This is a genomic window from Mycoplasma leachii PG50 (assembly GCF_000183365.1).
Classification (GTDB): domain Bacteria; phylum Bacillota_I; class Bacilli_A; order Mycoplasmatales; family Mycoplasmataceae; genus Mycoplasma; species Mycoplasma leachii.
Genome location: NC_014751.1, coordinates 288,357 through 346,027, shown reverse-complemented (window position 1 = coordinate 346,027; position 57,671 = coordinate 288,357). Strand labels below are relative to the sequence as shown.

Sequence of the window (57,671 nt, the reverse complement as noted above, 5' to 3'; positions counted from 1 at the left end):
AATTGGCTAACATAATGTTTTAATAATTCTTTATAATGTTGTTTAGCTTTTTGAATTTCATTTTTATAGTTATTTATTCATTTATTTTTTAAATTAATAATAATTTGTTTTTTTTCTTTTTTAAAATTATCCTTGAACTCTTTTTTTGAAGAACTTGTATGTAATAATTCTTCTTTTTTAGTTTTTATTAATTGTTCTTTTTCTACTAAAAATTTATTAAAACAATCAACGAATGCCTTTATATAAATAATTGATTTAACTTTAATAGTTTCTTTAATTTTATTAAAGAAAATGATAGTTTGTCATTGTCATGCAAAGCGACGTTTATTACTTTGAAATAATTCAATTTCTTCTAGTAAATATTGATGTTTTAATGGTAAAGGTAAATTATATATTTCAAAATAAGTAGTTCTTCTACTGTATCTAAACATATATCCACCTAGTAAACCAGCTCCAACATTTAATATAGCAGTTAGTACTAATAAAATAGCTAAATGCATATTTAATTGTCAAGTTGCATATTGATTTGAAGTTTTAGTTAATACTTCAGCAGTTTGACCACCACCTTGACCAAACATAGCAACTGGACCAAATGGAGTAGCTAAACCAACTCCTTGTTGAGTAAATCCATGAACAATTTCATAACTATTTGAATTAATCATAAATACTGTTTGTTCTATATTTAAAATATTTTGACCATAAACAATTACTAATATACCAGTAGCAGCAGCACCAATAAAATTAGTTATATAAACAGACACTGGATTCATTGAAATAATGTCAGCTTGAGATAATGGTTCTATTGAACAAGCAATAGTTTGTTTCTTTTCACCATATTTCATTCTTGCAAATAATACACCATTCATAAATGATGAACCCATAGCAGAAACACTACCTACTGCCATTGCTGAACCTTGTAATCCTAAACCAACGGCTAATGCCATTGATGATAGTGGTGAAGTTCCAACTACTGTTAAAAATCCTCCAACAACTATTGCCATTGGTATTGGTGATAAGTTTATAGCAACCTCAATAGATGATCCTATTCCTTTTAAAAGTGGAGCAACTACATTAGCTCCAAATTTTGCTGTTAAAGCAGTTAGTGGAGCAATTATTAATAAAGCAATTATTAAATCTAAACCATCTGGAGCATATTTTTGTAATAATACTAATGCTCAATACATTGTATAACCAGCAACTAATCCGGCTAAAATGTTAAATGCACCAACTGTTGTTCTTAAATTCATTGCAAAAGTTGGCATATATTCTTTACTAAATATAGTTTTTAAAACATCTTTTTGATCAGTTATTAATAAATTAGGCTTAACACTTTCAAAAGTTTTTGATAATTCAGATCCTAGGTTATTTCCTTTAATTCATTCAGCAATAGCTCTTATTGAATTATCATCAGATAATAATTGTTGTCCTTTTGTAGTACTTGTATTTACTAAAGTTCTAGCAATAGATTTAGATATACCATCTACATCAACTGATAAACCTACTGCAAATACAGCTGTACCACATAAAATCGCAAATAATGGATTTCCACCCATTAAAATAATTACAAGTATTGTGCAAGCTGGAGCTGCTAAAGTTCCTGCAACACTACCTATAACTTTAGTAAAATCACCAATTACTGGAATTCTTCCTAAAACTCAAAAGTTGAAAACTTCTATTAAAAAAGTAGCACAAACAGCTCCAGAAAGTCCCGACATTGCTCTTTTACCTTTAGGAACATAGTAAGAAAAAATTGTAAAAAATACCAACACTAACATTAATAGTGATGTCCCTTTTAAAAAGGCAACAGCCTGTTGTCCAAATGATACTGACTGAGAAAATACTATAATATTAATTCACCTTTCTTTCTTTAAATTTTAAATATTTTTTTATTAATAAAATAGAAAATAAGACATTAAAAAAATTAGAAGTCTTATATGATATTAATTTTAAACTACTTTACTAAAACTTTAGTTAAATAAAAGGTGAATTTATTTAATAAGGTTATTATTTTATAAAATTATAGGTGAAATATTTTCTCAAAAGTAAGGATCACGACCTTTAGTGTTTTTTGGTCACCTTCATTTTGCAAATCAACTTAAGTTAATATAGTGTGGTCAAAAATTATACTCGTCAATTATTCCTACAACGTTTCATGTATCTAATGAACCACTAAATCAAGAACCAGCAAACATATTTTTCATTGTTTTAACTTTTGAAACATCTCAAGCTGTTCATTTGATTTGATATGAATTTTGCCTTCTATCAAAATCATGATGTCCTGTTTTGCTAGTTCGTTTTGTTGACAGATCAAGTTTAATTGTATGTCTAATATTACTAAACATCTCACTCATATCAATTACTTCAGAAGTGTCTCATTTAGAAATATCACCACAGCAAAACGATGATCCATAAAAAGCCTTTTTCATATTTTTTACATTAGATGTTTTTCAATTATTCAAATTCATGTTTATATAAGATTCTAAAAAAATTCCTTCTATATTTTCAACAAAATCAAGATTTCATTTTTCAAGATTTTTTATAGTCTGATTTTGATTATTTTTAAAAGCATAAGATAAATTTTTTAAAAAAGCTGGTATGTGATCTGGAACTTCATTTGTTGATTTTTTAAATGGTTCAATTTGATATTTTTCTTTATCATTATAAAAAAAGCCAATTTTTATACATTTATTTCCATCATACTCTGCTTTAACTGTTTTTTTCTTTAAATACTCATATCTAGAATTTAATTCATTAATACTTGATTCTAATCTCTGATTTTCTTCTTTTAAATCTCTTATTTGATTTTGTTTTTCTAAATATTTATTAGATAACTCTTCTAATTGCTTTTCTTTTTCTTTGATTTTTTTGCTTTCTTCTCTAATTTTTTCTTTAAGTTCAGAAACTTGATTAATTAATAAATATCTTTTATCTTCTAAGTCTTTTTTCTTTTGAAAATAAGTATTAATATCAGAATCTAATTTTTCTTTTTGCTCATTTAACAATTTATTTTTTCGTATAATTTCATCTAATTTATTTTTTAAACTTGTATTTGCTTTAATTCATTCATCAATTTGGATTTGTGCATTATCATTTTCAACTTTTAAACCATTTGCTTGTTTTTCTTTTTGCTCTTTATCAAATATTAATTTTTTTAAATCTTTTTCTTGAAGTTCAATACCTTGTTCAACTTTTTTAATTTGTTCTTCTAATTCTTTACTTTTTTTAAATTCTTTTTCATATTTTAAATTAATATCATTTGTACTATTATCAATTTTTTGAATTTTAGAATTAATTTCATTTAATTTATCTTGAGCAATTTTGGCCTCCTTACTTTTAGAAATAAATTCTTTTTGTTTATCAGTTATTTGTTTTTCTAATTCATCTTTTTTGTTATTTAAATCAGTTAGTCTTAATTCATTTTGTACTTTTATTTTTTCTAATTCTTTTAATTTCGTATTATCAATTTGATTAGTTTGTTTTAGTTTATTAATTTCTTTTTCATTCTTATTATTTTCTTCTTCTATTTTTTTAATGTTTAATAGTAATGTTTCTCATTGTGATTTTAATATAGAAAGTGATTGATCATTTTTACTTTCTTTAGAAATTTCTGTTTGGATTTGTTTTTCTAAATTTGTCTTTTGAATATCTAAATTTGCTTTTTCATTTTTTAATTCATCTAAAGTATCTTTAGTTTTTTTAAATTCTAATTTTGATATTTCTTTAAGTTTTATTAACTCTTCTTTTTTAGATTTACTTTCTAAAATTTCTTTTTCTACTTGATGTGTTTTTTCTTTTAATTCTTTAACTTGTAATTCTAAACTTTTAATTTCTTTGATATTTATGTTTTTTTGAGTAGTCGCATCAGATAAATTTTGTTTAACTTCTTTGATTTGTTTAGTTAATAAACTAATTTTTTCTTGGTCTTTTTTAGAAATTTGATCAATAGAGTTAATTTGTGAATTTAAATTTTCAATTTGTTTATTTATAGTGTTCTTTTTATTAGTTAATAAATTTAATTCTTCTATTTTACTTGTTTCTTGTTCTTTTAAACTATTGATTTCTTTTTGTATTTTATTAATTTCTTCAAGTAATTGTTGTTTTTCTAATTCAGTCTTATTAATTTGTTCATTATATTTATTAACATTTGTTTCTAAACTAGAAATTTCATTTTGTAGTTGTTCTAATTTAGATAGTTGTTTTGGTTGATTCAGATTTTTTTTACTACAAGCAATTAAAGTTGTAGCTGATAGCATACTAATAGTTAATGTTGATAAAACGTATAAAAGTTTTTTCATAATACTTACCTACTGATATTTAGTTAAAATATTTACTCACCATCTCAAAGTGTCTTGTTGTTTTTTTAACGGTTCTTTTTTTTTCTTCTAATTGTCTTATTTGTTCATCAGCTTGACTAATGTTTTCTTCAATTTTAATAATTTGAGTTTCTAGATCCTTAAATTTAATTTTACTTTCTTTAAAACTTTCAGTTAGATTTTGAATTTCTAATTCATAATTATTAACTTGATTAGTAATTTGCTCATTTTCAGTTCTAATTGCTTTAATTTTTTCATTTAAATTATTGATTTGAACTTCTAAACTTTGTTTTTCTAAAGTTAGTTCTTCTATTTTTTTAGATAAATCACTTTCTTCACTAGCTAGTTCTCTTAATTTTTGCGTTAATTGCTCTCTTTTTTGTTTGGCTGAATCTATTAAATTATCAAGAGATTTATTTTGAGAAACTAAACTATTGATTTGATTTTGTCTTTCTGAATTTGTATTAATTAATAATTTTAATTTATTATCATTATTTGAATTAGTGCTAATTAAAATTTGTAAATTAGATCTTCTAGCTTCTAATTCTTTAGTTTTTGTATTTAATTCAGATTCTTTAAATTTAATTAAATTAGATAATTTACTAATTTCAGTTAGAATTTGCTGATTTTTTTGAGTTAATTCATTTAAATTATTTATAAGTATAGAGTTATTATTACTTATTTCTTTTATAGAGTTTTGATTATTTTGTAATACTTTTGTTAATTTATCAATTAAATCATTATTATTTTGATTATCATTTCCTAGTTTAATTAATGTATTAGTTATTTCTAGTGCTTTATTATTTAGTTGTTCTAATTTTTTATTATTATTTTGAATTTGTTTTTCTAAATGACTAATTTCTTTAGATTTTAAATTATTTGAATTTTTAATCTGATCAAATTGATTTTTTAATTGTTTAATTTCATTTAATAAACTAGAATTTTGAGATTCTAAAACATTTATTAATTGTTTTGTACTTACAATTTGATTATTATTATTCTTAATTTCTTTTTCAAAATTAGTAATTAAAACTTTTAAATTGTTATTTTTGTTAATTAAATTTGCTTTAATTTGAGTATTATTTAATATTTGATTGTTTAAAGTATTAATTTCTGTTTGTAATTTATTAATTTCTAAATTAATTTGTTCAAATTCTTTTAAGTTATTATTTTTATTTGTTTCTAATTCTACTAGTTTTTTAGAATAATCATTTTTTAAATTAGTTAAAAAATCTAGTTTTTTCTGATTTGCTATTAATTTTTGATTATTTTGATTAATATCTAGTATTGCTTTTTGTTTTTGATTTTCTAAGTTATTAAGTTTAGCTTCTAGTTCTTTTAAGCTAATAGTTTTTAATAAATTTTTATTTTGTTTAAATTCTTTAATTTCACTTATTTGTTTATTATAAATAGATTGTAAAGAACCATATTTATTATTTAATTCAACTTTGTATTGCTCTAATTGTTCTTCTAAACTAACTTTTTTTGAAAATCTAAAATTGTTAAAATTTAAAACAGCTAGAATAGTTGTTGAAAATAATACTAACCCAGTTGTAGATATTATTTTTAGAACTTTTCTAAAATCTAGTTTTTTGCTAATTTGTTTTAGGTTATTTATTTTTTCTAACCTATATAATGGTAATAACTTTAAAGCTTTTTTCATAATTAATCTCCTTTAAACTTTTTATTCATTATAGTATTAGAAAAAAATTTAAAAAGTTAACTATTTTTATTAAAAAAAATAAAAAACCTCAGTTTTTTCAAACTGAGGTTTGTTTATAAGTTTAGTTATTTTTTAATTTTTTTAACAATAATAAATGTAGTTGTAATTGATGCTAATAAACCAATTACTCCTAAGACAAAAAGTGCTTCTTTTGTGCGTAATTCACTTTTTAAACTTGAAAATAAACTATTATGGGTTTTAATTTCATTTTTTTTCTTTTTGATCTTTACTTAATTCTAAGTTAGTTGGGTTTTTAATAGTTCATGAACTAAATTAGGTTCAACAAAACTAGTTTGACTAAAATTTGGGTTTTTTAATTTACTAGTATCTTTATTAACAACATCTTGAATAAAACTTCGATCAAACAATTTTCTAGTTTCATTAAATGGGTTAAAATTAAATTTAATATCTGGGTTAACTCCATATTCTAAACTTTGATGATTTTTATTAGTTAAAACATAATTACTACTTAACTGAACAATATCACCAGTTGGTAAAATTGCTTGACTAATAGCTGAAGCTCCACCTGCAGTTTTAAATCCAATTACTTTAGCCAGATTATTATCTTTTACTAATTGAGGAAAAATGTTTCCTGCTGAAAATGAAAATGGGGAAGTTAAAACATAATAATTAAAATCATACTTTTTAAATCCTGATTTAATAGTTTCAACTTTTTGTTCTTTAGTTAATGGATTATATGAATAAGATTTAAATGGTTTATCAGTTAAAAATCCCATAATTTCATAAGCAGTTCCTAAAAGACCACCACTATTAAAACTAACATCTAAAACAATATTTTTTACATTATTTTTCTTAGCTTCAATTAAACTTTGTTCAATTTTTTTAGCTGAATCTATTTCAAAGTTTTTAAATGAAATAATACTTGTTTTTTTATCTGGAGTATAAACATTTTTGTAGTTTAGATCTTTGTTATAATAAACACTTAATCTTCTTGCAATATCTTTATACTTATCAGATCTAGGTGTAGAAGTATTTAAAACAGCTCTATTAATAACATCTAAATTTTTATTATAATATCCAGTTAATAAATAAGATGAATGTAAATCATCTAATTGTTCAATTAAATATCTACTTGTTAAATAGTGAGTTGTATTGTCTGCTTTAATGTATTTTTCATACTTTTTAAACAAATCTTTATATGAAGCATTTTTATCTAATTTAATTCCATAATAATGATCAAATAAAAATCCTAAATATTTATGTTGAAAGTCTTTTAAACCAGGTGATATAGTATTTACATTATTAAAATATGATTTTTTTAATTGTTTTAAAAAATCAACTCTTCTTAATGTCTTACTATATGCAAATAGATTTATTCTTTCTCCATTAAAATACAATTGAACATTAGATTGATTTAAAAATAATTGATTAATTAAAACTAATGGTAAATATAAATCTTTTTTATCATTTAAAACATCAATTCCATATTTTTTTAAATCAAATACAATATGTTTATTTTTATTTAAAATTTTAGTATCTAAAAAATCAATATTTAAATCTTCTTCTCCACGTCTATAAAAAGCAAAAATATCAGTGAAAAAATTATTATCAGATACTGTAATTGTATTATTTTTGCTATCAATTTCTAATTGATAATCTGTATTGTTTTGAGAATTATTTGAATATTTAGTAACTGAGTTTAAAGTTACTTTATCTTTATTAAATTTATAAGTAATTTCTTTTTCTTTAAAAAAAGTACTATTATGTGTTGGCCTTACTCTTATTTTAGAAAAACTAATTAGTCCATCTAAAGCTTTTAAGAATTCTTTAACCCCAATATAAGCAACACCATTATGATTGTGTAAATTAATTTTTGTATTTAGATATTTATTATCTATTAAATTTACATAATCATAAGCTTTTAATTCAAAGCCTGAATTAGAACTACTTAAAAACCTTTTGGTTATTAAAAGATTATTTTCAGTAGTTAAATTGTTAATGACTGCTATTGGTGCAAATATACTAAAAGCACCTAAACTTATAGCGCTTAGTTTTGTAACTAATTTCATAATCTTCTTCTCCCTTTTTTGCCTACTAATATATTAGTATAATTAGTAACTTAATTAACAAAAATACTATTTTTTTAAATAATTTTTTGTAAATAAAATTTAAACTAAAAAAACACTTGTACAAAAAGATTTTATTCTTCTACAAATTCTCCATTTTTATAAACAAATGTTTTAATATTATTTTTTATAGTTTCTTCTAGTAGTTCATTTCAAAAAATATTTTCTTCTAATTTAATTGCAATATTTAATTTTGGTTTAATAATTGGATCTTTTGGTACAAACATACTACATACATCATCAAAAGGTAAAATAGAAGTTTGATAAGTATCTATAAATTTAGCAATTTTAATAATTTCTTCTTTATCATAAGTAATTACAGGCCTTAAAATAGGTAAATCACTTACATTATTAATTACATTAATACTTTGAATTGTTTGACTAGCAACTTGTCCTAGACTTTCACCAGTAATAATTGCTTTATTATTATTATTTTTAGCAATGATATTTGCAATTCTTAAAAACATTCTTCTCATAATTGTAATTTTATAACTAGGTTCAATTAAGTGCTGTAATTCTTGTAATAACAAATTAAAATTACAAATATGTAACTTAAAATTAGATATATTATATTTTGCTAATTGTCTTGCTAAACTAAAAACTTTATCTAAAGCTTGATGTGAAGTATGAGGCGGAGTCATAAAATGAATAAAATCTACTTGCATACCTCTTTTTAAAGTTAAAAAAGCACTAACTGGTGAATCAATTCCTCCACTTAATAAACACAATCCTTTATCACTAATTCCAACTGGTAAACCTTTTAATCCATCAATCCTATTATCAAAAACATCAACATGATCTTTTTTAACAACTATTTCAATTACTAATTCTGGGTTATGTACATCAACTATTAAATGATTAGTATTTTTTAAAATTTCACTTGCTAAAATGTGTTTTAATTCTATACTTGTATAACTAAATGATTTATCTTTTCTACTTACTTCTAGTTTAAAAGTTTTAACTTTTGAATTTTTAGCAATTTCTAAAACTGCTTTTTTAATTTGATCTAAATCTTTATTAACATAATTAATAATTGAAATTGAATAAATACCAAATATGGTTTTTAGTTGTTTTAAAACATCAATTTCTAGTTCATCTTTAATTTCTAAAGTTAAAGAATTATGATCTTTTATAAACTTAATATCTTCTTTGTTAAATTGTTTTAATTTGAATTTAATATTTGAAATTAACTTATCTATAAATTGGAACCGATTATTTCCTTTTAAAGTTAATTCACCATATCTAATTAATATATATTTCATAACTGTACCTATAATTGATTTTTTCTAATTAAATGAATACCTAAATTAATTGCTTTTTTATAATCTTTTTCATTATATTTATTAATAATTTCTAAAAAAACATTACTATTTGATGAATCAGTTAAATGTTTAGAAATATAAATAATAATTTCTTGAGCCATTTTATTAATAACTACAACTTGTTGAATACTTAAATGTAATTGCTCAACTTGGTCTAATTGATTATCTAATTGAGTATTTAAAATTAATAAAGAATCATAATCATTTACAAAATTGTTAATTTCTAATTCTAAATTTTTATTAATAAAATTAATAATTAAAAACTTATTATTAATAATTTCTTTATAATGAGTTCAATCGATTAAATCTTCATACTTTTTCATTATTGCTTCACTAGTTAATAGTAAAGTTTTTATGCTATCATATTTTGTTTCTAAATCTCTTAAGACTACAATTTTAGTTTTTAAAAGTGTTTTAATATCAATAAGTTTAGTGTAATACTTTTCTAATTCTGATAAAACAATACTAATATAATTAACTGAATCAGTTAATAAACTATCTAATTGAATAAGATTAGATCTTAATTTTTCATATTTGTTATTAATTTGAGTTCTAATTAAATTAAAATTATTTTTAATTTTTTCAAATTCAATTTTTATATCACTAATATCGTTATTTAAATTACTATTAAAGTTAATTAAGTCTTCAGTTTTGATAATTTCAGTATTAAAAGCTAATAATATAGTTCTAATATTTTTAACATTAGTTTCAAACAAAACTAAAACTTGTTCACCATATTCTAAAATAACATCTAAGTTTTGAATGTTTTTAATTAGTGATTCAACAATTAAAAAAGCTTGTTGAGTTTTAGCATTAAATAAAAGTTTTTCAATATCTTGTTTTTTTCTAAAAACTGATTTTCTAATAAATAAATTTGAGAACTAATTAATTGGTTATTTTCTTGTTTAGTATCTAGTTGTAATTTATTTTTAATTTCTTGTAGTTTCGAATCTAAAACACCGTTAAATTCAAAAAACTTAGTAATTTTATAGTGATCATCTAAAAATTTAATATATTCAACAACATTATTACTTAAAAAATTTAATTTACTATATGCTTCTTTAAAATTTCCTATTTTAATATAATACTCACAAACTATCATTTTTTTAAAAAAAGTTTCTTGATAGTTACTAATTATCTTTTTATCAATATTTAGTTCGTTATTTTCTTGTTCTTTTAATACAATATCAGATAAATCATTTATATGATTTTGTAAAACAATATGATAGTCTCTTAATAAAAATTCAGCTTTAGTTACTTTTTGAGTCTCTAAATAAATTTGATTAACTTTTTGATAAATATTTTTGCTAGTTTTATAAAGTTGACGAGTTCTATAAAAGTTTTTTATACTTAAAACTCTAAATAAAATTTTTTTAGAATAAGAATTTAAAGCAAAATGTTCTTTAGTTTGATTAATTAAAATATCTAATTGTTCATTATAAATTTCATTATATTTAAATTTTCAAATTTCTAAGGCTTTTTTTAAATTTTTATTATTAGAATTATTTACAATAAAATTCATTCTAACTAAACGACTAGCTAGAGGATGTTTTAACATTTTTTCAATATTTAAAAAAGTAAAATGTAGATTTTTTAAAGTATTTCTATAAATGTATAATTTAAAAATGGTAAAAAGACTACAAAAAAAAGCTAGTATAAAAATAATTAAAAATATAAGATTAGTAAATTTAATTTCACTTAATTTTGAAATTATGATCATTGGTTCAAAAAACATACTAGCTCCCTTTTAAACAAAATATATTATACCAAAATACAATAATGATTATCTTATTGCAATTCTATTGATACAGTTAAAAAATAAGATATAATAAATAAGTTATTTACTATATTCTGCAGATAATTATAAATTAGGTGCTGTCTATTTTTATAAAAGTAAGTTTTAGCAGTAAAACTGAATTAATAGACTGACTAGTTTAGGAATTATTTAAGATATTTTAATAACCATATTTAAATTAAGGAGAATCTTTATGTCAAGATTTATAGGATCAACATTTAAAAAGTCTCGTAGATTTGGTTTTTCAATTCTTGAAACTGGAAAAGAATTTAGCAAAGGTAAAAAAAGAATAACAACACCAGGTCAACATGGTAAAGAAAGAGCTAAAGTTAAAGTTTCTGAATACGGTCAACAATTGCAAGAAAAACAAAAAGTTAAATTTATGTATGGACTAAGCGAAAGACAATTTAGAAATACTTTTGCAAAAGCTAAAAAAATGCAAGGAATTTTAGGAACTAATTTTTTAGTTTTATTAGAATCAAGATTAGATAATATTGTTTATAGATTAGGGTTTAGTGCTACTAGACAAGGTGCTAGACAATTAGTAAACCATGGTCATATTTTAGTAAATGGTAAAAAAGTAGATATTCCTTCATATTTATTAAGCGTTGGTGATTTAGTTGAGGTTAAATCATCAATGAAAAAAAATGAAAAAGTTTTAGAAGCATTACAAAATAATGAAGCAACTTTAGAATTTGTTAAAGTTAATAAAAATGAAGTTAAGGGTGAATTTGTAAGACTTCCAGAAAGAAATGAATTAAATAGTGAAATTAGTGAATCACTAATCGTTGAATGATACAACCGTTTAATTAAAAAATAATAATTAGATAATAATAAAAAAATCAAGCTTTTTTGTAGCTTGATTTTTTTAATTTCTAAAAATTAGATTTTATTTAATTTCAAATTAATTAATTCTTGCTTTATTTCTTTTATACTTTTATTCATAGAACTATTTATAGCTGCTAAGATTGTTCCTTCAACTAAAGCAGCATCAATTATTTCTACTTTTTGTTGAATTTCTGGTTCTAATAATTCAATTGCCATTTGAGCATTCATTAAAGCTGAACCTAAATCAAATAAAATAATAGCTCCATCATTTTGATCAAAAGCTTGATAAATTGCTTTTAAAACTAAATCAATATCAGTACCAATATTATTTTCTTTAGTTCCACCTGCTGGAATAATTTTGACATTATTTGCCATTTGTTTAGCAAGTTCAACAACACCTTGAGCTATTTTGCTACTATGTGAAATCACTACTATTCCTACCATATATTCCTTAAATATTCTCACTAATACATTTCAATATTAAATAACTAGAATAAGCACCAGGATCTTTATGCCCAATGCTTCTTTGTCCTAAATAACTAGCTCTACCTTTTTTAGCAATAATTTCTTTAGTAGCTTCAACTCTTTTATAAGCTAATTCAACTACTTTAACTAAAATATCTTTTGCTAAATATTTTTGATTTATTAAATCTTTTATTAAATCACTAACAGGTTGTAAAACATCTAACATTGTTTTATCACCAACATTAGCTTTTCCACGAATTTTAATACCATCAACTGCTTGTTGTAAACAAATAGAAAAATCATTCATATCAATTTCTCTTTTATTATTAATAGAAATTGCTGCTTTTAAAAATGCAGTTCCATATAATGGGCCAGAAGCGCCACCAACATTTGAAACAAGTACCATTCCTACTTTTTTAAAAATACTTCCTATATCATCATATGAATTATTTTCCAATTCTTCAACAACTTTTAAAAAACCTCTAGACATATTATGACCATGATCACCATCACCAATAGCTGCGTCTAATTGTGAAAGTTCTTCTTTATTTTCATTAATAACTTTAGCTATTTTTATTAACACTTCTTTAACACTATCTAAATTTAAACTCATTTAATACCTCTTTTATTTACAAATAAAATGTCAATTAAAGTTCTTATTTAAATTATACTATTAAAAAAACTATTCATAGTTCACCCCTATAAATAGTTTTTTGTTTAATTATCTATGATTTTTAAAATTTTTACATTATTATAAAGTTTAAATTCAATTTAAATATATATATAAAATTTTATTTTCAAATAAAAACAGTGCTAAATAAGCGCTATTATTCCAATTATTAAAAATGCAACACTAAGAACAAAACATGTTAAATAACAACATATTAATGAAAAAGATATTCAAAATCTTTTATCATCATTTTTATCAGTATTAATAGAAAAACTTATTGCTCTATTGTGTTGATTTTTTTGTTTTATTTTTTTTATAACAAACATTGAAACGATTAATAGAATCGCTAAACAAATAGATATTAATATAAGACCAATTGCTCAATTTTTAGAGATTTTATCTTGTAAAAGAATAGCAAAAAAATAATTATTTATCATCTATTTTAAAATAGCAACAACATCACCTTGTTTAACTTCACCGATTTTTACAATTTCTAAAGTTTTTCCACCATTATTTGTAAAAATGATTGGGGATTTAATTGATGGAACTTTTTTAGCAACTGATTTTAAATCAACAGTTACTAATTTATCTCCGGCATTAACCTCTTGATCTTGAGTCACAAATGATTCAAATCCATTACCATCTAAGCTTACTGTATCTAAACCAATATGTAATAAAATTTCAACACCGCTTTTTGTTTGAATTCCAAAAGCATGCTTTGTTGGAAAAGCAGTCACTAATTTGCCACTAACTGGAGCATGAAAATCATTTGATTTTGGATTTATTGCAAATCCATCTCCTAACATTCTTTCTTTAAAAACTTCATCTTCAACTTCATCTAGTGTAATTATTGTTCCATCACAAGGAGCTAAAACTTTCAAATTCTTATTAAAAAATCACATGTTGCACCTCTTTTTTTCTTATCATTTTAATTTTAACATTTAACAAGATAGTGTTGGTTAATAAGATAATTAACTAACAAATTAATCTAAATTATTTAAAAAATCTTCAACAAGTTTATTTACTTGTTCATTAGTTTCACATTCTAAAACTTTATTAGCTAATATTTTAGCTTTGCCAAATTCAATTTTACTCATAAGTGATCTAGCTTTTAAAACTGAAGTTGCACTCATTGAAAAAGCATCTAAATCTAATCCTAATAAAATTGGTAAAGCTTTAGAGTCTCCTGCCATTTCTCCACACATACCAACTCATTTATTATGCTTATGAGCTCCATTAATTGTTAATTGAATTAATCTTAATAAAGAAGGGTTTAATGGTTGATATAAATATGAAACATTTTGATTCATTCTGTCACTAGCAAATGAATATTGAATTAAATCATTAGTTCCTATCGAAAAGAAATCAGCATACTTTGCAAATTGATCAGCTAGTATAGCAGCTGATGGAATTTCAACCATCATTCCAATTTGAACTTGCTTATCATATTTTATGTTTTCTTTATCAAGTTCTAATTTACATTCTTCAACAAATGCTTTAGCTTGCTTAAATTCATCAATTGTAGCAATCATTGGAAACATAATACCTAATTTTCCAAAAGCTGAGGCTCTTAATAATGCTCTAATTTGATCTTTAAAAATATCTTTTCTATCTAGAGTAAACCTAATTGCTCTATATCCTAAAAAAGGATTCATTTCTTCATCAAATTTAAAATATGATAACTTTTTATCTCCACCAATATCTAAAGTACGAAAAACCACCAAATGTTTTATTTGACTAACAACTTTTTTATAAGCTTCAAATTGTTCTTCTTCAGTTGGGAAGTGATCATTATCCATATATAAAAATTCAGTTCTAAATAACCCAATACCTTCAGCTCCCGAATCTAGAACTGATTGAATATCATTTGTTGAACCAATATTTGCTTCAATTAGCTTTTTGATTTTATCTTTTGTTAAACTTGGTTCATCTTTAAATTTTTTTAATTGATCTTTTAATTCTATATATTGTTGTACTTTAGTTTGATAGTTTAAAACATCTTCTTTATTAAGATCTAATTCAACAATTCCACTACTTCCATCTAAAGCTATCAAATCATCAGTTTTAACTAATTCAGTTATATTTTGTAACCCTAAAATTGCAGGAATTTCTAAACTTCTTGCCATAATAGCAGCATGACTAGTTCTTCCACCAACATTAGTTAAAAATCCTTTAACAAATTTTTTATCTAATTGAGCAGTTTGACTTGGAGTTAAATCATCACTAACAATAATTACTTCTTTATCAATAGTTGATAAGTCATGAATTTCTAATCCTAAAATGTGAGAAATAATTCTTAAACTAACATCTTTAATATCTGCACTTCTTTCCTTAAAGTATGGATCTTCTAATTGACTGAACATTTCAAAATAGTTATTAGATACTGTAAAAAGTGCATACTCAGCATTAATTTTTTCTTTTTTAATCAATTCAATAACTTCTTCTTTAATAGCAGGATCATTTGCAATATCTTGATGAGCATCAAAAATAGCAGCTTTTTCTTCTCCTAATTTTTTTAAAGTAATTTGTTGAATTTTTTTTAAATCAGATATAGATTTTTCAATTGCTTGTTCTAATTTAATAATTTCTTGATCAACATCTGAAATTAATTGCTTTTGTATATCAAGTTTAGTTTCTTTTATAACAAGAGCTCTTGCTAAAGAAATTCCTTCACTTGCAGCAATTCCTTTAATTTGTTTTGACATTTTTATATCCTTACTATAAAATAAAAAACTATTATTAATTTTAATCTACTAAGATAAAAAAACAACTTTATAATCAATTTGATTTACAATATCTACTTTTTATAAAATTCAATTTCTCTTAAAATCGTTGAAGATAAACTTCTTTTATCATAATCACTAATAAAATAAACTACTTCAATATTTGGATCTAAACTTTTAAATCCATCATAATATTTAATTTCATATTCAAAATCAGTTTGACTTCTTAAACCTCTAATTATAAAACAAGCATTTAATTCTTTTGCAATAGTAGTAGTTAGTTTATTTTCATTAATAATAATTTCAACATTATCAAAATCTTTTATAAGATTTTTAATATTTTCAACTCTACTTTGTAAATCTGGGTCAAGTGATTTATTTACGTTTTTACTAACAACAACATATACTTTATCAAATAATAAAATAGCTTTTTTTAAAATATTTAAATGTCCTTTGTGAAAAGGGTTAAAGCTTCCTGGATAAATTGCTGTTTTCATATTTTCTTTCTAATTAAAAATATCATCAAATAATTTAGTAGATTTTAAACCATCACTAAAACCATTTGGATATAATTTTTGAAGATTTTCTCTAAATGATGATTTTTGATATTTATACTTAGTTTTATCAGTTCCATCAATTAAGTTATAAGCATAAATAATATTATTTCCAACTTTTATATTATCTGATTGTAAAAATGGAGCTATTGTTGCACTTTGTAATAAATCTCCAAATTGAACATTTGATTTAACATTATTATATATACCTATCATTTGTCCAAATTCATTATAAGCTAGTGAACCTGAAGCTCCATAATATAGTGAAGAAAAATTAATATTATATTGATACCCATAAAAGGTTGCAAAAACTCTGTGTCAATAATTATCATGAATATTAAAATTCAATCCTGTTCCAGCTTTTTCTTCAACTTCATTTGCAAAAGCAAAAGATTTATCATTTGTTGGTCTTCTTCAATTACTAGTTAAAGTAGATGAATTTCTTTCTATGGGATTATTTTGCATTCAAACACTTCTGCTATATTGGCTTGTTGGATAACCTGCAATATAAATATCTTTAGCATTATACAAATTTTTATTTGTTTGATCTTTTTTAAATAGCGCAGAAACATAATCTGTAGTTTGTAAATATTTAGAAATTCTTTTATCTTGATTTGGTAAAAGAGGTGTTTTATTTAATCTATCCAAATAATTATCCAAACCACTAATAGCATTAGAAATTCATGATTTTAAATTATAATCAACTAAATCTAGGTCAACATCAAATTCAAATACTGCAAAATCTACCATAATAGGAATATCTTTATTATTTAAAAAATTATTTCAAGATATCTTATTATTATCATTAATCTCATTATTATTTTTTTTATAGTTATAATAATTAATTGCTTCTTTTTGTAAAATTTCTTGATGATTTTTAACAGCACGATCTTTCATAAAATCAACTGCACCAAATACAATTTTGGGTTCTGAAATACCTTTAGAAAATTTATTTACACTTCAGAAATCATTTTTAAGATAATTTTCAAAATCTTGATTATTTAAATAATAATTAGCTATATTAGTTTCTGATTTTCAGTTATTATTTTTTCTACTAAAATCAGTAACATTATCAGCTTTTCCTAAACCAAGACCTATCACCTTATTACCTGATGGATCATAGTAATTAAATTCTTTATTTTGTTGATCAGTTAATGAATTGCTAAAATCTGCTAAAACATGTAAGTTTGTAGCAATAAACATTTTATATTTATTAGTATTACTATATTTATGATAATCTAATAATCAACCAGTTCCAGTTCCATTACTTAATAAACTACCATCTTTTAATTTAACTAAAAACTTAATTGAAAAAGTTCTATCATAAAGTTCTTTATAAATTTCTTCTGCTGAAACTGTTTTAAAATTTTTAACATAATCTGGGTAGTTGTGCTGATTAGGTATATATTTTGATTCTAAAATCTCAAGTTTTGAATCATCAATTTCTTCTATATTATCTTTATTTTTTTCTATTTTATCTTTATGAATATTTTTAATTTCTTCTTTTTGATTTAATTTATTAACTAATTCATCAACAATATTTACTAACTCAATTAAGTTTAATGAGGCTAAATGAACTTTTATTTTAGTTAAAATATCTAGCTTATCATTTTTATTTAACTGATCAATTGTTTTAGTTTTTAATTCATTTTTTATTCTAGTTAAAAACTTTATAGTTAATTCTAAATTTATATTACTAATTTTATTAAAATCACTTTTCTCAATAGCTTTTATGATTTTTGATTCTAGTTTTTTGTTATTTAAATCAAAGTTGTTTAAGATAAAAATAAGTTGTTTAAATTGACTAATTAATTGATCTTTATTATTATTTTCTTTAGCTTGTTTAACACAACTTATAGTTGTTATTGATAAAAATGGAATTAAACCTAAAAAACTTAAATATTTTAATGATCTTTTCATTTGTACTCTCTTTTATTAACGTTAAAAACTTAGCTATTTAAGCTAAGTTTTTTAATTATTATATCTTTTATTTAATTAAGTTTAAAGTATCTAAACAAATCATTTTTTCTTCATTTGTTCTAATAGCATAAACTGGAATTTTTGATTTTTCACTAGAAATTAATTTATAATCTGAGTATTTAGCTTGGTTTTTATCTTGATCAATTTGTAAATCTAAAAGTTTAACTTTTTTACAAATTAAATCTCTAATAACATCTGCATTTTCACCAATTCCTGCTGTAAACACTATTGCATCAATGCTATCTAAATAATTTGCATACTTAACTATAAAATCAGCAACAACTTGAACATATTTTTCAACAGCAATAATAGCTTTTTTATCATTTCTATCATATTGTTCTAAAACATCTCTCATGTCAGCTGAAACTTGACTTAAACCTAAAAGTCCTGATTGTTTATTTAAAGTTTGAGTAATTGAAAAGATGTCAGTATTTGTTTGTTTTGCAATATACTCACATATTGATACATCAATATCTCCACTTCTAGTTCCCATCATTAAACCAGCTAATGGAGTTAATCCCATTGAAGTATCATAAGATTTACCATCTTTAATACATGAAACACTTGCACCATTTCCTAAATGACAAACAATTAAGTTTAAATCTTCTTTTTTCTTATTTAGAATTTCAGAAGATTTATTAACTATATATTCATAACTAATTCCATGAAATCCGTATTTTCTTACACCAAATTCTTCATATCATTTATAAGGAACTGTGTATAAATAATTTACTTCAGGCATAGTTTGATGAAATGCTGTATCAAAACAAGCTACCATATTAGTATTTGGCATTAATTTTTTAACAGCTTTTATAGCAATAATTGCAGCTGGATTATGAAGTGGAGCTAATTTAACACTATCTTGAATTTTTGATAATATTTCATCAGTAATAATTGATGAATGTGAAATTTCACCACCATGAACTACTCTAAATCCAACTCCATTAATTTCATCAATATTTGATATAATTTTTAACTCAAGTAATTTATTTAAAATTAATTGAATAGCGTGTTCATGATCTGGAAGAGAATTTTCAAATTTATATTTTTGATTATTGTGTTCAAATTTTAAAAATCCATCAATCCCAATACGTTCTGCTAGACCATCTAATATTGGTTCAATTGTTTTTGAAGTATCAAATAATTTAAATTTAATTGAACTACTTCCAGAATTAATTACTAAAATCATTTAATTTTCTCCTTTAATAAGATAAGTGTAGTGTAACAATAGCTGTATTTAATACATCTACAAATGTTGCCCCTCTACTTAGGTCATTAACTGGTTGATTTAATCCTAAAACAAAAGGCCCGATTGCTTCAAAACCACCCATTCTTTGAGCAATTTTATAACCAATATTCCCGGCATTTATATCTGGAAAAACAAAGATATCTGGAGCTTGTTTAGTTAATAAACAGTTTTTGAATTTTTTATCTCTAGTTTTTTTATCAAAAGCAGCATCAAATTGAATTTCACCTTCACAAACATAATCATTTTGACTAGATTTTAAAATTTCAACTGCTTTGTGAACTCTATCAACATCTTCACCTTTACCACTACCATTTGTTGAATAGCTTAATAAAGCAGCTTCAACATTTTTTACATTTAAAGTCTTTGCAAAATCAACTGCCATTTGTGTGATTTCAACTAATTGTTCGCTTGTTGGTCTAATGTTTAAAGCACAATCAGTAAAAATGTAATTTTCATCACCTTTTGACATAATAAAGATACTACTTGCAATATTATATCCAGGTTTTGTACCAATAATTTGTAAAGCTGGTCTGATTGTATCAGCTGTTGTATTGTTTAATCCAGATAACATACAATCAGCTTGATTTACTTTAACTAGCATAGCTCCAACATAATTTGGTAATTGCATTACTTGATGTGCAACTTCAATAGTTGCTTTACCTTTTCTAAGTTTTACAAATTCTTCACTAAATTCTTTTGTGTCAAATTCATCTAAACAAATAGTTTTAATTGATGAATTATTTTTAATTTCACTTGGAACTTCTTTTGAAGATTTAAATAATAGAATTGGTAATCCTAATTTTTCATCAACTAAAGTTTTAGCCACAGATTGAATAATTTCAGATTCACCTTCTGGAAAAACAATAGATTTTTTTTCTGATTTTAAAACTAGTTGATTTTTAATTTCTTCTAATGTATACATATTATTCTTTCTATAAATTAATTAAAAATGAATAGCTTTTCCTGTTTCTAGAGCTTCTGCTGCTTCTCCAATTGCTTCACTCATTGTTGGGTGAGGGTGAATTGTATTAGCAATTTCAGTAATTGTTCCTTCACACTCAATAACAGCAGCAATTTCAGAAATCATTTCAGTTGCTCTATTTCCAATAATATGTGCACCTAAAATAGTTTTGTATTTAGGTTCTATAATAATTTTTACAAATCCTGAAGTATCATCATCAGCTAAAGCTTTACCAATAGCTGAGAATGGGAATTTAAAGGTTTTGTATTCAATATTTTCTTGTTTTAATTGTTGTTCAGTTTTTCCTATCATTGAAACTTCTGGATGTGTATAAATACATGATGGAATTCTGTAATAATCCATAACAATATCTTCAGCATGATCTTTATTAGCTTTTTTAGCAATTCTATTAGCAGCAACAATAGCTCCTTTAACTGCAGTATGAGCTAACATTACTTTTCCAACAACATCACCAATTGCATAAACACCATCTAAATTAGTTTCTTGATATTCATTAACAACAATAGCTTTTCTTGGAGTTAGTTCTAAACCGATGTTTTCAAATCCAGTTATTGAAGTTTTACGTCCAACTGATTCTAAAACGTATTCTCCTTTAATCATTTGATCTTTACCATCAATTTCATAAACTACAGATCCATTTTTAAATTCTTTAACTGAAGCATTTGTAATAACTTCAATGTTGTATCTGTTTTTCAACTCTTTAGTCATAGCATCAATAATATCTTTATCTAGCATTTCTAAAACAGTTGGTAATCCTTGTAAAACAGTAACTTTTGTACCAAGACTAGCAAATAAATAACTAAACTCAATACCAATAACCCCTCCACCAATTACAACTAAAGTTTCAGGAATTTTTGGAACTGATAAAATTCCAGTTGAATCAATAATGATTCCATCTTTTCTTCCTTGATCAAATCCTGGAAGTGGCAAATGATTTGGTGTTGATCCAGAAGCAATAATTAAGTTATTAACACGATAATTTTTATTATTTACTGAAATTGTATTTTTATCTAAAGCAACAGCTTCACCTTTAATTTGAGTTACTTTATTTTTATCTAGTAGATATTTAACTCCACCTGTTAATTTCTTAACAACACCATTTTTTCTTTGAAGTGCTTGAGCTCAATCAATGACTACTTTTTCAGTATTTTGTAAAACAATTCCTAATTCTTTTGCTTTATGCATTATATCGTGATAAACATGAGAAGTTTTTAATAAAGTTTTTGTAGGAATACATCCAACATTTAAACAAACTCCACCATAATATTCTTTTTCAATAATTAAAGTTTTTAGACCTAATTGAGCAGATTTAATAGCAGTAACATAACCACCAATTCCTGCACCAACTACACAAACATCAAATGTATCTTCAATTTGAACATCCACTTTTGGAGCTTCAGTTTTTGGTTTTGGTGCTCTGCTTGGTAAAACATCATTTGAAACTGGAGTAGCACCAACTACACTAGCATTTTCTTCAACTACTTCAACTTTAGGTTCGCTTGTAGAAGCTGATGTTCCATCATCAATTTCAATAACTACATCACCAACTTTAATTTCTTGACCAGTAGAAATATTTATTATTGCAATTTTTCCAGCAACTGGAGAAGGAATTTCACTATTTACTTTATCGGTTTCAACAAAATATAAAGGTTGTCCTTCTTTAACAACATCGCCAACTTTAACTAAAACTTCAGCGACTGTTCCTTCTGTTAAACCTTCACCTATGTCAGCAAATTTTACTTTAAACATATTTTATCCCTTCACTAATTACATAAACAATAGTACTGGTTTTGATAGATAATCTTGTACTTTAATTAAAAATCTTCCAGCATCTGCACCATCAATGATTCTATGATCACAAGTCATTGATAATGGCATTATAAATCTTTTTTGTAATTCACCATTGATATATAAAGGAGTTTGAGACATTGTACCAACTCCTAAAATAGCTGATTCTGGTGAGTTAATAATAGGAGTAGCATAATCTAGTCCTACTGAACCAAAGTTTGAAACAGTAAATGTTGCTTCAGTCATTTCAGCTCTTGCTAATTTACCATCTTTAGCTTTGTTTGCTAATTCATTAATTTTGATTGCAATTTCAAATACACTTAAGTGATCAGCACCTTTAATAACTGGAACCATTAATCCATTTGGTGTATCTACTGCAATTCCAATATTAATGTTGTGCATAAATTGAATTTTGTTGTTTGCAAAATCACCTCTTACATTAATATTTGGCATATCACGTAATGATTTAGCAACAGCTTTAATAATAAATGCTAAGTAAGTTAATTTAATTCCACTAGCTGCAGCATGATCTTTTAATTCAGTTCTCATCTTGTGAGTTTCAGTAATATCAGTGTTTTTCATACCAGTAAATGCAGCAATTTCAGTATGTGATTTTGTCATTGCTTTTACTGTAGCTTTTCTAACACCATTCATTGGAACTTCATCTCAAGATAAAGGTGCACTTGGTTCAACAACTTTAATTGTTGGAGTTACAACTGGAGCTGGAGCTGGTTGACTAACAGTTGGAATTGGAGCTGGAGCTGGTTGACTAACTGGTTGAGCTGATGAAGAATGATAGTTTTTAATATCAACAACTAAAATTCTTTGGTTTGGTCCTGTTGGAGTTACTAAAGATAAATCAACATTTAGATCAGCAGCAACTTTTCTTGCTAGAGGTGTAGCTTTAATAGTGCTTGATTTTGTAACTGTAGATGCTTGTTTTCTAACAATTAAATCATTTGAAACTGGAGTAGCACCAACTACACTAGCATTTTCTTCAACTACTTCAACTTTAGCTTCTGATTTAGCTTCAGCTTTTGGTTCACTAGCTACAGATGCACCTGTTCCTTCATCAATTTCCATAACTACATCACCAACTTTGATTTCTTGTCCAGCTTTAATGTTAATTACTGCAATTTTTCCAGCCACTGGAGCAGGTATTTCACTGTTTACTTTATCAGTTTCAACAAAGTATAATGATTGTCCTTCTTTAACAACATCACCAACTTTAACTAAAACTTCAGCGACTGTTCCTTCTGTTAGACCTTCACCTATGTCAGCAAATTTAACTTTGAACATATCTTTTTCCTTTCTAAATATTTATTATTTAAAATTTAAAGTCTAACAATTCTTGCATTTTGACTAGAACTTTTTTAGGGTTAACTTGGAAGTAACCTTCTCCTCTATCAAATGGAGTAATAACATCATAACCTGTACATCTTGATAAAGGTGCTTTTATGTATTCAAAACATTCTTCATTAACAGTTGTAATGATTTCAGCTGAGACTGAGAATGATTTAACAGCTTCATGAACAACTAATAATCTTCCTGTTTTTTTAACTGATTCAACTACCATTTTTTTATCTCATGGTTTAATAGAACGTAAATCAATTAAATCAATAGTTGCGTTTGGATGAGTTTCTTTTAATAACGCAATAGCTTTTTGACAATCAACAGTTTGAGCACCATAAGTAACAACAGTTAAATCATTACCTTCTTGAATTTTATAAGCTTCTCCAATTGGTACTATGTAGTGTTCATCTGGAACTTCTTGTTTAAATGCTCTATATAGTTTTGTTGGTTCAACAACAATAACTGGATCTGGTGAATCAATTGCAGCTAAAATTAATCCTTTTGTATCGTATGGAGTTGATGGGCAAACAATTTGAACTCCTGGGATATGAGCATATACTGCTTCTAAAGCTTCACTATGATGTTCTAAAGCACGAATTCCTCCACCCATTGGTGTTCTAATAACCATTGGAGCAGTGTATTTACCACGTGTACGGTTTCTCATTCTTGAAATATTAGTAAGAATATTTTGTAAAGAAGCTAATCCTAATCCTTCAAATTGCATTTCTACAACTGGTTTCATACCATTCATAGCCATTCCTAAACCAACACCAGCAAACATTGCTTCACTAATAGGAGCATTAAAGCAGCGGTCATTTCCAAATTTTACAGCTAATCCTTGAGTAGCTCTGAAAACTCCACCTTCAGTTCCAACATCTTCACCAAATACAATAACATTTGGGTCGCGTTGCATAGCGCAATCTAAAGCATCAGTTACAGCTTTAATATTATTAATAATAGCCATTAGTGGTGTCCTCCTTCTTTAGATTCTGGGTATTTTTCAAAGAATTCTTTAGCTTCTTTGTATTGTTCTTCTAAAAAGATATCCATTTTATCGTATTGATATTTAAAGATGTCAATTAGATCATAATTTTTGTTTTGTTCAACTCAAGCAAATTCATCAGCAATAAATTTGTCTTGTTCAGCTTCTAATTGTGCTTGTTGTTCATCAGATCATAGTTTTTTGTCAATTAAATATTGTTTTAATCTGATTAATGGATCAAATTTAGCCATTTCTTCAAATTCACCTTTTGGACGGTAAACATCTGGGTTATCTGAAGATGAGTGAGCACCTAATCTATAAGTATCACATTCAACTAAAACAGGACCATTTCCTTTTCTTGCATATTCAACAACTTCTTTAAACACACCAATACATGCTAAATAATCGTTTCCATCAACAATAATTGAAGGAATACCAGTAGCAATCCCTTTAACAGCAAAGTTAATTGATTTAGTTTGTTCGCTTCTAGCTGTTGAAATAGCTCATTTATTATTTTCAATAACAAATATACATGGAACTTCGTGAAGTTTTGCAAAGTTCATTGCTTCATAAGTTTCACCTTCACTAGATCCACCATCTCCAGTAGTAGTTACAACAACTCCTCCTGTTTTTCTATATTTATCAGCAAAAGCAATACCTGTAGCTTGAGAATATTGTGAACCAATAACAATGTTTGGAGGTAAACAATTTACTCCTTCAGGAGCTTTACCACCTGCTTCATTACCAATTCAATATAGCATAATATTTCTTACTAATTGACCCATTGCCAATCAACCAGCATTATTTCTATATCCACTTACAAAGTGATCTGTTTTCTTATTTAATGCGTTAATATATGCAACCTCACAAGCTTCTTGTCCTGTTGAAGATAAAAATGATAATAATCTTCCTTGACGTTGCATAGTATTTTGATAAATATCTTGTCTACGAGATAAGTTCATTATTTTGTATGCTTCAAGAACTTCTTGATCAGAAATTTTTGGCATTAACTTAGGATTAATTACTTTTCCATCTTTATCTAAAACACAAACTTTCTCATTTTTTAGAGGATCAAATTTTCCTAAATAAGTCATTTTGATTGTCCTTTCTATTATTTGTTTTGTTTTTTTGTTTTAATTAATCTTTAAATAATAAGTTGGTGATATCATCACTTGTAAAATTCTTAGCAAAAATAGCTTCTAAGTCAAATTGGTTTAAGACATTTTCTACATCTTTTTTATTAAATTTAACTCCAATTAATTTTGCTTCTAATTTTTCAGTTCCTTGAGTTCCTAAAAAATCACCATAAATTTTAATGTTAGTAATAACTCCATTATCGACATCTAAGTTTAGGGTAATAAAACCTTTAGATTCAAGGTATTGTTTTTTAACTAGAGAAAATACAGTATTTTTCCCAAACGTTCAGTCTCATTGATCAAACTTAGTTTCTTTTCTTGACTGAATGTATTGTTTTTCTTGATCAGTTAATTCAATTCATTTAATTTCCTCATTTTGTACATATGAACTAACTACATCATTAATAAAAGTATTTAAATCAACATCGATATTAATATCTTTGAAAAACTCTTTTATATTTCTAACTCTGGCAGGTTTTGATCTGATTTGTTGATGTTTCAATTTTTCAGGATCAACAACTAAATATTTAGGCATTTTAGATAAATCAACATCAAATAGTAATGTACCATGAACTAGTGTTTTTTCATTAGTTTTTAATTGAGCATTTCCTGATACTTTATAACCATCAATTACCATATCATTACGCCCAGAAAACATTGCATTAATATTTTTTTGATTTAAATAAGTAATAATTGGTTGTAAGGCTTTTTGATAATCAACATCATCAGTTGAATTATCAACAATTAATGAATAACAAACATTACCCAAATCTTGATAAACAGTTCCCCCACCTGTATTTCTTTTAACAATCTTAACATTATCTTTTTGAGCAGCCTCTAAGTTAATTTCAGCAAAAGCATTTTGATTTCTTCCAACAACTATAGTATTAGCATTTTGTCAGAAAAATACAATAGGTTCTTTAGCTTTATAACGATAAGTTAAATATTCTTCGATTGCTAAATTCATAGCAGGATCGTGATACTTAGAAATCAATAAGTTGATCATGACTATTTTTCCTTTTTAAAGTAGTTTAGTCCTAAAACTTCTAGTCCTGCTAGTGAAATAAAGTTAAATGGTTTGTTAAAGTGTGGTAAGAAGAAAATATCAACTAGTGGTAATTCATCAATTGTTAAGTCTTTTTGAATACCTAAAGCTAGCATATACATAACTTCTGTATGGTTCTTTTCACTAGCTACTTGAGCTCCAATAATTTTTCTTGTCTTTTTATCTCATACAACTTTAAATAGAACTTCATTTGCTGTTGACATAAATTCAGGTCTGTCTAGATCTTTAAAGTTGATAAAGTCAATGTCATATCCCATTCTTTTTGCAGCTTCAACACTGATTCCAACACTTGCCATGTGTAATCCAAATACTGAAATACCATTAGCTCCTGTGAATCCTGGAGATTTTAATCCATTTCCTTTAATTACGTTAAATGCAGCAATAACCCCAGTTCTAACAGCTGTTGTTGCTAATTGAATTGGAACGTTTTTATTCATTGATTTGTTATAAACTTGAGCACAGTCTCCAATTGCATAAATATCTGGATTTGTAGTTTGCATAAAGTCATTTGTTACAATAGCTTTTCTATCATCTAAATCACAAATACCTTCTAAAATAGCTGATTGTGGTCTTACACCTACTGAAAAGATTACATAATCAACATCAATGTTTCCTTTATCAGTTACAACTTGAGTTACTTTTCCATTTTCACCTTTAAATTCAATAACTTTTGCACCTAAAGATAATTTAACTCCAGCTTTAGTCATTTTTTCTTGCATTAGATCAGTGAATTCTTGATCATAATAAACTGGCATAATTCTATTAGCAACATCAATTAAAGTAACATCTTTTCCATACTCATTAAATGCTTCAACTAATTCAACACCAATGTATCCTGCACCAACTACAGCAATTTTTTTATAACTTTTATCTAAGTTGTGTTCTAGAATTTTTTTAGCATGGTGGTAGTTTTTACAAATTTGTACACCTTCTAAATCGATTCCTGGGATTGGTGGAATTAATGGTCAAGTTCCTGTAGCTACAATTAATTTGTCATAGTTATCTGTTTTTACTTCACCTGTTTTTAAATCTTTAACAGTAACAGTTTTTGCTTTGTCATCAACTGATAGTACTTCGTGATTCATAAACACATTAACTCCTTCAGATCTTAAAATTTCAGGAGTTGCGTAAAATAACATATTTGGGTCTTTAACTTCACCTTTTACTCATAAAGCAATACCACATCCTAAAAATGAAATGGCATCATTTTTATCATAAGTAGTTACTTCACAAGTAGGATCTAATCTTTTTAAAGTTCTAACAGCTGTAGTTCCAGCATGGTTAGTACCTAGTACTATAACTTTCATTATTAAAAGCCCTTTCTTTTAAAGTTTTTAGTCTTGGTTTTTTATCTCATTTTAAGAACTATTCAATACAAAATAGTCTATTGAATATTCTAATCTTATTTTAACTTATATAAAGTAAAATAACATACATAGCAAAAAATATTACTACATAAAATGTTTATTTTCTATATAAAAGTAATAAAAATTTCAAACTAGTAAAATTTCTAATATATTAAAATATATCCAACTAATATATTAAACCACTAAAAAACAAAAATTTAAACCAAAAACCTACTTATTTAGGCTAAAATGTACAATTTTTTTTATGTTTTTATGCTAATTTTTTGACTAATTTCTAAATTTTTAACTCTAATAAACTTGTTAAATATGATATCTAATTTAATCCTAATTCTGAGTTTTTTATGATTATTATTCTAAGAAGATTTTTTATTTTAGATTTATAAAAATTTAAAAGTTAGAAAATAGATTGATAATAATATAAATTTAAACAAATTTTACTAGGAGTTATTTTATAAGTTTTAATAATTCATTCAACATATATTTGTTCTAGTTTTTTAAGAATTTTTAAATACAATTACAGATTTGTTTTTAATTTAACTAATATTTATTACAAATAAAAAACTTGCAAAATTATTTGCAAGTTCTAATATTATTTATTTATTTTTTATCTTTAATTTGTTGTTTTAACATATCAACAAATTCTTGAATTGATATAGTAATTTGTTTTTCACTTCCATATTGTCTATAAGTAATAGTGTTATTTTCAACTTCTTTATTACCTAAAACTAGTTGGTATGGAACTTTTTTAGTTTGAGCATCTCTTATTTTATAACTTAATCTTTCATCTCTTAAATCAATATGTGATCTAATAAATTCTTTTTTTAGTTTTTGGTGAATTAAATTAGCATATTCTAAATTAGACTCACTAATTGGAATAATTTCAACTTGTTTTGGAGCTAATCATAAAGGTAAAACACCTTTAGTTTGTTCTAATAAAGTTGCTATAAATCTTTCATAAGTTCCAATTAGCCCACGATGAATCATAATTGGACGAACTAATTTTTGATCCTTATCAATATAAATTAAATCAAATTTATTTGGCATTAAAAAGTCAAGTTGAATAGTTGAAACTGTAATTTCATGATTTTGAGCTGTTTTAATTTGAATATCTAATTTAGGACCATAAAAAGCAGCATCTCCAATGCGTTTTTCATATTTTAAACCTAAATCAATTAATACTTTTTCTAAACTAGATTCAGCTTTATCTCACATTAAATCATCTTTATAAAACTTAACTTTATCATTTGGATCTCTTAAACTTAAACTTAAATAATCAATTTGAATATTAAATGTTTTTAAAACTTCACTAATTAATTTGTAAGTTGATCTAAATTCATCTTCAATTTGATCGCTTCTTACAAAAATGTGTGAATCAGTTAGTTTCATTCCTCTAACTCTTTCTAATCCAGTTAATGAACCACTTGATTCAAAGCGATGCTGAATAGCATGCTCACAAATTCTTAAAGGTAAATCACGATAACTTCTTTGTTCTTGTTTATAAACTGCAATGTGATGCGGACAATTCATAGGTCTTAAAATAAATTGCTCATCACTACCTTTTCCACCATTAAAAGGTTGAAACATATCTTCACCATAATGATCTCAATGGCCGCTAGTTTTATATAGTTCAACAGTTCCAATTGGTGGAGTTTCTACTGGAATATAATCATATTCTCATTCTTTTTGTCTTAAATATTTTTCAATTTCATTTTTAACAATAAACCCATTTGGTAATCATAAAGGTAATCCTGCTCCAACAAGTTGGTCAAATCCAAAAATATTTAATGTTTTGTTAATTAAACGGTGATCTCTACTTCTTCTATCTTCTAAAATAACTTTTTTATTTTTTAATTCACTATTTGAAGTTGCACATAATCCATGTGCTCTTTGTAGCATAATGTTATTTTTGTCATTTAATCAATAAGATCCAGTTAATTGTTCAATATCAATAACTTTAATAAAGTTAGGATTTAAAATTAAAGCATTATTTATAACCATATAAAAATCATTAATACTATAAACTTTTACATAATGATATTTTTCATACATTTGTTTTGCTAAATATTTTTGATAATCATTATTTAAAATTTCTAATGCTTTGTTTAAATCATAAATATGAGATTTAATTTCTAAATTAGAAGTTAATAGTTGATTAATATTAGTTTGAATATTTTTTAAATCATCTAGTACTAATCTTGGGTTTGTATCAAATGTTGTTGAAAATTCCATTTCATCAGCATTATAAAAGTTTTCTGCTTGACTAATTGGTTTTAAGTTATTAATTGCATAACTTGTAATAAAAGCTGCAGTTAAATTTAACATTAAGTCATATTCTTTACTTTTATTTGTAATTAATTCTAAGCTACAATCATTTTTAATTAAATAATTAATATCAAACAATTGATCATTAATTTTAGCTCCAATTACATTTTTTAAACCTATTTCTAGACTAATATCTTTAACTGAAATTTCTTGATTATATTCTTTAATTGATCCATCTAATAATTTAATTTTCATATATCTCCTTATAAAAAAATCGCTCCCTAATTTAGGAGCGATTTAACGCGGTACCATCCTAATTATGTAAAATATTTTACTTTACACATCTTAATTTTACTTATCGCGTAATTACGTAATACTTTTAGTATGGTAGTAATTTTAGCTATCCAAATTAACTTTCACCAACCGTTAACTCTCTGTACTGTCTTTACTAAAATCGTGTCCATAGTATTAATTAAATATTAAATTTATAAATTTATTTTATAGAATATTTTTTAGTTTTTTTAAATAACTTCTATTTCTTTTATAGCTGTACTTCTTACAACTAAAACTTTTTCACCAAGCTTAGCTCCTCAAGACTTAGCAATTTCTGATAGTTTTTCAACATTATTATCTAAATTATCTAAAGTATCAACTTTATTCATAAAAATTGAATGTCATACACCAAATGAAGTTCACAATTTCTTATCTGGACTAACTCCTAAAATTGTTACATTTGGTCTAAATTTAGAAATGGTTTTTAATAATTCACCTGTTTTTGATAAAACAATAGCATACTTATATTCACCATCTTTTGTTTTTGTAGCTAATAAGTCTGCAATTTCAGCTCTAGGTCCTGATGTTGAGTTTCTTGCATTATCTAATTGTACTTGGTAGTAAATTTTGTTGTAGAATTCAACTTCTGCTCTTTTATTAATTGTTGACATTGTATGAACTGTTAAAAATGGATAATCTCCAGCAGCTGATTCACCAGATAACATTGTAGCATCAGCACCAAGTTCAGTTGCATAATAAACATCAGTTACTTCAGCTCTAGTTGGTGATGGATTTTCTGTCATTGTTTCTAACATTTGAGTAGCAACAATAACGATTTTTCCTTTTTCTCTACATTTTCTGATGATAATTTTTTCTCAATAAGGTACATCATAATATGGAATTTCTAATCCTAAATCACCACGCGCAATCATAATTCCATCAGATTCTTCAATAATTTCATCAATATTATCTAATCCAACTTGTGATTCTATTTTTGAAATAATTTGAATATGATTTGCATTAGCTTTAGTTAAGATTTCTTTAATTTGTCTTACATTTTCAGCTGTATTTACAAATGATGCAGCTATATAATCAACACCTTGTTCACATCCAAATAAAATATCTTTTTCATCTTTTTCAGATAAAAATGGTAATGAAAAATCAATTCCAGGTAAGTTAACACGTTTATTAGTTTTTACAATGTGATGATTAAATGCAGTTGCTTTAATAATTTGAGGTTCAACTGAATCAACTGTTAATTCTAATTTACCATCATCAATTAAAATCATATCTCCAGGTTTTAAATCAACTGACATATCATAAGCAACAGTCATTTCACCTTGAACACATTCTTTGTTTAAATAAGAATAACTATCTGTATAAATAGTAATTGCTTGACCTTTTACTACTTCTTGTTTATTATCTTTAAATTTTCCTAATCTTATTTCAGGACCTTTAGTATCTAACATTATTGAGATTGGCTTATTTAAAGCTTTAGAGATTTTTTTTGCAGCTTTAATTCTATAACCGTGTTCTTCATAACTACCATGTGAAAAATTTAAACGAATAGTTGTCATACCATTGCTAAATAATTCTTTAATAGCTTCTGCAGAGTGAGTTGAAGGACCAATTGTTGTAATTACTTTGGTTCGTTTCATTCTCTTTTGTAATGTTTCTTTAGTCATTATATCTCCTTAATTACTACTCATTTTAATTATATTTTATTAATTAATTTCAATATATTAATTATTAGATGTTATTTACTAAAATATCCATTAATTTCTCTTAAATATTTAATAAATGGTTTTTTATCTTCTTTTTTCATATTTAAAGTTGAATCAATATCTCTTGCAACTAATTTATTATTTTCTAACCCGATAAATAATCCACCTTTACCTTCAGCTAATTTTTCAACAGCAAACATACCTGCTGTAAAAGCAATATATCTATCCATAGCAGTTGGTCTACCACCACGTTGAATATGTCCTAAAACAGTTGCCTTAGTTTCATAACCACTAATTTTTTGAATTTTTTCAGCAATTTCTTCAGCTGAAATTCCATATGATTTTTCTGAAACTAAAATAATTAAACTTTTTTTACCTAATAATCTAAATTGTTTTGCTTTTTGACCCATTTGTTCAATTGTTAGTAGATCTTCAGCTGGTGAAAAAATTTCAGCTCCTGTAGCAACTGCAGTATAAGTTACTAAATCACCACAACCATTTCCCATAATTTCAACAACGTCTGCTCTATTGTGTGATTGCATTGTATCTCTAATTCTATCAACTGCTTCAACAATTGTATTTAATGCAGTATGAAAACCAATAGTATAATCAGTTGAAGAAATATCATTATCAATAGTTCCAGGTAAACCAATACAATTAATGCCCATTTCAGTTAATTTTTGAGCACCCATGTAACTACCATCTCCACCAATTACAACTAAAGCTTCAATTCCAGCCTTTTTTAGATTAGCTACTGCTTTTTGTCTTACTTCTAATTCTTTAAATTCTGGTAATCTTGCAGATCCTAAATAAGTTCCACCTCTTGAAAGAATATCTAAAGTTTTTTCAACATTTAGTTTTTCAAATCAACCATTAACTAATCCTTTATACCCATCATTAATCCCATATACTTCAATTCCTTTTGAAGCTGCTGTTTTTACAACTCCAGCAATGGCATTATTCATTCCAGGAGCATCCCCTCCAGAAGTCAAAATTCCAATTTTTTTTATCATTAAATATAAGCCTCTTTCTAAAAAAACACATTAACATTAACATAAATTTAATTATATAACAAAAAAGTATACCTCTAATTGTAAAGGTATACTTTGAACCTATTTTACAGATTGCCACTGCTCATTTTCTAATAAGTGAAAATAAACAAGTAATTTAGACTAATAAAATATAAAATATTAGTATAGAAGAGAGGAGATAACTAAATAACTGTTCAAATTTTATACTTACTTAGAAAAGCAAAATGACTTACTTTTTTTATAGACTTAAGTAATAGTAAACAAATATAAATTTTTTTTCAAGTAAATTTTATAAAATTTTGAATTTTTTAAAAAAGATATTATGAAGCAAACAAAAGTTGATATTTGTATCATCGGTGGTGGAATTATTGGTGCTTCTGTTGCAAGAGAACTAGCAAAATTTGATAAAAAAATTGTAGTTTTAGAAGCAAACCCAAGACTTGCCTTAGAAACAAGTAGTCATAACTCAGGATTAGTTCATGGTGGATTTGATCCAAGACCTGAAACTTTAAATGCAAAATTAAATGTTTTAGGTAAAAAACGTTATGAAGACTGAATCAAAGAAATGGATTTTCCATATCTAAGAATTGATTCAACTATAGTAGCATTTAATGATGAAGAAATGAAACACGTTCATATGCTATATGATAGAGGTTTAATTAATGGACTAGATCCAAAAGAAATGCAAGTCATTGATGCAAAAGAACTTCAAAAACGTGAACCAAATATTAGTAAACAAGCAGTTGGAGCTTTAGTATGTAACTCTTCAATTGCTATTGATCCAGTTGTACTAACTACAACACTTATGAGAAATGCTATTAAAAACGGTGTTGAACTAAAAGTTAATTCAAAAGTAGTAGATATTAAAAAAGTTGATAATATTTTTGAAATCAAAACTGCAAAAGATGAAATCGTTCAAGCTGAAGTTGTAGTTAATGTAGCTGGACATTATGCTGATGTTATAGCAAATATGGCTGGATATGGTGATTTTAAATTAACTACAAGAAGAGGAGAATACCGTATTTTAGATAAATCTGAAGCAGGTATTGTAAATTCTGTAGTATTTATGGTGCCAACCATTCATGGAAAAGGAGTTATTGTTGCTCCAATGCTAGATGGTAGAGTTATGGTAGGACCAACTGCTTTAGATGGAGTACCAAAAGAAGAAACCTTATTAGTAACTCAACAACAATACGATAACATTGGAAAAATCGGTAAACATTTAATACCAAATATTAATATGGATAAAACTTGTACAGTTTATGCTGGTTCAAGACCTATTGATATTGAAACTAATGACTTTATAATTAGACCAGCAAAAAATGATAAAAAATTTATTAATGTTGCTGGAATGAAATCACCAGCTATTGCATCAGCTCCAGCTATTGCAGATATGGTATGTGATTTAGTAAAAAATGCATTTGATAAATTAGATAAAAAGGCTAATTGACAACCAAAAGAAGAAGCTATTCTTCCATGAAAATAGTACAAGGAGAATAACTATGACAGATAGTAAAAAATACATTTTAACACTAGATGAAGGAACAACAAGTGCAAGAGCTTTAATTACTGATAAACAAGGTAATATTATTGCTGTTGAACAATCAGAATTTACTCAATACTTTCCAAAAGAAGGATGAGTAGAACATGATGCTATTGAAATTTGAAATACTCAACGTTCTGCATTAGTACAAGTTTTAAATAAATCTGGAATTGATCCAAGTCAGATTGAAGCAATTGGAATTACTAATCAACGTGAAACTGCTGTTATTTGAAATAAAGAAACTGGATTACCAATTTATAATGCTATAGTTTGACAAGATCAAAGAACAGCTGACTATTGTCAAACATTTGATAAAGATACTTTAGAAATGGTAAAACAAAGATCTGGATTAATAATTAATCCATACTTTTCAGGAACTAAAGTAAAATGAATTTTAGATAATGTTCCAAACGCTAGACAACTAGCAAAAGAAGGAAAGCTAATGTTTGGAACAATCAACACATGATTAATTTATCGTCTAACAGGTGGAGAAGTATTTGTAACAGATCATACTAACGCACAAAGAACTTTACTATACAATATTCACACAAATGACTGAGATGATGAATTATTAAAATTATTTGATATTCCAAGAAACATTCTTCCTGAAATTAAATCATGTAGTGAAGTTTATGGTTACACATTTAAAGGTCTATTTTCTAAAGGCAATGAGCAAAGAATCAAAATTGCATCATCAATTGGTGATCAACAAAGTGCTTTGTTTGGGCAATTATGCTTAGAAAAAGGTCAAGTAAAAGTAACTTATGGAACAGGATGCTTTATTTTAACAAATACTGGTGAAGAAATTGTTAAATCAAATCATGGTTTATTAACAACAGTTGCTTATTCATTTAAAGACAAAGTATATTATGCTTTAGAAGGTTCAGTAATGATTGCTGGAGCTGCTGTTCAATGATTAAGAGATAATCTAAGAATTGTTTATAATGCTATTGAAACAGAATGATATGCTGGTCAAGTTAAAGATGATAGAAGAGTTTATGTTGTTCCATCATTTACTGGATTAGGTTCTCCTTATTGAGATTCATTCTCACGTGGTGCTATTTTTGGACTAGATCGTGGAACTAGACGTGAACATATTGTTAGAGCAACTCTAGAAGCTATTGCATACCAAGCAAATGATGTTGTTGATGCAATGGGAAAAGATATGAAGAAACCAATCGAAATTTTTAAAGTAGATGGTGGGGCTGCAAATAACAAATTCTTAATGCAATTCCAATCAAATATTTCTCAATCTAAAGTTATAAAACCAACAAACGTAGAAACTACTGCTATGGGAGCTGCATTTATGGCAGGATTAGCTGTTGGATATTGAGAAAATGTTGAAGAATTGAAAAAAACTTATAAAGTTCACTTTGAATTAACACCAGAACTAAGTAAACCAGAAGTTGATAAATTAATTAAAGGTTGAAAAGTAGCTGTTCAAAGAACATTTAAATGAGTAGAAGAAATTGAATAATTTATAAATAAAATAAATAATAATGAAAGGATAGCATGTTACAACAGATTATTTTAACAGAGTTATTTGGAACTGTATTATTAGTTCTTTTAGGTAACGGAATTGTAGCAAACGTTGTACTAAAAGGAACTAAAGGACAAAATGCAGGTTGAATCTCAATAACAGCCGGTTGAGGATTTGCAGTGTTTATTGCTGCTGGAATATCAGCTGGATTAGGTGGAGTTGCTCATCTAAACCCAGCAGTAACAATTATGTTTGCAATAAAAGCAGCAAATAATACATTTGGATTTGATACAGATGCTATAAAACAAATCTCAGGAGTTGGATTATTCTTTATTGTATTGATTGTTCAATTTATTGGAGCAATCTTAGGATCAATTTTTGTAGATTTACTTTACTGAAAACATATCTTAACAACTAAAACAGATGATGATTTCCAACCTAGAGTTTTAGCAATTCACTCAACTGGAGCTACTCATAAAACACCTATTTTAAACTTCTTAATGGAATTTATTGGAACTGTAGTTCTATTAGTTGGTATTTGAGGATTAACTGCTGCTAAATCTTCAGCATTTGCAGCTATTGGTCCATTAGCTGTTGGTTTATTAGTATTTGGTATTGGTCTATCACTAGGTGGAACAACTGGATATGCAATTAACCCAGCTCGTGATTTAGGACCAAGATTAGTTCATACATTCTTACCTTTAAAAGATAAAGGTTCATCAGAATGATCATATGCTTGAATTCCAGGACTAGGGCCAGTAGCAGCTGCTGTTGTTATTGGATTAATAGCAATGGCTGTAAAATAAAATTTTATAACCTAATAAATTAAGCAAAATAAAAGCTCATCAATTGATGAGCTTTTATTATCATTTTCAATCATCTAATTTAGTTGTATCACAAACTGCTACATATGGTAAGTTTCTAATTTTTTCTTGATAATCTAATCCATACCCAATAACAAAACATGGATCAATTGTAAAACAAACTCAATCAGCAGTTAAATCAATTTTTCTACCACTTGGTTTATCTAACATAGTTAGTATTTTAACACTTTTAGCACCTTTATTTAATAAATATTCTTTAACGTATTTTAAAGTAAATCCAGTATCAATAATATCTTCAATAATTAAAATATCACGATCTTTTACATCAGTATTTAAATCTAAATTAATTTTTGGAGCTGAATTTGAACTAGTTGATCCATGATAAGATGAAACAACCATAAAATCCATTTCCATTGTTAAATCACAAACCATACAAAAATCTGTATAAAAAGGTACACAACCTTTTAATAAACCAACAACTAATAAACTGTTATCTTTTAAAGGTTTATCTTTATAATAACTTTCAACTTCTTTTGCAATTTCTTTAGTTCTTTTTTGAATTTGATCTCTTGTAAATAAAACTTCTTTTACTAATGGGTGTAATTTTTGCATAGTTTCTATAATTTCCTACTTTCTAAATATAGTTCTAAAATTAGCTGTGCTGCTAAACTATCTTTATATTTTTTTTGTTTTTCTCTAGTCAAATTAGCTTGAATTAAAATATTTTTAGCTATTTTTGTAGTTCTTCTTTCATCAATTCTAATAATTTGATCTTTATTAAAATTTTTATACATATCTAAAAACATTTCAATAACATAATCAACCATTTCAGCACGTTCTCCAATAGTATTATTCATATTTTTTGGATAACCAACTACTATAATAGTTGGATTATATTTTTTTAAATAAGATTCTAGTTGTCTTAAGCCTTGATCAAAGTTATATTCTTCAAATCTAATAGTATCTAAACTTGAAGCAATAACTCCACTACTATAAGCTAAACCAATAGTTTTACTGCCAATATCAAGTGCAATAATACTTTGTGTCATACTAAATAAATAACTTGCCTTTCTTGTGATTAATTATCAAAATGATTGTTGATATTGTAAATGATAATAACACAGAAAAAACAACATCAGTTAAAAAATGTTTATTTAATACAATTCTTGACATAGCTATAATTATTATTAATATTCAAGTAAAACTAATTCATAAATAGGCTTTTTTATTTATTTTATTAAATAATAACAAAACAAATAATAAAGTTGTTGCTGAATAAGTATGACCTGATGGAAACGAGTTATGATTTCATGAAGTTCATTTGATATTTCATCAATTTCTATATAGTTCTAAATTAGTGGGTCTTGGTCTATTAAATGTTAATTTTAAAATATTTATTACAATTAATAAACTTATAATAGTTATTAGTACTATTACTGCTTTATAAATACTTAAATCAGGATTACTAATAATTTCTTTATTTATATGAAAATAATAAATTAAACTACTAATAATTATCAAACATAATAAATTACTAATAATTGAATAAACTATACTTTGCTTTTCATATAAAAAGTTAAAAATAATAAATCCTAAAGGAATAATAAAATAAATTAAAGTTTCTATTATATTATTAATTTTTAGTTTATTTTTTAGCTTTAAGCTTTTAATAAGATAAATTAAAGCTATTGTTAAAGGAATAGATGGAATAATAACACCTAAATTTGATATAAAAACTGCTAAGTTTAAGTTTTCTGATCTTTTAAAACTTGCAATTTTAAAATCATACACACTTCCTATAATAAATAAACTAATTAAAATAATAAAAACAATTCCAGAATATATATAATAATGATTAATCTTATTTTTCATGTAGTTATTTTAACAAAATAAAAAAGAGTGACTAGACTCTTTTTTAAAATTATTTAATTGCTATTATTATTTTTTTAAATTATAAAATGCTTCTAATCCATCATATACAGCATTTTTATCAAGTTCAGATTCAATTTGTAATAATCTATTGTATTTTGCAATTCTATCACTTCTTGACATTGATCCAGTTTTAATTTGTCCTGTGTTAAATGCAACAGCTAAATCAGCAATAGTTGTATCTTCAGTTTCTCCAGATCTATGTGATACAACTGCAGTTCATCCCGCTTTTTGAGTCATAGTGATTGCTTCAATAGTTTCACTTAAAGTACCAATTTGGTTTAGTTTAATTAAAGTTGAGTTTGCAGCTTTTTTATTAATACCTTGTTTAATAAATTTAGGATTAGTTGTAAATAAGTCATCTCCAACAATTTGCACTTTATCTCCAATTTTAGCAGTTAATTTACTAAATCCTTCTCAGTCAGTTTCAGCTAATCCATCTTCAATTGAAACAATTGGATAATTATCAACAAGTTTTTCTAAATATGAAATCATTTCATCTGTAGTTAATGATCATTCTTGATTAGTTACTTTTTCAATTTTTTTAAAATGATATTTTTTATCTTCTAAATATAGTTCAGATGAAGCACAATCCATCGCGATCATAATTCCATCTTTTCCTGGTTTATATCCTGCTTTTTTAATAGCTTCAACTAATAGATCTAAAGCGATTTCAGCTGGTGTTTTTGCTTTAAATGATTTTAAATCGTGTTTTTCATACGCTCATTCAAAATTAGGTGCAAATCCACCTTCATCTCCAACAGCAGTAATATCTTTTTTAGATTTTAATAATGATTTTAAAGCTTGAAAAGTTTCAGAAGATCATCTTAAAGCTTCACTAAATGATTTTGCTCCAACTGGCATAATCATAAATTCTTGAAAATCAATAGCTGAATCAGCATGTTCTCCACCATTAATAACATTTAACATAGGAACTGGTAGTTTTTTTGCTTGAACTCCACCTAAATATTTATATAATGGAATATCTAATTCACTAGCAGCAGCTTTTGCAACAGCTAAAGAAACAGCTAAAATTCCATTAGCTCCTAATTTAGTTTTAAATTCTGTTCCATCTAAATCTAACATTATTCTATCTACTGTTAATTGATCTAAAGCATCAACTCCAATTAATTTAGGTGCAATTATTTCATTAACATTTTTAACTGCTTTTAATACACCTTTACCATTATAACGAGCTTTATCTCCATCTCTTAATTCTAAAGCTTCATTAACTCCAGTTGAAGCACCAGAAGGAGCTTTAGCACAACCATATCCACCAAATTCAGTTCAAACTTCAACTTCAACTGTTGGTGTTCCTCTTGAATCTAGAATTTCACGAGCGAAAATTCTTTCTATTCTTGACATAAATATCCCTTTCTGAAAAATAATTTCTAATACAAAAGTATTATATTACATAATAAATACTTATTGTTAATTTTTAGAAAATGAAAATTTGCTAATAACTAATAATTAATCCAAATGTTAAGTTAAGATTTTAGTCTCTTTCATATTTAAAATCAGTAGTTACTATTGAGCTATAATTTAACTTATAAGGAAATATTTTAAAATTATGAATAACTTTACAAAAAGACAAAAGTTGGTCTTTAATATTTTGTTAGTAAGTTTTGGTATTATAGGTTTAATTGGTTTTATTTTTTATTTAACTAACTTTATTAATTTAGCAATTGTATTTTTGTCAATATCTGGAATTAGTTTTCTTTTAATTATGATAATTTGATTTATATTTGAAAAAATAAATAAAAAGGGTAGATAAATTAATGACTGAAAAAGAAACAATAAGAACAATTAAAAAAATTAGTCTAGATCCTGATCACCGTTTTTGTTTTATTGCTAACTATATTTTAAATAATTTAGATACTATTGAAAAAATGACTATTAATCAATTAGCAAAAGCTACATATACATCAGTTGCAACTATTAATAGATTTTGTAAATTTTTAGATCTAGATGGGTATAAAGAATTAATCCATATTATTAAATATTTTAAAAATAGTTTAAAGGGAGATCAAATAACTTATTCAGTTTCTAGTAATTCATTAATACATAATGCATATAACAATGTAATTTCTAGCTTAAATGAGACTTTTAAACTGACAATAGAACAGCAAGAAACTATTAAAAATTTAATAACCAAAATTAAAAAATCTTTAAAAATAGCAGTCTTTGCTGTTGGTGGCACTTTTAATATTTCTAAAGATTTTCAACAAAAATTATTACGAATTGGTTTTAACATCACAGCTGTTAATGATTTTCATAATGGTTATTTATTAGCTAATCAGTTAAATAATAATGATTTAGCAATATTTGTTTCATATTCTGGAGAAACACTTGATTTAATTAAATTAGCTCAAGTTTGTACTAAAAATAATGTTCAAATTGCTGTAGTATGTAAAGCAGCCAATAATACACTTTCTAATTTATCTAATTACTTAATAAACATTAGTAGTAATGAAAAAATTGATCGTTTAGTTTCTACTACTAGTAGATTTTCTTTATTATTTGCTTTAGATCTTATTTACATATTTTTATTATCAACTGATTTAAAAAAATATACCGAGTTATTAGAAAAAACAATGATATCAAAATTTTAAAATTTACAATTTTTGAAATAGAATTACAACCTGAATAAATAAGAATTTTTATGTCTTTATTCTTTTTAAAATAAAGTTGTATATTAACAAAATATACGATTTAAGAAGTGATATTAAATGACTAAAGACCCTAAAATAACTGCTAAAGAAATTATAAATATTATAAAAATTGATAATATTCATTCTTATACCAATTGTTTAACAAGATTACGTTTAAATATTAAAAAAAATAATATTGATCTTGAAAAATTAAAATCAATACCAAACGTATTAGGTGTTATAAATGTTTCTTCTAATGAATTACAAATAGTTTTAGGACCTGGATTTGTAAATAAAGTAACTGAAGAGTTTTCACAATTACTAAAAGCAAATAATTCAAAAGATGATAAATTTATGTCAGCTTCAGAAGTTGGTGATATTGTAAAACAAAATCTTAGAACTAACAAAAACTGAATTCAAGATTTTTTTACTAAGTTTTCTAAAATATTTTCACCAATGATAATAGGATTTATTGGTGCTGGAATTTTATCAGGAGTTGGTGGTATCATTCAATCATCATATGGAGGAACTGTTAATTTAAAAACAGCACCAGCTGTAGTTGTTTCATGATTTAATGCCTTAAATCTAATATTAAATATTTGAAAAAATGCATTTATTATCATTGTTGGCTGAAGAACTTGTGAAATTTGAGGTGGAATTGGAGTTTTAGGAGCTATGACTGCTGCTTTATTTTCGCCAGTTTTTTCAAATAGTATTCTACCTATGATTGTAATTAATAACAAAGATAGTATTAATTATTTAGGAATTAATATAACAAATCCTACAACTAACTGATTAACTGTTGGTTTTAGACCCGTTATTAAAAATGATCAAATAATATTTTCATACCCATCAGGAAATATTCTAGGTGCTTTATTAACTGCATATGCATCATTATGAATAGAAAAAATAATTCGTAAATTTACACCTGGAATACTAGATACAATATTAACACCAACATTAACACTATTTTTACTACTTATTATTAATATATTTTTAATAATTCCAATTTCTGGATATTTATATAGTGCTGTTGCTTGATTTTTTTCAAACTTATATACTAATCCTTTTGGTGCATTTGTTTTATCTGCTATCTTTTTATTATCTGTTTCTTTTGGTGTTCATCAAGGCTTTGTACCAATTTATGCTATTTTAATTGAAAAAACAGGAGTAAATGGATTATTTCCAATTCTAGCAATGGCAGGTATGGCTCAAGTCGGAACTGGTATTGCTTTGTGATTTTTAGCAAATAAAAAAAGTTTGTTACGTCGTCAAATTCAAGGAGCAATAATTCCTGCTATTTTTGGCATTGGTGAACCAATGATTTATGGAATTACCCTTCCAAGAATTCGTCCATTTATTACAGCATCAATAGCTGCGGGTTTTGGTGGTTTTTTCTTAGGATCAATTTATTTATGAGGAAATGTTCATTTTGGTTTAAACTCAATGTTTGGTCCTAGTGGAATATTAGCAACCTTTATGATGACAACTCAAGATAAAAATATAGGTTTAGGTGTTCTTATTTATTTATTAGGTTGTTTAGTTTCAATTATTTTTGGAATACTAGTAACATTATTTGGCTATTCAAAAATATCTAGAATTGGAACTAGTAAAATGAAAGAAATATATAAAAATGATCAATATAAATTAGGTTATAAAATATTATTAACAGTTATTTTTATTACAATAATCGGTATTTTTATATATTGAATAATAAGTTATTATAAATTACCAAAACAAGAAAGAATCAAACTTGCAAATATTAAGGTTGAGTAATAATGAAAAGTAATAATATATTAGATATTGAAACTGAAAATATAAATAAAAATAGCTTAGACATTGATAAAAAGAGTACATCTGAAATAATAAAAATTATTAATAATGAAGATATAAAAGTTGCATATGCAATTAAAAAAGAATTAAATCAAATTTCAAATGTAATTGATCTAATCTTTGAACGTTTTAAAAAAGGTGGAAGATTAATTTACATTGGTTCAGGAACTTCAGGAAGACTTGGAATTTTAGATGCATCAGAAATGTATCCAACATATGGAATTGATCAGAATAGAATTATTGGAATTATTGCCGGGGGAAATAAAGCAATAAAAAATCCTATTGAAGGCGCTGAAGATAATGAAAAATTAGCAATAATAGATTTAAATAAAATCAAATTAAAATCATTTGATACAGTTATTGGAATAGCTTCATCAGGAAAAACTCCTTATGTTCTTTCAGCATTAAAATATGCTAATAAAAAAGATGCTTTATCTATTGGTTTATGTATGGTTAAAAATTCAGAAATGACAAAAATAGCCAATCAAGTTATTAGTATTAAAACTGAAGCTGAAATAATAACTGGTAGTACAAGAATGAAGGCAGGAACCGCTACTAAGTTAGTATGTAATATGATAACAACAACACTGATGATTAAATTAGGAAAAGTTTATAAAAATTTAATGATAGACTTAGTAGCTACAAATGATAAATTAAAAAACCGTGCTTTTAAAATAGTCAAACAGTTAACAAGCGCTAAAGATCAAATAATATATAAAGCATTAGCTGAATCTAATTTTTCTTGTAAGTATGCAATTGTGATGATATTAAAAAAAATTTCTTATAATGAGAGTGTTTTATTATTAGATAACTATGATAATTCATTAACAAAATTATTAGAAGAAAAAGTATAATACAAAAAACTGAACAACAAATCTTTATTTTGTTAGTTCAGTTTTTTATTTTATTAACTATTTGAAATTGGTTTTTTAAATTGCGGTAGTAACTCAATTCTGCCCTGAATACCAGAATATTTATCAAAAGCTTCTTAGTAGAAAGATTTAGAGACTTTTCATTTACTTAAATCACCTTTAAATGATTCAGCGCTAAAAAACATATAAGTAATATCTTCTACATTGTCAGTTTTTCATTTACTGATATCACCATTAAATTTTTTGGTACCATGAAAAGTTCTATTCATGTTTGTTACTCTAGAGGTATCTCAACTCTCTATACCGTCAATAATCTCATTAACATTATCTTTAAATGCAGTTTCTAAACTTGTTATTTAGTAGGTAATGATTTAGGAACTTTATTAATATTTGAAGGAATTGAATTTAATTTATAAATATCTTTTTTACCTCTAGTTTCTTTTGTATAACCTAAAAGCAAAATTTTGTTAGGATTCTTAGGATTTATAAAATGTTCAGATTTACCATTTTTACTATCTTCTAACCACTTATTATATCCGTAAATAAATAAATTTTCGTCTTCAATACTAGATAAAATATTATCATTATTCATACTTAAAGATTCTGAACTAAAACCACTATTATTATGTGATTGATCACTTTGCGATTTTTCTTTCATAGTCTCAGGATCTTTGCTCTCATCTTTTTCTTTTTTAGAAAAATTTCTAGAGATATATTTAGATTTTTCTACTTTACCTTTTAGTCCATTAGTTTTACAAGATACAACTAACACACTACTTGCAGCTACTAAACTAAAAGAAGTTAATAATGTTAGGACTTTTTTTATATAATCTATCCTTACTTTTAATAAATTTATATTTCTAATCTCTAATTAGTTTGCCAATTTATAAAATAGAAGTCATGAATTCTATTTTTCTTATATATTATGCTTAAAAATCTTTACATTGAAGAGTATTTTTTTACAATATTATTTAGTGTTTTTTAATTAAAAATAAATAACAACTTAATATTTTAAACTAAAAAATAATTAATAAGAATCAATGTAATAAAATTAATATATTGCTTAAATTTAGAGGTGTTAGAATGAATAATCAAAAAATAATAAATATTGCTGTTATTGCACACGTTGATGCTGGTAAATCTACACTTGTTGATGCTTTATTAAAGCAAAGTGGGGTTTTTAGACAAAATCAAGAAGTAATTGAACAAGTTATGGATTCAAATGACCAAGAAAGAGAAAGAGGAATTACAATTTATTCTAAAAACTGTTCTATTACTTATAAAGATTACAAAATTAATATAGTAGATACTCCAGGGCATGCTGATTTTTCTAGTGAAGTTGAAAGAATTATGAAAACAGTTGATACTGTAATTTTATTAGTTGATTCAAGTGAAGGACCAATGCCTCAAACCAGATTTGTTTTACAAAAAGCTTTAGAAATTGGATTAAACCCAATTTTATTTATTAATAAAATAGATAAAAAAGATCAAAGAAGTTTAGAAGTAGTTGAAGAAGTAATTGAACTATTTTTAGAACTAAACGCAACAGATGAACAACTTGATTTTAAAACCTTATATGGAATTGCAAAAAATGGAATTGCTCAATATAGTCTAGAAGAACAAAGTAATGATTTAACACCTTTATTTGAAACTATTATTAATCAAGTTGGATCATATCCAACTGAACTATCTAATAATGATCTAGTAATGCAAGTTTCAAGTTTAGCTTATGATAGTTTTATTGGAAGAATTGGAATTGGAAGAATTTTTGAAGGAAGTATTAAAGAAAATCAAATCGTAAGTATTGTTAAAAATGATAGAACTATTAAACAAGGAAAAATTGCAAAATTAATGGTTTATCAAGGATTAAATAGAGTTCAAGTTAAACAAGCGTTTGCTGGAGATATTATTACATTTGCTGGAATTGAAGATATTTCAATTGGAGATACTATTAATAATTTAAATATTATTAAACCATTAAAACCAATCCATATTGAAGAGCCAACAATGTCTATGAACTTTTTAGTAAATACTTCACCATTTGCTGGAAGAGTTGGTAAATTTGTTACTTCAAGAAATATTAAAGAACGTTTAGAAAAAGAAGTTGAAGTTAATGTTGGTTTAAGAATTGAACCTTTGATTAATTCTGAAATTGAAGGATTTAAAGTTTTAGGACGTGGAGAATTACATATTTCAGTTTTAATTGAAGCAATGAGAAGAGAAGGTTTTGAATTAGCAATTTCAAAACCAGAAGTAATTTTTCAACGCAATCCAATGACTGGAGATTTATTAGAACCAATTGAAAAAGTAATTATTAATACACCAACTGAATATTCTGGAACTATTATTAACAAATTAAATCAAAGGAAAGGAATTATGTTAGATATGGATTCTGATGGTATTAGAGATAAAATTACTTATTCTATACCATTAAGAGGTTTAATTGGATTTAGATCAGAATTTACAAATGATACTCATGGTGAAGGTATTATGGTTAAAAGTAGTAGTGGATATGAACTATATAAAGGTGAAATTGTTTCAAGACAAAATGGAGTATTAGTATCAATGGCAAATGGTAAAAGTTTACCTTATGCTTTAAATAATCTTGAAGATCGTGGAATTTTATTTATAGGTCCTCAAGTTGAAGTTTATGAGGGAATGATTATTGGTCAGCATTCAAGAGATAATGATTTATATGTAAATCCAACAACAGCAAAAAAATTAACTAATACTAGAGCTAGTGGGACTGATGATGCTGTTAAATTAACACCAGCTAAAAAAATGAGTCTAGAAGAAGCTTTAGAATATATTTCAAATGATGAGTTAGTTGAAATTACTCCAACAGATATTAGATTAAGAAAACGTTGATTAACTCAAGCAGAACAAAAACAACACAGAAACGATAAATACTAGTTTCTAGTGTTGTTTTTTTGTATTATTAAATTGAAATTCAAACCCTTCATAAGTTGAAAAAGCTAATTTGTATAAAGCTAAAATAATATCACTATTTATTTTATTTAATTCTTCAAATACAGTATCTTTTTCAACTTTAAGAGAAGTATTTTCATTTACAAGTTTTTCTAAAGTTATAGGAAGCTATAAACATAAATTTTTAAAAGAATTTTTGTTTCCTGTGACTATTTCATAAAATTTATCTATTGACATTCTTTTTATGCGTCTATTTCCAATCAGCTTTTGGTTTTCAATCTTCATAACTCATGGAATATTTTGAGAATGTTTAGCAATTACTTCAACTAGTGCGCAAATACTTTTTTCATCATTATCATAATTTAATAAATGATTTTGCATTTTCATATAAATACCAGATGCTGCAACACTATTCATAGTATTATGCTTATTTTTCATTTCAACATAATAAGTATTTTCATCGCCTTGAAAAATTATATCTCATCCTTGAGATGGTACTTTACAATTTTTAATATATTTAAAAATGTTTTGGTGAAAATAACCAATCACATTGTTATTTGTTTTATCTCTTTGTCTAGATATTTCTAATTCAATAATTTCTTTAAATTCTTTATTAAAAATGTTTTTATCAAAAATAAGCTTTATTGGATCAATAATATTTCTATTAAACTTTTTCAAATTAATAGATTTTAGTGTTTCTCTATATTGATTAATGGTATCTATTGCGTGTTTTTCAAAATCTTCCTGTTTAATAAAATCTAGTAAAAATTTATCGTTCATTTACATTAATTCCTTTTAAAGATTTTATAATACTTAACCCAATTTCTTTTGCTAAATTACAAGGAACAGCATTTCCAATTTGTCTATATTGACTAGATATAGTTCCTTTAAACACTCAATTATCTGGAAATGATTGTATTCTTGCATTTTCTCTAATGCTAAAAGGTCTTACTTCCAAAGGATGACATCTTTCAGTTTGTTTCATTTGAGGTGTAGTTAATACCGTTAGCCCTGGCTCATTTAGACTTAATCTTCTTAAAATACCTGTTCTTCCACCTTGCATATTTCAACAACTCTTCATATATTTTTTAGCTATATTTTGATCAATGTCTTTTCAACATCCACCAGGAGGAACTAGTTTAAATATTTCTTGTTTTTCTTTTGAATATTTTGCACATTCACTTTTTGGTACGTTTTTTAAAATATCTTTTAAAACTAATTTTTTTTGATGTTTTTTAGGAAATTCAAATTTTATTAAATTAGTCAAATCATTTCTAATTCCAATAACAATTAGTCTTTCTCTTTTTTGAGCAACCATATAATCTAATGCATTTAAAACTTTATAAGTAATTTCATAACCTTGTTGAGAAAATATATCACAAATTGTTTGAAAAGTTTGTCCCTTATTATGTGTTAATAAGCCTTTAACATTTTCAAATAAAAACATTTTAGGTTTTAATTTATTTAAAAATGTTGCATAATGATAGAACATAGTTCCTCTAGTATCTTCTAAACCTAATCTTTTTCCAGCATAACTAAAACTTTGACAAGGAGCTCCACCAGACAATAAATCTAATTCACGTTCTTTAAGATTAAATTCTTTTTTTAAATCACGCTGGGAAGCTTTTTGAACATCTTCAAAAATTATATTTCAATTTGGTCTATTAAATTTTAAAGTCTCAACTGCTTGTTTATCAAATTCAACTAATCCAATATGTTCAAATCCAGCTTGTTCTAATCCTAAAGCAAGACCACCAGCACCAGCAAAAAGTTCTATACTTTTATAAGAATTACTCATGATTCTCCTTTAGTTTTTTTAATTTACAAATATAAAATCCATCTGTATTTTCTTCAAAACCAAAGATTTGTTTTTCATAAAGTTTAACCATATCTTTATGCCTATTTAAAAACTTAGTAATTTGATTTTGATTTTCATCTTGATTAATTGTACAAGTTGAATAAACCATTTCACCATTATTTTTTAGATTATAATAAGCTGACTCTAGTAATTCTTCTTGTAGATTAATAATGTTATTTAATTGAGTTTGATCAAATCTTAATTTAATTTCTGGCTTTCTTTTAAATACTCCAAACCCTGAACAAGGAGCATCTAATAAAATATAATCAAACTCTTGTTTTTGTTTAATTTTTCTAGCATCCATATTAATTACACTAATATTTAAACAATTTAAACGATTAATATTTTCTCTAATTAATTTAATTTTTGATTCATTTATTTCATTTGCAATTATATTTCCAGTATTTTTTAAAATCATTGATAAATGAGTAAGTTTACCACCAGGTGCACTACATATATCTAAAACTTTTGCATTTAAACTTGGATTTAAAATTTGACTAACTAAAATTGAAGCTTTATCTTGAATAGTTATAAAACCATTTTTATACAAATCAGAATTGATAATTGTTTTATTTGCAATTAAACAGTCATTAACATTAGTTTTTTCTAATAAATAAATGTCTTTATATTTATTAAAAAGTTGATCAGATGTAATTTTTAAAGTATTTATTCTAATATATAGTTTTGGTATTTGTTGATTATTAACAACTATTTGATTAACAATATCTTTATCATATTGTTTAATTAGCATTAAATAAAGTTCATAAGAAAAAGAGTGAAGTATGCATAATTCCAAGTCTTTATTAGCTAAATTAATTTCTAAATATTTATCTTTAAATCTTAAAAACTTATTTAAAATAGCATTAATAAAATTAGCTTGTTTTTGACTAGTAGTTTTTATTAAATTTACACTTTCATTAACAATAGCATAATTTGGAATACTATTTAAATAGATCATTTGATATAAACTAATTAATAAAATAATTTGCAAATCAATTGAAGTTTTTTTAACATCAATTAATTTAGCTAATAAATAATCTAAATGAATTTTATTACTAATAACTCCATGTACTAAATTAAATACAAAATCTTTATCTTGCTGATTTAAATTTTTTTTACTAATTTTATTTAATAAAACATTTGAATAAGCTTTATTAATAAAAACTTTTTTTAAAATATCAAAAGCAATAGATCTAGAAGTCATCATTATTATAATGTTTTTGTTCAACACTAAAGAAATTAATTTTAAACATTAATTTTTGAATTTTAAAATCAACAAAATCTTTATCTAGTAATTTAGAAAAATCACCATGTCCTAAAACTTTGTGATATACCTTTTTAGTTAATAATTTAATTAAATAAGTTTCAGCATCAAAGTTTTTAGCTTTATTTTTTTCTTCTTCATTTTTAGCTAATAATTTAACATTAGTCTCTCAATTATTAACAAAATACATATATTTTTCTTTAACAATTTGTTCAACAATTTGTTCTAATCTTTCATATACAGTTGGAGTTTTTATATCAGTTAAACCTTCTAAATGTAAAACATCAGTAATTTTTGCAACAGCGTTAGGTACATTATCATTTTCAATTACATATTGATAATTGTGTTTTAAAGGAATTTCTAATAAAGCTTTATCTAGTCGTGCTTTTATTTTTTCTTCATCTTCAGTTTGTCTTCCTCTAATTCTATTAGCTAGTTCAGTTAGATTTGGAGGCATTAAAAAAATAGATAAAACATTTGCTTCTTTATTTAAAACTTGAGTAGCCCCATCTACTTCAATTTCTAAAATAACATTATTACCCTTTTTTAATTCTTGTTCAACATATTTTCTAGGAGTACCATAAGAATTACCAACAAAATGTGCATACTCAATTAATTCATCATTAACAATGGCCTTTGCAAATTCTTCATTTGAAACAAAAAAATAGTTTACTCCATTAATTTCATCATTTCTAGGTTTTCTTGTTGTCATTGAAACTGAATATTTCAAACGTAGATCTGGATTTTGTAAAAGTTCTCCATTAACTGAACCTTTACCAACTCCACTTGGTCCTGAAATTATGATCATTTTACCTTTTTTCATTTTTACTTTTCCAATCTAAATATGTATAAATATTTTTTGTTATAATCTTTAAATTTTAATAAACTTAGATCTTTAATTTTAGTTAAATCTAATTTTTGATTTGTTTCACTAATTATAATTGCTCAATCATTTAATAAATTATTATTGATTAAAAAATCAAAAACTACATAATAATAGTCTATTTGTTTAAAAGGTGGATCTAAATATACTAGATCTACTTTTTGACGTTGAATTTTTAATAAATTTAATAATTCTAAATAATCTTTTTGATATAAAGCATAATCACTAGTTGGAATTTTTTTTAAATTAAAAGAAATAATCTTATTAGCATCTTTATTTAAATCATTAATAATAGCAAATTTAATTCCTCTACTTAATCCTTCAATAGATAAAGAACCAGAACCACCAAATAAATCTAAACTTATTTTATTCTCAAAAATAAAATAATTACTAATTATATTAAACATATCTTCTTTAATTCTTGTTAAAGTTGGCCTTGTTATTGATGAGTCTAAAGTTTGTAGTTTCATCTTTTTATACTTACCAGAAATTATATGCATAATTACTCCAATCATTTATATTTAATTATAACAAATCTATTTTGCTATAATATGGATGTAATGGAGCATAAATATGGATAAAAGTTATTTGTTACAAGATAAAATTCCTTCAAACAGTTGATTAGTTAAAGATCATAAAAAAGAAATTATAAGAACAAAATCTACTAAAATTATTGATCCTACAAATTTAAATAATGATGAAGAATTAGTAATTAAAAAATTAATTGATTTTGTTACTTTTAGTCAAGATGAAAATAATAACAATATAAATAATAAAGATTACTTACGTCCAGCTGTTGGACTAGCAGCTCCACAAATTGGTGTTAATAAAGATATATTTTATGTAAGATTTCAACTTGATAATAATAAAATAGAACAATATGCAATGATTAATACAAAACTAATTTCAACTTCAACTCAAATTGCTTGTTTAAAAAATGGTGAGGGTTGTTTAAGTGTTGATAATGATCATCTAGGTTTTGTACCAAGACATTATAAAATTGTTGTTCAAGGTTATGATTGACTAACTAAACAATATCTAACTTTAACTTTAAGAAACTATCAAGCAATAGTCTTTCAACATGAAATGGATCATAACATTGGTGTTCTTTATTATGACCATATTAATAAAACTGACCCTTTATATAAAGATAATAATTGAATTATTATTGAATAAATTTAGAAATTATTGTCTTTTACTTGCATTAAATTAGATGAATATATATAATATTATCGTTTAAGAAAGAAGCACGTGCTCACCATTAGCTACTAGCAAAATGGTAATAACTTTTTTATTTTAGTTATATGCAAAAAATGTGCTTTCTAATTCTTTAATGGCACATTTTTTTATTTTAAGGAGAACTGGATGGAAAACAGAAACAGAAATTCAAGGCCAATAAAAAATCAAGATCCTGTTAATGAGTTTATAAGAGCTCACCAAGTACTAGTTATTGATGAAGACAAGCAAAATTTAGGAGTTATGTCAAAAAGACAAGCTTTAGAAATAGCAAGATCAAAAAACTTAGATTTATATCAAGTTGGAGTACAACCTGATGGTACTGTAATTACTAGAATTGTAAATTTTGGTAAATTAAAATATGAACAACAAAAAAAATCTAAAGAAGCTAAAAAACACCAAACTAAAATTGAAAACAAAGAAATTAGAATTACAGTTAATATTGGAAAACACGATTTAGAAACAAAAGCAAGAAAAGCAAAAGAATTTTTAGAAGAAGGTAGTCGTGTTAAAGTTTCTTTAAAATTTAGAGGTAGAGAAGTTGTATATCTTGATTTAGGACAACAAACACTAAATAATTTTTTTGAACTAGTTAGTGATGTTGGTAAAATGGAAAAAGAAGCTAAGTTAAATGGTAAATTCCTAGATATGTATATTGTGCCTAAGAAAAATTAGTTAAGAACAAAGGAGATATTAGATTATGCCAAAAATGAAAACTAAAAAGTCTTTAGCTAAACGTGTTACTGTTAAATCAAATGGAACACTAAAAAGAGCTAAAGCTTATAGATCACACCGTGCAACAGGTAAAACTACTAAGCAAAAAAGACAACTAGGTAAAGCAACAATTATTAGCAAAGTAGATATGAAAAATCTAAAAGGGCTTTTACAATAATAGGAAGGTAATAAGAATATGGCAAGAGTTAAATATGGAAAAGTAACTAGAGCAAGAAGAAAACGTTGAATTAAACTTGCTAAAGGTTATTTTGGAACTAAAAAATCATCATATAAAAAAGCACACGAACAAGTGATTCGTTCAATGGCTTATGCATTTATTGGTCGTAAAGAAAGAAAACGTGATTTTAGATCATTATGAATTGTTCGTATTAATGCTGCAGTTAGACCAGAAGGATTATCATATTCAACATTTATGCACGGTTTAAAATTAGCTAACATTAATATTAATAGAAAAATGCTTTCAGAATTAGCTATTAATAACAATGAGGAATTCAAAAAAATTGTTAAACAAGCTAAAAAAGCTTTAAATAAATAATCAAATCTCTCTCAGGAGAGATTTTTTTAATTAATGATTTTTATTTAAAAAACCAAGAAAAAAGTTATTTAGCATTGATTTATATTAAAAAAATATTTATTATTTAATATTGGCAAAAACTTTTTAGATTATCTTTTGATAGTAAAATTAATGTAATGTAAAACAAAAAAAGGAGGGCAAACATGCTAAAAATAATTGATGAGCCAATTAAATTTTTAACATCTTGATTAGAAATTATGTTTGTTCTTTCTCAAATAAATGAAACTGTTTTAGAAACTGAAAGTCTCTCCCTTAAGTAGAAGTCTAATGACTTCTTTTGTTGTTAAAATTCTAATCTTTTTACAATAAATTAAGGAGAAAAATGGAAAATAATATATTAGAATTAAGAAACGTTACTAAAGAATATGACGGACAAGTTGTATTAAAAGGTATCAGTTTTAATGTTAAAGAAGGGGAGTTTATCACTCTTCTAGGTCCTAGTGGTTGTGGAAAAACTACAATTTTAAAAATTATTGGTGGATCTCAAAAACCAAACAGTGGAGAAATTTTATTTGAAGATAAAAACTTAATTCCAATCCCAATTAATAAACGTCAATTTAATACTATATTTCAGTCATATGCTTTATTTCCACATTTAAATGTATTTGATAATGTGGCTTTTGGCTTAACTATTAAAAAAACTAAAAAAGATATTATTGAACGTGAAGTAATGCGTCAAATTCGTCAAGTTGGTTTAGAAGGATATGAAAACAAAAAAATAGATGAACTTTCTGGTGGTCAAAAACAAAGAGTAGCAATTGCTAGAGCTTTAGTTATGAAACCAAAAGTCTTATTATTAGATGAGCCAATGGCTGCTTTAGATGTTAAATTAAGAAAAACTATGCAAGAAGAATTAAAGCGTTTACAACAAGATATTGGAATTACTTTTATAATGGTAAGTCACGATCAAGAAGAAGCTTTAAGTATGAGTGATCGTATAGTTGTTATGAATCAAGGAACTATTCAACAAATAGGAACACCTGAAGAAATTTATAATGAACCAGAAAATGCTTGAGTAGCTAACTTTATTGGTAGTTCAAATATTATTACTGATGGAATCTTTTTAGAAGATAACAAAATTAAATTTGATGGTAAAGTTTTTGAATGTATTGATACTAACTTTGGTGAAAATGAATCATCAATTGATATTATCATTAGACCAGAAGATATTATTATTAAAAACCCAAATAATGGATTTTTTAATGCAAAAGTTATTAAAACAACTTTTAAAGGAATACACTGAGAAATAGTTGTTGAAACTAGTAAAAAAAGACAATGAATTATTCATACAATCAATGAATATGATGTAGATCAACAAGTTTCAATTAAGTGAAAACCAGCCAACGTTCATGTTATGTGAAAAGAGGTTGATAATTAATGGAAAATAAAAATCTAAAAGATAATAATGTAATTGAAAATAAAATTATCAATCAAGATGAATTAGAACAAGTTATTGAAAATATTGAAAAACAAAAAAAACGCGAATCTTTAAGATTAAAAGTAAAAGATGTTAATCATTATTTATCAAAAACTAAATTATTTCATTTTTCAAAAGATAAAGTGTGACCAATTCTAGCTCCATTTATCTTAGTAATGGTAATTTTAGTTATTCTTCCTTTAGTTTCAATCTTAATTTATGCCTTTATTCAACCAGCAGATGGGATTACATTATTTAAAATCTCTTTTGAGAAATTTGCTAAGTTATTTACAAGTAATGGTATTTTATATTCATTATTTCTATCTATTTTATATGCAATTGTAGCTGGGATGCTATGCGTTTTAATTGGATATCCAATTGCTTTAATGATGGCTCAAATGAAATCAAAAATTTTAGCTAGAAATATGTGAGTCATTGTAACAATGCCTATGTGAATTTCTATGCTTTTAAAAGTATTAGGATTACAAACTCTATTTTACTTATTAGCTGATTTTGCAATAGGAACACCAATTGCTATTGTTATTGGTATGACTTATATGTTTTTACCTTTTGCAATAGCTCCAATTTATGATTCATTAGAATCAAGACAAACTGATTTAGAAGAAGCTGCTTTAGATTTAGGGGCTTCAAAATTTAGAACATTTTGATCTATTACTTTAAGATCATCTATGCCTGGAGTGCTAACTGCTTTTAGCTTAGTACTAGTTCAAGCTGCTACTAGTTTGATTGTTGTTCATTATATGGGTGGAGGACGAATTTATTTAGTTTCTGCTGCTATTGAATCTTATTTTTTCCAAGGAAATGATTTTGGATATGGTGCTGCTGTTTCAGTAGTTTTAGCTATCTTAGTATTTGGTTTAATGCTTGTTATGAAACTAATTAGTAATAAATTTGAAATGAAAGGAAATAAAAGAAAATGAAAAAACTCTTAAAAAGAAGTTATTTTGCTTTTGTTTTACTATTTATTTATGCACCCATTTTAGCAATGGTAATTTTTTCATTTAATGATGGAGATACTACTATTAAATGAACTCATGCTAGTTTTTCTTGGTATGAATCATTTTTTAAAAATTCCCCTTTTATAAAATCAATTATTACTTCTTTATTTGTTGCTGTAATTTCAACTATAGTTTCACTAGTGATCGGAACTTTAGCAGCAATTGGATTAAGCAGAGTTAATAGGGTAACTAAAAACAAGTGAGTATCAATTGCAAATATTCCTTTAATCAATGCTGATGTAATTACAGCTGTATCACTAATGATTGTTTTTTTAATTATGGGATTAAAATTTGGACTATTAACTTTAATTATGGCCCATATTTCATTTAATGTTCCTTATGTTTTAGTTACAATTATGCCTAGATTAAAAAAAATTGACCCAAGCTTAATTGACGCTAGTTATGATTTAGGTGCTAAAAATCACCAAGTAATGTTTAAAGTAATATTACCTATTTTAAAACCAGCAATTATTACAGCTGCTGCTATTGCTTTTGCAATGAGTTTTGATGATTTTATTATTTCTTATTTTACTGGTGGTATGCAAACTAATGTTTCAACATTCATTTATACTGCTAAAAAAACTAGACCATTTATTTTTGTTTTTGGTACTTGTTTAGTTTTAGTAATTGCTTTATCTATTATTACTTGAAATACAATTAATTTAATCAAACAATCTCGTTTAGAAACTAAACAAAAACTAATTAATAATAATTACAAACTAAAAACAATTTCTAAATTAAATAAACAATTAAATGAACTAAGTGAAATTTTAAAAACTAAAACTATTATTAAAAAATCTCATAATCTTTCTTTATGAATTAAATACTTTGTTTTAAAAACTAAGATTTATTTTTACAAACTAAAAAGTTTAGATAAAAAAATCTCAAAATTGCAATGAAAACAATATAAATTAAAATCAAAAATCCAAAAAGAAGAAAGATATTATTCAAG

49 protein-coding genes and 1 pseudogene (2 of these 50 cut by a window edge) are annotated in these 57,671 nt (G+C 25.1%); 15 read left to right on the top strand and 35 right to left on the bottom strand.

What is annotated here, in order from left to right:
- The 7 genes and pseudogenes from MSB_RS01425 to MSB_RS05150 all read right to left on the bottom strand — a co-directional run.
- On the bottom strand, positions 1-1,775 hold the 5' portion of the coding sequence (locus tag MSB_RS01425; protein ID WP_013447603.1) for a PTS sugar transporter subunit IIC. The gene continues 289 nt to the left of window position 1, outside the view; only the first 1,775 of its 2,064 coding nucleotides appear in the window; the start codon lies at positions 1,773-1,775; its stop codon lies off the left edge, out of view.
- Between the two features lie 234 nt (positions 1,776-2,009).
- Positions 2,010-4,295 carry a BspA family leucine-rich repeat surface protein gene (locus tag MSB_RS01420; protein ID WP_013447602.1) on the bottom strand — a complete coding sequence of 762 codons (2,286 nt, stop codon included), beginning with the start codon at positions 4,293-4,295 and terminating at the stop codon, positions 2,010-2,012.
- A 19-nt stretch (positions 4,296-4,314) separates the two neighbouring features.
- A complete protein-coding gene (locus MSB_RS01415) occupies positions 4,315-5,976 on the bottom strand; it encodes a membrane protein (RefSeq protein WP_013447601.1) in 1,662 nt (553 codons plus the stop codon).
- Between the two features lie 125 nt (positions 5,977-6,101).
- Positions 6,102-8,066 (bottom strand): annotated as a pseudogene (locus MSB_RS01410) (S41 family peptidase).
- A gap of 131 nt (positions 8,067-8,197) precedes the next feature.
- Positions 8,198-9,385 (bottom strand): tRNA uracil 4-sulfurtransferase ThiI, encoded by a 1,188-nt coding sequence (gene thiI / locus MSB_RS01405; RefSeq protein ID WP_013447599.1) that lies wholly within the window; start codon positions 9,383-9,385, stop codon positions 8,198-8,200.
- 8 nt (positions 9,386-9,393) lie between these two features.
- Positions 9,394-10,161 carry a hypothetical protein gene (locus MSB_RS05155; RefSeq protein ID WP_013447598.1) on the bottom strand — a complete coding sequence of 256 codons (768 nt, stop codon included), beginning with the start codon at positions 10,159-10,161 and terminating at the stop codon, positions 9,394-9,396.
- 71 nt (positions 10,162-10,232) lie between these two features.
- Complete coding sequence (locus tag MSB_RS05150; RefSeq protein WP_013447597.1) at positions 10,233-11,180, bottom strand: hypothetical protein; 948 nt, start codon at positions 11,178-11,180, stop codon at positions 10,233-10,235.
- A gap of 253 nt (positions 11,181-11,433) precedes the next feature.
- Between MSB_RS05150 and rpsD the strand changes: the two genes are divergently transcribed.
- Complete coding sequence (gene rpsD, locus MSB_RS01390) at positions 11,434-12,060, top strand: 30S ribosomal protein S4 (RefSeq protein WP_013447596.1); 627 nt, start codon at positions 11,434-11,436, stop codon at positions 12,058-12,060.
- Between the two features lie 62 nt (positions 12,061-12,122).
- On the opposite strand, the gene dhaM is transcribed toward rpsD, so the two are convergent.
- The 17 genes from dhaM to pfkA all read right to left on the bottom strand — a co-directional run bounded on the left by dhaM (position 12,123) and on the right by pfkA (position 33,655).
- Entirely contained in the window at positions 12,123-12,512 is a 390-nt protein-coding gene (gene dhaM / locus MSB_RS01385; protein WP_013447595.1) for a dihydroxyacetone kinase phosphoryl donor subunit DhaM, read from the bottom strand.
- Positions 12,513-12,519: 7 nt separating this feature from the next.
- The gene (dhaL, locus tag MSB_RS01380; protein ID WP_013447594.1) at positions 12,520-13,146 is read right to left on the bottom strand and encodes a dihydroxyacetone kinase subunit DhaL; all 627 of its coding nucleotides are present in this window, start codon (positions 13,144-13,146) and stop codon (positions 12,520-12,522) included.
- Between the two features lie 494 nt (positions 13,147-13,640).
- The gene (locus tag MSB_RS01370; RefSeq protein WP_013447592.1) at positions 13,641-14,105 is read right to left on the bottom strand and encodes a PTS sugar transporter subunit IIA; all 465 of its coding nucleotides are present in this window, start codon (positions 14,103-14,105) and stop codon (positions 13,641-13,643) included.
- Positions 14,106-14,186: 81 nt separating this feature from the next.
- Positions 14,187-15,908 carry a phosphoenolpyruvate--protein phosphotransferase gene (gene ptsP / locus MSB_RS01365; protein ID WP_013447591.1) on the bottom strand — a complete coding sequence of 574 codons (1,722 nt, stop codon included), beginning with the start codon at positions 15,906-15,908 and terminating at the stop codon, positions 14,187-14,189.
- 92 nt (positions 15,909-16,000) lie between these two features.
- Entirely contained in the window at positions 16,001-16,423 is a 423-nt protein-coding gene (gene coaD / locus MSB_RS01360; RefSeq protein ID WP_013447590.1) for a pantetheine-phosphate adenylyltransferase, read from the bottom strand.
- A gap of 9 nt (positions 16,424-16,432) precedes the next feature.
- Positions 16,433-18,400: an MIP family Ig-specific serine endopeptidase gene (locus tag MSB_RS01355; protein ID WP_013447589.1), complete on the bottom strand. Its 1,968-nt coding sequence runs from the start codon at positions 18,398-18,400 to the stop codon at positions 16,433-16,435.
- A 67-nt stretch (positions 18,401-18,467) separates the two neighbouring features.
- The gene (locus MSB_RS01350) at positions 18,468-19,649 is read right to left on the bottom strand and encodes an acetate kinase (protein ID WP_013447588.1); all 1,182 of its coding nucleotides are present in this window, start codon (positions 19,647-19,649) and stop codon (positions 18,468-18,470) included.
- Between the two features lie 13 nt (positions 19,650-19,662).
- On the bottom strand, positions 19,663-20,631 hold the full coding sequence (pta, locus tag MSB_RS01345) for a phosphate acetyltransferase (RefSeq protein ID WP_013447587.1): 969 nt from the start codon (positions 20,629-20,631) through the stop codon (positions 19,663-19,665).
- Positions 20,632-20,652: 21 nt separating this feature from the next.
- Positions 20,653-22,440 (bottom strand): dihydrolipoyl dehydrogenase, encoded by a 1,788-nt coding sequence (gene lpdA / locus MSB_RS01340; RefSeq protein WP_013447586.1) that lies wholly within the window; start codon positions 22,438-22,440, stop codon positions 20,653-20,655.
- Positions 22,441-22,458: 18 nt separating this feature from the next.
- On the bottom strand, positions 22,459-23,778 hold the full coding sequence (locus MSB_RS01335; protein WP_013447585.1) for a dihydrolipoamide acetyltransferase family protein: 1,320 nt from the start codon (positions 23,776-23,778) through the stop codon (positions 22,459-22,461).
- Between the two features lie 28 nt (positions 23,779-23,806).
- On the bottom strand, positions 23,807-24,796 hold the full coding sequence (locus MSB_RS01330; protein ID WP_013447584.1) for an alpha-ketoacid dehydrogenase subunit beta: 990 nt from the start codon (positions 24,794-24,796) through the stop codon (positions 23,807-23,809).
- Entirely contained in the window at positions 24,796-25,908 is a 1,113-nt protein-coding gene (pdhA, locus tag MSB_RS01325) for a pyruvate dehydrogenase (acetyl-transferring) E1 component subunit alpha (protein ID WP_011166462.1), read from the bottom strand. Before pdhA ends, MSB_RS01330 begins: the two co-directional genes overlap by 1 nt.
- A 43-nt stretch (positions 25,909-25,951) precedes the next feature.
- Positions 25,952-26,956, bottom strand: coding sequence for a lipoate--protein ligase (locus MSB_RS01320; RefSeq protein WP_013447583.1), 1,005 nt, complete (start codon positions 26,954-26,956; stop codon positions 25,952-25,954).
- Between the two features lie 2 nt (positions 26,957-26,958).
- Positions 26,959-28,323: an FAD-dependent oxidoreductase gene (locus MSB_RS01315; RefSeq protein ID WP_013447582.1), complete on the bottom strand. Its 1,365-nt coding sequence runs from the start codon at positions 28,321-28,323 to the stop codon at positions 26,959-26,961.
- A gap of 657 nt (positions 28,324-28,980) precedes the next feature.
- Positions 28,981-30,900, bottom strand: a complete 1,920-nt coding sequence (gene thrS / locus MSB_RS01310) for a threonine--tRNA ligase (RefSeq protein WP_013447581.1) — start codon at positions 30,898-30,900, stop codon at positions 28,981-28,983.
- Positions 30,901-31,166: 266 nt separating this feature from the next.
- Positions 31,167-32,603 carry a pyruvate kinase gene (gene pyk / locus MSB_RS01305; RefSeq protein WP_013447580.1) on the bottom strand — a complete coding sequence of 479 codons (1,437 nt, stop codon included), beginning with the start codon at positions 32,601-32,603 and terminating at the stop codon, positions 31,167-31,169.
- 71 nt (positions 32,604-32,674) lie between these two features.
- Positions 32,675-33,655, bottom strand: coding sequence for a 6-phosphofructokinase (gene pfkA / locus MSB_RS01300; protein ID WP_013447579.1), 981 nt, complete (start codon positions 33,653-33,655; stop codon positions 32,675-32,677).
- 340 nt (positions 33,656-33,995) lie between these two features.
- On the opposite strand from pfkA, the gene glpO reads away from it, so the two are divergent.
- The 3 genes from glpO to MSB_RS01285 are packed head-to-tail and all read left to right on the top strand — an operon-like array spanning position 33,996 to position 37,502.
- Positions 33,996-35,159 carry a type 2 glycerol-3-phosphate oxidase gene (glpO, locus tag MSB_RS01295; protein WP_013447578.1) on the top strand — a complete coding sequence of 388 codons (1,164 nt, stop codon included), beginning with the start codon at positions 33,996-33,998 and terminating at the stop codon, positions 35,157-35,159.
- A 16-nt stretch (positions 35,160-35,175) separates the two neighbouring features.
- A complete protein-coding gene (gene glpK, locus MSB_RS01290; RefSeq protein ID WP_013447577.1) occupies positions 35,176-36,693 on the top strand; it encodes a glycerol kinase GlpK in 1,518 nt (505 codons plus the stop codon).
- A gap of 35 nt (positions 36,694-36,728) precedes the next feature.
- Positions 36,729-37,502, top strand: coding sequence for an MIP/aquaporin family protein (locus MSB_RS01285; protein WP_013447576.1), 774 nt, complete (start codon positions 36,729-36,731; stop codon positions 37,500-37,502).
- A gap of 57 nt (positions 37,503-37,559) precedes the next feature.
- On the opposite strand, the gene hpt is transcribed toward MSB_RS01285, so the two are convergent.
- The 4 genes from hpt to eno form a co-directional block, all read right to left on the bottom strand.
- Positions 37,560-38,132 carry a hypoxanthine phosphoribosyltransferase gene (hpt, locus tag MSB_RS01280; protein WP_013447575.1) on the bottom strand — a complete coding sequence of 191 codons (573 nt, stop codon included), beginning with the start codon at positions 38,130-38,132 and terminating at the stop codon, positions 37,560-37,562.
- 5 nt (positions 38,133-38,137) lie between these two features.
- Positions 38,138-38,569, bottom strand: a complete 432-nt coding sequence (gene ruvX, locus MSB_RS01275) for a Holliday junction resolvase RuvX (RefSeq protein ID WP_011166452.1) — start codon at positions 38,567-38,569, stop codon at positions 38,138-38,140.
- 1 nt (position 38,570) lies between these two features.
- Entirely contained in the window at positions 38,571-39,392 is an 822-nt protein-coding gene (locus MSB_RS01270; protein ID WP_013447574.1) for a phosphatase PAP2 family protein, read from the bottom strand.
- 66 nt (positions 39,393-39,458) lie between these two features.
- The gene (gene eno / locus MSB_RS01265; protein ID WP_013447573.1) at positions 39,459-40,814 is read right to left on the bottom strand and encodes a phosphopyruvate hydratase; all 1,356 of its coding nucleotides are present in this window, start codon (positions 40,812-40,814) and stop codon (positions 39,459-39,461) included.
- Between the two features lie 413 nt (positions 40,815-41,227).
- Here eno and MSB_RS01255 point away from each other — a divergent pair, with 413 nt between their 5' ends.
- From MSB_RS01255 to murQ, 3 genes are all read left to right on the top strand, one after another.
- Complete coding sequence (locus MSB_RS01255; protein ID WP_013447571.1) at positions 41,228-42,061, top strand: MurR/RpiR family transcriptional regulator; 834 nt, start codon at positions 41,228-41,230, stop codon at positions 42,059-42,061.
- Positions 42,062-42,178: 117 nt separating this feature from the next.
- The gene (locus tag MSB_RS01250; protein ID WP_013447570.1) at positions 42,179-43,876 is read left to right on the top strand and encodes a PTS transporter subunit EIIC; all 1,698 of its coding nucleotides are present in this window, start codon (positions 42,179-42,181) and stop codon (positions 43,874-43,876) included.
- 2 nt (positions 43,877-43,878) lie between these two features.
- Complete coding sequence (gene murQ, locus MSB_RS01245; RefSeq protein WP_013447569.1) at positions 43,879-44,787, top strand: N-acetylmuramic acid 6-phosphate etherase; 909 nt, start codon at positions 43,879-43,881, stop codon at positions 44,785-44,787.
- A 134-nt stretch (positions 44,788-44,921) separates the two neighbouring features.
- On the opposite strand, the gene MSB_RS05145 is transcribed toward murQ, so the two are convergent.
- Both MSB_RS05145 and MSB_RS05140 read right to left on the bottom strand, forming a co-directional pair.
- Entirely contained in the window at positions 44,922-45,074 is a 153-nt protein-coding gene (locus MSB_RS05145) for a BspA family leucine-rich repeat surface protein (protein ID WP_013447568.1), read from the bottom strand.
- An 83-nt stretch (positions 45,075-45,157) separates the two neighbouring features.
- Positions 45,158-45,577: a hypothetical protein gene (locus MSB_RS05140; protein ID WP_013447567.1), complete on the bottom strand. Its 420-nt coding sequence runs from the start codon at positions 45,575-45,577 to the stop codon at positions 45,158-45,160.
- Positions 45,578-45,888: 311 nt separating this feature from the next.
- On the opposite strand from MSB_RS05140, the gene typA reads away from it, so the two are divergent.
- The gene (gene typA, locus MSB_RS01235; RefSeq protein WP_013447566.1) at positions 45,889-47,718 is read left to right on the top strand and encodes a translational GTPase TypA; all 1,830 of its coding nucleotides are present in this window, start codon (positions 45,889-45,891) and stop codon (positions 47,716-47,718) included.
- A gap of 183 nt (positions 47,719-47,901) precedes the next feature.
- Here typA and MSB_RS01230 read toward each other — a convergent pair whose 3' ends face one another.
- Genes MSB_RS01230 through rsmD form a run of 5 tightly spaced genes read right to left on the bottom strand, consistent with a single transcriptional unit; the run spans position 47,902 to position 52,253 of the window.
- The gene (locus MSB_RS01230; RefSeq protein WP_013447565.1) at positions 47,902-48,513 is read right to left on the bottom strand and encodes an Eco47II family restriction endonuclease; all 612 of its coding nucleotides are present in this window, start codon (positions 48,511-48,513) and stop codon (positions 47,902-47,904) included.
- Positions 48,503-49,531, bottom strand: coding sequence for a DNA cytosine methyltransferase (locus MSB_RS01225; RefSeq protein WP_013447564.1), 1,029 nt, complete (start codon positions 49,529-49,531; stop codon positions 48,503-48,505). The genes MSB_RS01230 and MSB_RS01225 overlap by 11 nt, the downstream gene beginning before the upstream one ends.
- Positions 49,524-50,795: a 16S rRNA (cytosine(967)-C(5))-methyltransferase RsmB gene (gene rsmB / locus MSB_RS01220; RefSeq protein ID WP_013447563.1), complete on the bottom strand. Its 1,272-nt coding sequence runs from the start codon at positions 50,793-50,795 to the stop codon at positions 49,524-49,526. The genes MSB_RS01225 and rsmB overlap by 8 nt, the downstream gene beginning before the upstream one ends.
- A complete protein-coding gene (gene gmk, locus MSB_RS01215) occupies positions 50,785-51,678 on the bottom strand; it encodes a guanylate kinase (RefSeq protein WP_013447562.1) in 894 nt (297 codons plus the stop codon). The genes rsmB and gmk overlap by 11 nt, the downstream gene beginning before the upstream one ends.
- A 2-nt stretch (positions 51,679-51,680) precedes the next feature.
- The gene (gene rsmD / locus MSB_RS01210; protein WP_014584445.1) at positions 51,681-52,253 is read right to left on the bottom strand and encodes a 16S rRNA (guanine(966)-N(2))-methyltransferase RsmD; all 573 of its coding nucleotides are present in this window, start codon (positions 52,251-52,253) and stop codon (positions 51,681-51,683) included.
- 58 nt (positions 52,254-52,311) lie between these two features.
- Between rsmD and def the strand changes: the two genes are divergently transcribed.
- The 7 genes from def to potCD form a co-directional block, all read left to right on the top strand.
- Positions 52,312-52,914, top strand: a complete 603-nt coding sequence (def, locus tag MSB_RS01205) for a peptide deformylase (protein WP_013447560.1) — start codon at positions 52,312-52,314, stop codon at positions 52,912-52,914.
- Positions 52,915-53,103: 189 nt separating this feature from the next.
- Positions 53,104-53,649 carry a translation initiation factor IF-3 gene (gene infC, locus MSB_RS01200; RefSeq protein WP_011166421.1) on the top strand — a complete coding sequence of 182 codons (546 nt, stop codon included), beginning with the start codon at positions 53,104-53,106 and terminating at the stop codon, positions 53,647-53,649.
- 25 nt (positions 53,650-53,674) lie between these two features.
- Complete coding sequence (gene rpmI, locus MSB_RS01195) at positions 53,675-53,866, top strand: 50S ribosomal protein L35 (protein ID WP_013447559.1); 192 nt, start codon at positions 53,675-53,677, stop codon at positions 53,864-53,866.
- Positions 53,867-53,884: 18 nt separating this feature from the next.
- Entirely contained in the window at positions 53,885-54,244 is a 360-nt protein-coding gene (gene rplT / locus MSB_RS01190; RefSeq protein WP_013447558.1) for a 50S ribosomal protein L20, read from the top strand.
- Positions 54,245-54,605: 361 nt separating this feature from the next.
- Positions 54,606-55,661 (top strand): spermidine/putrescine ABC transporter ATP-binding protein, encoded by a 1,056-nt coding sequence (gene potA / locus MSB_RS01185; protein WP_013447557.1) that lies wholly within the window; start codon positions 54,606-54,608, stop codon positions 55,659-55,661.
- Positions 55,661-56,653 carry a spermidine/putrescine ABC transporter permease gene (gene potB / locus MSB_RS01180; RefSeq protein ID WP_013447556.1) on the top strand — a complete coding sequence of 331 codons (993 nt, stop codon included), beginning with the start codon at positions 55,661-55,663 and terminating at the stop codon, positions 56,651-56,653. The genes potA and potB overlap by 1 nt, the downstream gene beginning before the upstream one ends.
- Positions 56,638-57,671: the 5' end (the start) of a spermidine/putrescine ABC transporter permease/substrate-binding protein gene (potCD, locus tag MSB_RS01175; RefSeq protein ID WP_013447555.1), read on the top strand. The gene runs 2,092 nt beyond the window's last position; only the first 1,034 of its 3,126 coding nucleotides appear in the window; the start codon lies at positions 56,638-56,640; the stop codon falls past the right edge of the window. The genes potB and potCD overlap by 16 nt, the downstream gene beginning before the upstream one ends.